We start from the raw sequence: 57,671 nt of genomic DNA, 5'->3' as shown, positions 1-57,671 counted from the left end.
ACGGGGTCGTCCGGTCCCAGCCGAGGGCGGCGAAGGCCGCTGCCGGGTCCAGCCCGAGCCCCTCGCAGAAGGAGACCACCCGGGCGGCCTCGGGGTCGCTGCTCCAGTCGCCGCGGACCCACCGGTTGATGGTCTGCCGGGAGACCCCCGTCCGGCGGGACACCTCGGTGCCGCTCCAGGCCCGGGTCGCCCGCGCGTCGTCGAGCGCCCGGCGCACGAAGGCGGCAAATTCGATCTTGCGCGCATGGGCGTGGTCGGTCACCCGACGACGGTACGACCGGTGGTCCGTCGCGTCGTCGCGAGACGCGCTCTTGTCACGTATATGTGACACTCTTTTCGCATTCGACGGCCCCGGTCGGGTCATTTACACCCGGCTTGACGTGCCTATATCAAGGTGCGTCGGGTGTGGTCCTAAAAGCACCGGAAGCTGCTACTGTCACGCCCATGGGACAATCCGTGGTGTGCGGCGTGTCCGGGGCGGCGCGCCCCGACCCCGTCGCCCACCAGGCACGAGGGGGGTGTGGTGACTGAACTCGCAACCCGTGCCCAGGCGTTCGGCCTGGTGGCGGAGGGAGTGGCCGCGGGCCTGAGTGCCCCGTGGCGCCTCTACCTCGCCCACGGGAGCCGGCACGTCTCGCTGCACGTGGCGGACCGTGCCGAGTGGGACGCCTGGCGTGCCCACCTCGGCTGCCCGGAACTGAGCGTCCGGGTCTACGACGCCGGGGGCGAGATCCGGCGCACGTCGATGGCGGAGGTGCTCCTGGACGGCTGCCGGATCAGCGTCGAACTGGTCGAGAAGGTCGGCACCGACGACCTGGAACGGCTGCTGGTCGCCGATCCCACCCCGCCCGCGCCGGAGCAGCGATGATGTCCCGCCCCGGCCCGAGCCGGGGAGCCGCCGGATGAGCCCCTTCTTCGCGGTCTTCCTGGTCCTGCTGCTCGGCTCGACCAGCTACGCGGCCGGACGACTGCACGGTCAGCTCAGCTACCGGATCGGCTACCGGTTCGGCTACCGCCAGGGCTACTTCGACGGGGACCGGGGGGCGTGGAACCGGCGGCGTCGGGAGGCGCAGGCCGCTCTCGCCTCGGCGCTGGCCGTCCCGCCCGGGGCCGCCGTCCGGGCCGGTACGCCGATCGCCCGGAGGGGCACCACCTACACCGGCTCGGCGTTCGCGCCGGACGGAACCACCCGGGGGATCGCGGCCGAGCCGTACCCCGGAGCACGTCAGCCGGGCACGGCGGCCGGCGTCGGCCGTCCCACCGTGATCGTCGGCGCTGGCCAGCCGACCGTGACCGTCGGCGGACGGTACCCGACCGGAACGCTGGCCGGACGGCACGGCTGAGCCGACGACGACCGCCGCCCGGCGGACCGACGCGTCGCCCGCGACGCGTCGTGGACCCGCGTCGCTGCGGTGGCGCGGGGCGGGGCCGGCCGGGGTGCGCGCAGGGGGCACACATCCCGGCCGGCGTCCCCGCCCGCAGCCGTCCGTACGCCGGGGGCGCGTCGATCCTTCCGGACCGCGGTCGTGCCCCGTCGACGCCGTCGGCATGCCGGCCGAACAGGGTGTTCGTCCACTGCTCGATTGAGATCCATCTTCGCCTCTAGCCGGAACGGGCACGGCGACGCTAGCGTCTAGTCATGGCGCGGGGTTCTCCCGGGCCAGCCGGCCAGCCCGGATCTGCGACCTCGCGCACGGGGCCCGCATCCGACCCCGTGTCCCCGGGCACCGGAGGAGGCGGATCGCGGGTGGCGGGTGCCCATCCGTCGGAGCAGGCCTGTGACGACTCGTCGTACCCCCGCCGGTGGCGATCAGACCCCGGCCGCGACCACCACCCGCCGGGCGTCCCGGAGCCGCCGTGCGGCACCGAACCCCGCCGAGCCCGGGGAGCCCCGACCAGAGGTCTTCGTCCTGGACACCTCGGTCCTGCTCTCCGATCCCGCGGCGTTCCACCGGTTCGCCGAGCACGAGGTCGTCCTCCCCCTCGTGGTGATCTCCGAGCTGGAGGGCAAACGCCACCACCCGGAACTCGGCTGGTTCGCCCGGCAGGCCCTCCGCATGCTCGACGAGCTGCGGGTGACCCATGGCCGGCTGGACCATCCGGTGACCGCCAACGACGAGGGCGGCACGCTGCGGGTGGAGCTGAACCACACCGACGACAGCGTGCTCCCGCCCGGGTTCCGTAGCGAGTCCAACGACGCCCGGATCCTCGCCGTGGCGCTCAACCTGGCGGCCGAGGGGCGGCACGTCACGCTGGTCAGCAAGGACATGCCGCTGCGGGTCAAGGCCGCCGCCGTCGGGCTGCGCGCCGACGAGTACCGGCACGGCCAGGCCAGCGACCCGACCTGGACGGGCATGGCCGAGGTGGAGGTCGCCGAGGAGCAGATCGGTCAGCTGTACGGCGGCGAGACGCTCGACCTGGACGGCGCGGCCGGGCTGCCCTGTCACACCGGGCTGGTGCTGCACTCGGGCAACGGCTCGGCGCTGGGGCGGGTCCTGCCCGACAAGACGGTCCGGCTGGTCCGGGGCGACCGGGAGGCGTTCGGCCTGCGCGGGCGTTCGGCGGAGCAGCGGATCGCCCTGGACCTGCTGCTCGACGAGTCGGTGGGGATCGTCTCGCTCGGCGGGCGGGCGGGCACCGGGAAGTCCGCCCTGGCGCTCTGTGCGGGTCTGGAGGCGGTGATGGAACGGCGCCGGCACCGGAAGGTGGTCGTGTTCCGCCCGCTGTACGCCGTCGGCGGTCAGGAGCTGGGCTACCTGCCCGGCTCGGAGGCGGAGAAGATGTCGCCCTGGGCCCAGGCGGTCTTCGACACCCTGGGTGCGGTGGTGCACGAGAACGTGCTGGACGAGGTGACCTCCCGGGGCATGTTGGAGGTGCTGCCGCTGACCCACATCCGGGGGCGGAGCCTGCACGACGCGTTCGTCATCGTGGACGAGGCGCAGTCGCTGGAGCGGGGGGTGCTGCTCACCGTCCTGTCCCGGATCGGTCAGGGCTCCCGGGTGGTGCTCACCCACGACGTCGCCCAGCGGGACAACCTCCGGGTGGGGCGGCACGACGGGGTGACCGCCGTCATCGAGGCGCTGAAGGGGCATCCCCTGTTCGCGCACGTCACGCTCAGCCGTTCGGAGCGGTCGCCGATCGCCGCGATGGTGACGGACCTGTTGGAGGACATCCCGCTCTGACCGCAGATTTAGTCCAATTTTGTCACTATTTGCATAGTGGTGCAGATCACATTTGGCGAGTGTGGTTTCCCAACGGCCCCAGGGTGCGCGATGGTGTCCCACGAGCGCCCGCGCACCAGAAAGATCGTTGGTGACCACTCGTCACACGGGCCGGGGGTCAACGGCCCACGGTGCCGGCGGGGACCGGCACGGTCGGGGCGCTCACGGCGCGGGTCCGTCCGGTGCTGACCGGGATCGGCCGCGCCGTGTCCTTGCCCCCGACGAAGGGACCTCTTCGTGAGTCGGCTGTGGAGCCGGTTGGGTGCCCGAACGGCCGCTGTCGCGTTGCTCTCCGTGGGCGTCGCCGGCGGCTTCTATCTGGGCGAAGACCGCCAGACCCGGCCATCGGGCGCGACCGCGCCTGTCGGCCAGGTCGAGATCGAACAGTCGCGGTACACGCAGACCGAGCACGTTGTCGAGTCCGGCATGTACCAGACCGAACTGCGTACCGCCCAACGGGCCGAGGCCGCCGCCGAGCTGGCCGCCCGCAAGGCGGCTGCCGAGCGTGCGGCCCGCAAGAAGCGCGAGGCCGAGGCGAAGGCCAAGGCGGAGGCCGAGGCCGAGGAGGCCGCCCGGGAGGCGACGGAGAAGGCCTCCAAGCCGTACGACGGTCCGATCCCCGCCTCGTGCAACGAGTACGGGGGCAACCGGAAGATCGGCTGCGCCATGCTGGTCGACGCCGGCTTCGGCATGGACCAGATGCCCTGCCTGGACAAGCTCTGGAACAAGGAGAGCGGCTGGAACCACAAGGCCAGCAACCCCTCCTCCGGGGCGTACGGGATCCCGCAGTCCCTGCCGGGCAGCAAGATGGGCTCGGCCGGCTCCGACTGGCGGACCAACCCGGCCACCCAGATCGAGTGGGGTCTCGGCTACATCAAGGGCCGGTACGGCACCCCGTGCAAGGCCTGGGGGCACTCCCAGGACACCGGCTGGTACTGATTTCCCGGACTGACCGGCGGGGGTGGGTGGCACGGTCACCCACCCCCGCCGTCGTCTCCGCCGGAGGGTGAATCCGCAGCCCGACGGGGGAGCGCGAGTGGCGGTTGGCCGCCAGAGCTGATAGCTACTTGTGGGTGACTTTCGACGCCGGCCCGTCGGGCGACCCCAACCGGTTCGGCAGTGAGGCGTTCTACGCCTCGCTGGGCCGGGCCTTCGTCGCCATGTGCGCGGTGGTTCCGGTGCTCTTCCTCGTCGAGGCGCTGGACGTGTGGCTGGACGCCGGCTTCGACCCGGCCGCGGGGATCATCCCCAAGCGCATCGACGGGCTGGACGGCGTCTTCTTCTCGCCCTTCCTGCACCACGGCTTCGACCACCTCTACAGCAACAGCATCCCGCTGATCCTGCTCGGCACCTTCGTGCTCGCCGCCGGGGTCCGCCGCTTCCTCTGGTCGACACTGGTGATCATCGTGGTCAGCGGCCTGGGCGTCTGGTTCACCGGATCGTCCAACTCGATCGTGGTCGGTGCCAGCGGGGTGATCTTCGGATACCTCGGCCTGCTGCTCACCCGGGGTGTGGTGGAGCGCACATGGTGGAACTTCGCCGTCGTGCTCCTGGTCGGTCTCCTCTACGGCTGGCAGCTGGTCGGCATCCTCCCCACCGACGAGCGCATCTCCTGGCAGGGGCACCTGTTCGGGTTGGTCGGCGGGGTGCTCGCCGCAGTGCTCTTCCGCCGCCGCCACGGCGTCGACGCGGAGTACCCGCTCACCGCCTCCTGAACGTTCCGTGTGGCAGGTGCTTGCTCAGCGCAACCGTCCCCCCTACCGTCTGAATCGGCACGTGTTGATCCCCGGGCGGAGAGTGACGGTACGCGGATGCGAGAGGTCGATGTCGCCATAATCGGGGCCGGTCCGTCCGGCCTCTTCGCCGCCTACTACGCCGGGTTCCGGGGGCTGTCGGTGGCCGTGGTCGACGCCCTGCCCGAGCCGGGCGGGCAGATCGCCGCGATGTACCCGGAGAAGATGATCTACGACATCGCCGGATTCCCCGCGATCAAGGGGCGGGACCTGGTGGCGAACCTCGTCGCCCAGGCGGCCACGGCGGCCCCCGAGTACCTGCTCGGCGTTCGCGCCGAGGGGCTCGAACACTCCGACGGCCGGCCGGTGCTCACCCTCGCCGGCGGAGAGCGTCTGCACTGCGGCGCGGTGATCATCACGGGTGGGCTGGGCAGCTTCACCCCGCGTCCGCTACCGGCCGCCGTGGCCTTCGCCGGTGCCGGGCTGGTCTACTTCGTCCCGCAACCGGCCGACCTGGCCGGCCGGGACGTGCTCATCGTCGGGGGCGGGGACTCCGCCTTCGACTGGGCGGCGGCGCTGGCCCCGCTGGCCCGTTCGGTGACCCTGGTGCACCGGCGGGAGCGGTTCCGCGCGCACGCCGCCACCGTCGCCCGGGTCCAGGAACTGCCGGTACGGATCGTGGTCAACGCCGAGGTGACCAAGCTGCACGGGGACACGGTGGTGACCGGTGTCGACGTCGCCGTGCGCGGCGGGGTCGCCGAGACCCTGCCCGCGGACGCGGTGATCGCCGCGCTCGGCTTCACCGCCGACCTGGGACCGCTCGCCGACTGGGGGCTGCGCCTGGACCGGCGGCACATCCTGGTCGACAGCGCGATGGCCACCAACCTCCCCCGGGTCTACGCCGCCGGGGACATCACCGACTACCCGGGCAAGGTCCGGCTGATCGCGACCGGCTTCGGTGAGGCGGCCACGGCGGTGAACAACGCGGCCGTGGCGATCGACCCGGCGGCACACCTCTTCCCCGGTCACTCCTCCGACGGCACCTGAGCCGCACACTCCGCCGCCGTTCCCGTCAGGCAACCCCACCCGGGCGGGTGGTTACCCGTGGTGGGGTGGTTGCCGGGGCCCTCTGCTCGGCACCACGCGGTGACAGGGACCCCGGCCACCACCTCAGCGGCGGGCCGGTGGGCCGAGTGCGGCGACCAGCACGGCGACCAGCGTGAGGGCGGCCCCGAGCAGGGTGGCCGGTCCGGGGTGCGAGGCCGCCGTGGGCAGCACCACGTCCAACAGCACCGCCCCGACGATCTGGCCGGCGATGGTCGCCAGGCCGAGCAGGAGCACCCCGGTGAACCGGACGATCGCCGCCGCCAGCGCGATGAACAGGATGCCGATCGGACCGCCGAGATAGAACCACGGTTCGGACGGGAACCCGCCGGTCGGAAGACCCCGCACCAACAGGTCGACGGCGAGCGTGAGGAGCAGCGCCACCGTCCCGACCGCGAAGTTGACCAACGTGGCGGTCAACGCGCTGCCCGACGCGGCGCGGACCTGGCCGTTGACCGCCTGTTGCCAGGCGATGGCGAGCCCGCCGAGCAGGGGCAGCAGGGCCAACACGAGGGTGTCCGGGTCGCCCAGCCGGTCGCCGACGGCGATGAACACCGCCACCACGGTCAGCGCCGCACCGGCCAGCCGGTTGGCCGTGACCGGCTGTCGCCCGGTGGGGCCGAGACCGGCCCGGTCCACGGCGAGACTGCTGCCGGTCTGCCCGGCCACCACCGCGACGGTGAAGACCGCCACGCCGAGCGTGCCGATGGTGAGCCCCTGCGTGGCGACCAGGAGGGCGCCGCAGAGCCCGCCGAGGCACTGCCACGGGCGGAGCGTCCCGGCGACGAGCGCGCTGCGCAGCCGGCGCAGTCCCCGTCGTCCCGCCGGGACGACGGGGACCAGCACCAGCAGGACGATCAACCCCAGACCGAACGAGACCACCGCGGCGGCGATGCCGTCGCCGAGGCGTACGCCCAGCTCGCCGTTGATCCGCGATTGGAGTGCCACGGCGAGGCCGGAGAGGCCGGCGAGCCCGACCCCGGTGATCCGCAGCGCCGCCGACGGCACCACGTCCGTCCGTGGCGGCGCGGTCACTCCTGCTCGGCCAGGGGCCGGCCGTCGAAGTCGATCGCCGAGTAGAGCGCCAGCTTCTCCAGGCGGTGGTACGAGTCGATCACCCGGATGGTGCCGCTCTTGGAGCGCATCACGATCGACTGGGTGTACGCCCCGCCGGCCCGGTAACTGACGCCGCGCAGCAGGTCGCCCGAGGTGACGCCGGTGGCCACGAAGAAGCAGTTGTCCCCGGTGACCAGGTCGTCGGTGGTGAGTACCCGGTCGAGGTCGTGGCCGGCGTCGAGGGCCTTGGCCCGCTCGGCCTCGTCCCGGGGCCAGAGCTTGGCCTGCATCACCCCGCCCATGCACTTCAGGGCGCACGCGGCGGTGATCCCCTCCGGGGTTCCGCCGATGCCCATCAGCACGTCGACGTCGGACTCGCCCCGGGCGGCGGCGATGGCCCCGGCGATGTCGCCGTCGGAGATGAACCGGATGCCGGCCCCGGTCCGGCGGATCTCGGCGACCAGGTCGTCGTGGCGCGGGCGGTCGAGCACACAGACCGTCACGCCGGAGATGTCGGTGCCCTTGATCTTGGCGATCCGGCGCAGGTTCTCGGTGATCCCGGCCTCGATGTCGACCACGTCCGCGTACGCCGGCCCGACGGCGAGCTTCTCCATGTAGAAGACGGCGCTCGGGTCGAACATCGCACCCCGTTCGGCGACGGCCAGCACCGCCAGGGCGTTCGGCATGCCCTTGCTCATCAGCGTGGTGCCGTCGATCGGATCGACCGCCACGTCCACCTCGGGGCCGCTGCCGTCACCGACCTCCTCACCGTTGAAGAGCATCGGGGCGTTGTCCTTCTCACCCTCGCCGATCACCACGACGCCCCGCATCGGGATCGAGTTGATCAGTTTGCGCATGGCGTCGACGGCTGCCCCGTCCCCGCCTTCCTTGTCGCCCCGGCCGACCCACCGCCCGGCGGCCATCGCCGCCGCCTCGGTGACGCGGACCAGATCGAGGGCGAGGTTGCGGTCGAGATCCTGGGGGATCCGCGTCCTGGTGTTCGTCATGACGGCTTCCTCCTCGCGACGGTGCGGGGTGGACCGGCGGGATGCGGCCGTCGCCGCCGCCGGCTTTGTCACTGATCCTCACATGATGGCCAGCGAAACGTCCTCACACGGTGGTCAACCTAACGCCGTCGCGGGGTCGTGGTGGCCCGGATCCGGCCAACTCGGCAGCTGCGAAGATAGGGGGGTGGAGACCGCAGACCGCGTACCCGCCGACTCGACCCCGCCGGACGGCCAGCCGCCGCTGACCCCGTCCGGGACACCGACGACCCCACCGCAGGGGCAACCGCCGGTGCCCGGCCGGGCCGCCGGGGAGGCGCCGGCCGGACCGGACCCGGGTGCCGCCCCCACCGCGGAACCGGCCGGGTCGGAGGCGTCCGGGCCGGCTCCGGCGGCGGGCGTGGCGTCCGGGCCGGCTCCGGCGGGTGGTGCGGCGTCCGGGCCGACTCCGGCGGGTACGGAACCGGCGCTGGTGGCCCCGGCGACCCCGCGACGGGCGGCGTCGGCCGGCACCGGTCGGGCGGGACGGTCGGAGCGCTCCCCGAAGGACATGGCGATCTCGCTGCTGGTGCTGCTCGTGCCGATCGCCCTGCTGCTCGCCTTCTACCGGGGTTTCCTCGGCGGCGAGGAGCCGACCACCGTCGACCCGGCCCCCGCCATCGAGCAGGCTCGGGCGGCGAACGTCTTCCCGGTGGCCGAGCCCGCCGATCTCGCCTCGGGCTGGCGGCCCACCACGGCCCGGTTCCAGCAGACCGAGCAGGGGGCGAGCCTGCGTCTGGGCTACCTGACGCCGGAGGGACGTGGCGTCCAGCTCGTGCAGAGCAACGTGCCGGCGGAACGGCTGTTGCCCCAGGAACTCACCGACCGGGGCCAGGCGCAGGGCGCGCTCGACCTGGACGGGCGGAGCTGGCAGCGCTACACCGCCCGGGGCAACGAACGCGCCCTGGTGCTCCTGGAACCCACCCGGACGGTGATCGTGGTGGGGGATGCGACCGAGAACGAACTACGCGAGTTGGCCGACTCCGTACGGTAGGGTCCGCGCCGGACCGGGTACATGACACCCGGACGGGCACCCCCGTTACCCGGTATCCCCCTTTCCGGCGCACGTGTCGCGCCGGACGACAACTGGAGACGTCCACGTGAAGATCCGACGGTGGAGCGCCGGCGTCCTCGCCGCCTCCCTGCTCGTACCCGGCCTCACCGCCTGCAAGTCCGACGGCACCGAGTCGACGGCCGAGCCGGCCGCCAGCGGTTCCGCGGCCACCTCGGCGGTCCCCTCGGACGCGAAGGAGGCGCTCCTCGCCTCGACCAAGGAGATCAGCAAGGGCAACTTCAGCTTCACCATCAACGGTGGCGAGCTGAACGGCGCCGGCAAGGTGCACGCGCCGACCAAGAGCGCCGAGATGTCGATGACCGGCGGCGAGGCCGCCTCGGCCGACCTGACCATGGAGATGCACCTGGTCTTCATCGACACCGACGCCTGGGTCATGGTCCAGTTCGGCGGGTCGATGGCCACCGCCATGCCGAAGCAGACCACCTCCGGCAAGTACCAGCACCTCGACCGCTCCCGGATCAAGGGCATCAAGCAGCTGGAGTTCGACTTCACCGACGTCGACCCGGCCGGCAGCGAGGCGCTGACCAAGGCGATCACCGAGGTCCGCAAGACCGGTGACGGCCTCTACGCGGGCACCATCGACGCCACCAAGGCCACCGACTCGGACATGATCGACGCCGACGCGCTGAAGGCCCTCGCCGGCGAGGCCTCGGCGGTGCCGTTCACCGCCAAGCTCGACGCCCAGGGTCGCCTGGTCGAGATGGGCCTGGAGGTGCCGGCCGTCGGGGGCGGCGCGGCGCAGAACCTCGTCGTGACCTACGCCGACTACGGCACGACCACGCCGGTGCAGAAGCCGCCGGCGGACCAGGTGGTCGAGGCGTCCGAGGACGTGTACAAGATGTTCAAGTAAGCACCCCGCGACCGGGTACCGGGGCGGACGCGGTCCGCCCCGGTACCCGGTTCAGGCGTCGGCGTCCTGTCGGGCGGCGTCGAGCCGTGCGCGGGCGCCGTCCAACCAGTGCTGGCAGATCTCGGCCAGCCGTTCGCCCCGCTCCCAGAGCGACAGCGACTCCTCCAGCGACGTGCCGCCCGCCTCCAGCCGTTCCACCACCGAGGCCAGTTCGGCGCGGGCCTGCTCGTAGCTGAGCTTCTCGGGGTTCTTCTCCGCAGTCATCGCCTGCCATCCCACCACACGGGGCTCAGCCGTCCACCGTCGCGGCGAGTTCACCGGCGGCGAGCCGTACCCGCAGCGGGTCGCCGGGGCCCACCTCGCCCGCCGCCCGGACGACGTGCCCGTCCGCCCGCTGCACGATGGCGTAGCCACGGTCCAGGGTGGCGGCGGGGGAGAGGGCCCGCAGCCGGGCCAGGGTGTGCCGGAGGTCGTTCTCGGCGGTGCCGAGCCGGTGGTCCAGACAGCGGCCGGTCCGGGCCCGCAGCGCGGCCAGGTCGGCGGCCCGCTGGTCCACGATGACCTGCGGGCGGGCCAGCACCGGGCGGGAGCGGAGCAGGTCGAGCCGGTGCGACTCCCGGTCGACGAGGTTGCGGACCGCGCGTTCCAGCCGGTGCCGGGCCTGCCGGATGAGGCGGACCTCCTCGGTCAGGTCGGGAACCACCCGCTTGGCGGCGTCGGTCGGGGTGGAGGCCCGCACGTCGGCGACGTAGTCCAGCAGCGGGGCGTCGGTCTCGTGGCCGATCGCGCTGACCACCGGCGTACGGCAGGCGAAGACCGCCCGGCAGAGCGCCTCGTCGGAGAAGGGCAGCAGGTCCTCGATGCTGCCGCCGCCCCGGGCGACGACGATCACCTCGACCGACGGGTCGGCGTCGAGCACCTTCAGCGCGTCCACGATCTGCGGCACCGCGCCCGGCCCCTGCACCGCCACGTTGACCGTGCGGAAGTCCACCGCCGGCCACCGTCGGCGGGCGTTGGTCAGCACGTCACGTTCGGCGGCCGAGGCCCGGCCGGTGATCAGCCCGATCCGGCCGGGCAGGAAGGGCAGCCGGCGCTTGCGGGCCCGGTCGAAGAGGCCCTCGGCGGCGAGCAGCTTCTTCAGCTTCTCCAGCCGGGCCAGCAGCTCACCCAGGCCGACCTGGCGGATCTCGTCGGCGCGGAGGCTGAGCGTGCCCCGGGCGGCGTAGAACTCCGGCTTGGCGTGCAGCACCACCCGGGCGCCCTCGCGCAGCTCCGGCGCACCCGCGTCGAGCACGTCCCGGTTCGTGGTGACGGTGAGGCTCAGGTCGGCCGACGGGTCACGCAGGGTGAGGAAGACGGTGGAGGCACCCGGACGCCGGCTGATCTGCGCCACCTGGCCGTCGACCCAGACCCAGCCGAGCCGGGCGATCCAGGCCCCGACCTTCTGGCTGACCACCCGGACCGGCCAGGGCTCCTCCGGTGTGCTCCGGGGCGCCCCGCCGCCCTCGCCGCCGCCTGCGTTCCCCGCACTCCCACCGCTCACCCGCCCACCCTAAGCCCCGCGCCGGCCACTGCCCGCCGGCGCCGCCCGGCGGGCCGCACGCGACGTCGGACACCGGTTCGGCGGCCACGCCGGTCCCGGCCGGGAGCGGTGGGACGAAATGCGCACCTGCCGGGGGCACGTACGATGGGCGGGTGACCGAGGTTCAGGCGACTCCCCAGACCGGCAAGCGCGTGCTCCTGGCGAAGCCCCGTGGCTACTGCGCCGGGGTCGACCGCGCGGTGCAGACCGTCGAGGAGGCGCTCACGCTCTACGGTGCGCCGATCTACGTGCGTAAGCAGATCGTGCACAACAAGCACGTGGTGCGGACGTTGGAGGCCAAGGGCGCGATCTTCGTCGAGGAGAACGACGAGGTCCCCGAGGGGGCGACCGTCATCTTCTCCGCCCACGGCGTCGCCCCGGAGGTGCACGAGCAGGCCCGGTCCCGGTCGCTGCGGGCCATCGACGCGACCTGCCCCCTGGTCACCAAGGTCCACCACGAGGCGAAGCGGTTCGCCGCCGAGGACTACGACATCCTGCTGATCGGGCACGAGGGGCACGAGGAGGTCGTCGGCACCACCGGCGAGGCTCCCGCCCACATCCAGCTCGTGGACGGCCCCGAGGACGCCGACCGGGTGACCGTGCGCGACCCGAGCAAGGTCGTCTGGCTCTCCCAGACCACGCTGTCGGTGGACGAGACGTTGGAGACGGTGGCCCGGCTGAGGAAGCGGCTGCCGATGCTCCAGTCCCCGCCGAGCGACGACATCTGCTACGCCACCTCCAACCGACAGCAGGTGGTCAAGGAGATCGCGCCGGACTGCGACGTGGTGATCGTGGTCGGCTCGCGCAACTCGTCGAACTCGGTCCGGCTGGTCGAGGTCGCGTTGGACGCGGGGGCCCGCGCCGGACACCTGGTCGACTTCGCCTCCGAGATCGACGACGCCTGGCTGGCCGGGGCCCGTACGGTCGGCCTGACCTCCGGCGCGAGCGTGCCGGACGAGCTGGTGCAGGACGTGCTGGCCCACCTCGCCGTCCGGGGCTTCGCCGACGTGGAGGAGATCGTCACCGCCGACGAGCGGCTGACCTTCTCCCTCCCGCAGGAGCTGAAGCGGGACATGCGCGCCGCGGCGGCCGCCCGGGGCTGACCGCTCCGTGGACGGACCGGGGCGGAACGATTCCGCCGCGTGGTGCGTCTGAGGCGGTATGAAGACGCAACGGATCGCGCTACCGCTCCTGGTCGCCTGCCTGGCGCTGGGCGCCTGTGCCGGCCAGGACGGCAGCGGTAACCAGGATGGCGGCACGGCCGCCAACCCGAGCCAGACGGGAGCTCCGGTGACCACTCCGTCCGAGGGCACGGACAGTCCGGGCACGCCGCCGGCCGTCCCGCCGACCGAGGGCAAGCCCGGCGGGCCGAGCGCGTCCGCCGCTCCGGGCGGCGCGACCATCACCGGGACCGTCACCTCCGGGGTCGAGCCGGGCTGTCTGCTGCTCGGTGAGTACCTGCTCGTCGGCGGACCACGCGACATGATCAAGTCGGGTGCGAAGATCACCGTCACCGGCCGGGTCCAGGCCGACCTGATGACCACCTGCCAGCAGGGCACGCCCTTCCTGGTGGACCGGGTCAACCCGGCCTGATCCGCCGCGCCGGGGGTCGGGCCGCCACCGAAAGGGTGGAGCCCGCCCCCGCGACGAGCGGGGGCGGGCTCCGGTGGTGCTCAGGGACGGATCAGTTCACCGCACCGATGGAGACCGAGCCACGGCCGACGACCGCGCCCTCGCTGGTCACCACGGACAGCTCACCGAAGAGCGACCGACCCGCCTGCGGGGTCGACGAAGCCGTCACCGTGCCGGTGAGGCTGGCGGTGGCACCGTGCGGCATCGGGATCGCCGTGGTCGGAGCGGACAGGGTGCCCAGCGCCGCCGCCGAGAACGAGTCCCGGTAGTCGTAGGCGGTGGTGGAACCCGGGCCGTTGACCGCGTAGCCCTCGACGACCACCCGGTAGGTGCCCGCCGGCGGGTTGGGGATGGTCACGGCCTCCTCGGAGTCACCGTCGGCCTGGCGGCCGACCTCGGTGGCTCCACGGAAGACGTACAGGTCGAGGTCGGCGCCGACCTCGGCCGGGTTGCCGATCCGGGCGGTGAAGGTGGTCGCACCGGCCGGCACCTCGACGAGGTACTCCTGCGAGGCGCCCTCACCGATCGTCGGACGCGTGGCGTTGACGCTGGAGAGCGGCCCACCCCGTCCGGAGACCGAGACCGGACCGAAGGGGTTCTTCAGCGACCAGGTCACCTGGGTCGGCTGGCCGGCGGTGACCGACGGCAGCTCGACGACGGCCGGCTCCACCTTGACGCCCTGGACCCGCACGTCGAGCTTGAACGGGTTGTTCAGGGCCGGCGAGGTCCGCCGCGACTCCACCTCGATCTCCCAGACCCCGGCGATCGGGTTCTGGTAGTCCCGCTCCTGCGGCTTGCAGGCGGCGGCGTCGGAGAAGTTGGTGTAGCAGCCCAGGCTGGACGTGGGGTCTACCGGCACGCCGTACGGGTTGAAGGCGATGAACCGGGTGTGCGAGCCGGTGGCGATGCCGGAGAGGTTCACCTGGAGCGCGCCCGCGCCCGGCGGAACGGTCACGAAGTACGAGGTGAAGCCGTTCCGGTCCACCGAGCCCTCGGCCGAGTACGCGAAGTTCGGCGCCTTCACGGCGTTCGAGGCGACCACCACGGCGGAGACCTCGAAGTCGACGACGCTGGTCGCCGGGTCGTCGATCGTCATGATCGTGCCGTGCGCCCCGGCGGTGGTCGCCTTGGCGGTGACGTTGACCGTGACGGTCTTGTTCAGCGGCAGCGAGACGGACTTCGGCGCCTTGAAGGTGCCGTCGTTGCCGCGCAGCTCGATGTCGTGCTTGATCGTGCCGGCCGGGCCGCTGGTACGGGTGAGCTTGACCGGGTAGGTCTTGCTCTGCCCGACGTTCTGGCCACCTGCGTTCGCGGCGCAGCGGTTGTAGACGCCCACGCCCCGGTGCGGGTTCGGCACGAACTGGCCGAGCGAGGAGTCGTACCGGGTCAGGTTGCCCGACAGCTCGGTGCAGACCGCCGCCTCGGAGGTGTAGGAGCGGGTCTCCACGCCCTTGCGGAGCAGGTTCCACGCGCCCGGCACGTTGACCATGCCGTAGCCCTGCCCGTAGGTCGGGACGTCGGCGATCGGCTTGGCCGAGGTGTACAGCGCGCGGCGCAGCGCGGCCGGGGAGACGCCCTTGCCGGTCGCCTTGGCGGCCGAGAGCAGCAGCGCGGTGGCGCCGGTGGCCTGCGGGGCGGCCATCGAGGTGCCATTGATCATCGCGTAGCCCGGGGGCAGCGGGTAGCCGGCCTCGGCGACCGGACTGCCGGCCTGCCAGGTCGGCGCGGTGGAGATGGCCGAGCCCGGCGCGGTGAGCTGCGGCTTGAGACCGCCGTCCTCACGGGGGCCACGGGACGAGAAGTTGAACAGGGCGTTCTTCGTCTTCACCACGGAGCCGTAGTTGGCCAGCCAGGTGTCCTTGCTGATGCTGGCCGCGGTGCTGATCACGTTGGTGGCGACCGACGGGTCGCCGACCGTGTTCACACCCGGACCGGAGTTGCCGGCCGAGAGGACGAGCTGGACGCCGTAGACGTCGATCAGCTGGTTGTAGAGCACCGTGCGGGCGTTCGACCCGTCGTTCAGGGCCGGCAGGCCACCGATCGACATGTTGACCACGTCGACCTTGCGGTTGATCACCAGGTCGGCCATGCCGGTGGTGAGGGCGGCGGAGGAGCAGCCACCACCCCACGAGCAGGCACGGGCGGAGACCAGCTTGGCGCCGGGGGCCGCGCCGTCGAAGGCGGTGTTGCCGAGCATGTCGTTGGCGGCGGTGATGCCGGCGACATGGCTACCGTGGGTGCTCTCGACGATGCCGATGTTGACGTAGTCGACCAGGCCGGGGCCGCCGGCCGGGGTGGTGTCCACGTCCTCGCGGTACTCGACGACGAACGGGATCTGGTCCCGAACCGGGGTCGCCGGGTTGTCGGTGCCGAAGCGGCCGACGTCGAACTTCTCCTTGTACGGCCGCATCACGGCCTCGTCGGTGAAGTCGTTGTCCTGGTCGACGTCCACCCAGATGTTGTGGGTCACCGGGTCGTAGATGATGCCCCAGGTGTCGGTGGTGTCACCGTCGCGGTTGACGTCACCGGCCGGGTCGCTGGCCCGCGTGATCGACTCGCTGAACCGGTTGAACCGGTAGGTGCCGGCGGGGGCCTTGAAGGTGGCGGTGCCGACGGTGAAGGTCGGCCCGGTCACCTCGGTGATCATGGCCCGCCAGGTGGCGTCCTCGAGCGGGTCGGTGGCGGTCACCCAGTCGACGATCTTGCGCTCGCCGGTGGTGGTCTTCTGGAGCGCCGGGTTGTCGAGGTCCACACCGGAGTCCATGATGCCGATGGTCACGCCACGGCCGTCCCACTGCGGGTTGCTGGCCTTGAACTTCTCGGCGCCGGTCTCGTGGGTCGGCATGTACGGGTTGACCGCTCCGGTGTCCGCGCCGGGGCCACCGAGGGTCGCCGCTCCCCGCTTCGCGGACCGGCTGCCGGCCGGGGCCGCCTCCGGCGTCGGGTCCGGTAGCTGGATGACCTCGTCGAGGTCCACCGCGGCGACACCGGGCAGCCGAGCCGCCTTGAGCGCCTTGTCGGTGGGGACCTTGGCCAGGACGTAGCCGATGCTGTCGAAGCGCTGGCTGACCGCGCCGCCCAGCTTCTCCACGCCGTCGGCGACCTTCTTCGCCGCACCCTTGTCGGTGGCGACGATCATCGTGACGGTGGGCGCCTTCTTGGCCTCGGCCTCGGCGAGGAGCTTGGCGTCGTGCGAGCCCAGCGTCTCGGCGGCGGTGGCCGGAGCGGCATCGGAGGGAGCGGCGCTCGCGGTGGCGGCACCGCCCGCGCCGGTCATGGCGCCGGCCGCCACGACGGACGCGAAGAGCGCGGCGGAGGTACGCCGGCCCAGGTTGCGGGGTTTACTCACGTTCTCTTTTCCTCCAGAGATCCAGAGAACCAGGGCTCTGCGATGCAGAGCACTCGTGAGCGTGATCTTTCGTGGTGGCCGGAGTCGATGTCACTACTCCGAAGTAGGTTGTGACCACCTCGTGACGTGATTCGGTCCACCCCGTCACGGGAAAAGTGCTAGTCGTCGATGGTCGGGGGCCGAACGGACGAAGTGGACCGCTGACCGGCCGGCTCGACCAGCTCCGGGGCCTGCGGCTGCCGGGGGGCCAGCTCCACCTGGGCGGGCGTCGGCAGTTCCCGGTCGGAGACCCCCAGTTCGGCCAGCTTCCGGGCGCTGACCAGCACCCGCGCCTCCAGCGAACCGACCGCCCGGTTGTACGCGGTCACCGCCGCGCCGAGCGAGCCCCCCAGCCGACCGACGTGCTCGCCCAGCGTGGACAGCCGGCCGTACAGCTCCCGGGCCAGCGAGTGCACCGCCACCGCGTTACGGGCCAACGCCTCCTGCCGCCAGGAGTACGCCACCGTCCGCAGCAGCGCCACCAGGGTCGCCGGGGTGGCCAGCACGACGTTCCGACCGAACGCGTGTTCCAGCAGCGTCGGGTCGTGCTGCAACGCCACGTCCAGGAACGGGTCGGCCGGAACGAAGAGCACCACGAACTCGGGGGTGTCGTCGAACGCCGCCCAGTAGGACTTGGCGGCCAGCGCGTCGACGTGCGCCCGGAGGTGCTTCGCGTGCGCCCGCAGCCGGGCGTCCCGCTCCCGGTCGTCGCGCGCCTCCATCGCGGTCAGGTACGCGTCGAAGGGTGCCTTGGCGTCCACCACCACCGAACGTCCACCGTGCAACCGGACCACCAGGTCGGGCCGGACCTGCCGGTCCTCCACGGCGGCGGTGACCTGCTCGGCGAAGTCGCAGTGCTCCAGCATGCCGGCCGCCTCGACGATCCGGCGGAGCTGGTGCTCACCCCACCGTCCCCGCACCTGGGGGGCGCGCAGCGCCGCCACCAGCTGTTTGGTCTCGGTGCGCAGCTCACCGGAGACCGCCCCCATGGCCCGCACCTGTTCGCGCAGCTCGGCGTAGGCGTCGACCCGGTCCCGTTCCAGTTCGGTCACCCGGGACTCGTAGCGGCGCAGCGTCTCGTGCAGCGGTGCGACCGCCCGAGCCACCGCCTCCTGCGACTGGGCGGTCGCCTCGTAGTTCAACGCCCGCATCGACTGCTCCAACCGGCCCTCGCCCTCGCGGAGGGCGTGCAGCGTGGCGTCCAGTCGGGCGATTTCCGCCGCCGCGCGGGCCCGCGCCGCGAACCAACCGACCGCGCCGCCCGCACCGAGGCAGACCACCACCACGGCCAGCGTCGAGAAGTCCATCCCCCGAGCTTGCCAAAACAGGTACGACGTGCCGACCAGGGGTACGTTCGGGCGATGGAAACGCTGCTCATCCTCGGTCTGATCGCGGTGCTGCACGTGGCCGGCTTCGTCTGGTGGCAGTGGCACAGCGCCGGGCGGCGGGCCCGGGAGATCGCCGACGCCCGCGCCGAGGCGCTCCGCTGGTACGAACGCCTCGGCGGCCAGGTGATGAACCTGCACGGCGACACCCCGGCGGCCCGTCAGGCGCTGGTCGACGCGGGGGAGCGGTACAACGCGGCCGGCAGCCAGCTGGAGCAGGCGCGGACGGTCCGGCAGTACGAACTCGCCAGGGAGACCGCCCTGGAGGGGCTCGCCCACGCCCGAGCGGCGCGGACGGCGCTCGGGCGCGGCGGCGACGTCGGCGGCGACTGGTGAGCGCCGCCCACCCGGGTCACCGCAGGGGACTCCTCGTCGGAACGAGGTGACCGGAGTCCCCTGCGACCGACCGACTGACAGCCGGTCGACGACCACCCGGCCCGTCAGCCGGTGTTGCGCATTCCGGCGGCGATGCCGTTCACCGTGGTGAGCAGGGCCCGCTCCAGGGCCGTACCGTCGCTGGGCGCCCGCCGGCCCCCCGGCGCGGTGGCCACCGCGCGCCCGGCCGCCCCGGAGTCGCGGTACTGCCGCAGCAGCGCCACCTGGAGGTGGTGCAGCGGTTCGAGGTAGGTGTCCCGCACGGCCAGGGTGCGCTGGAGCACCGGGGAGTTCTCCAGCAGGGCGGGGGTGCCGGTCACCGCCAGCACCTCCTGCCGGGTCAGCTCGTACTCCTGCTCGATCGTGTGGAAGATCGGGTGCAGTTGCTCCGGGACCAGGGTTTCGACGTACCGGCGGGCGATGGTCAGGTCGGTCTTGGTCAGCATCATCTCGACGTTCGACAGGAACGTCCGGAAGAAGTGCCAGTTCCGGTTCATCTCGGCGAGCACGTCGGAGAGTCCCGCCTCGCGGGCGGCGGCCAGGCCGGAACCCACGCCGAACCAGCCGGGGACGATCTGCCGGGTCTGGGTCCAGCCGAACACCCACGGGATTGCCCGCAGCCCGGCCAGGCCCGCCCCGGTGTTCGGCCGCTTCGCCGGCCGGGAGCCGATGTTCAGCGCGCCGAGCAGCTCGGTCGGGGTGGACGCCCAGAAGTACGCCGGCAGGTCCGGGTCCTCCACCAGCGACCGGTACCGCCGGTACGCCGAGGAGGAGACCACGTCCATCGCGGCGTCCCAGCGTTCCAGCATCTCGGCCGGCTGCCGGGGTGCGGTGTGCAGCAGCGTCGCCTGGAGCACGGCGGCCAGGGTCAGCTCCAGGTTCTCCCGGGCCAGCGACGGCAGGGTGTACTTGTCGGAGATGACCTCGCCCTGCTCGGTGACCTTGATGGCGCCGTCGAGCGTGCCGTACGGCTGGGCCAGGATCGCCTCGTGGGTGGGGCCGCCGCCCCGGCCGACCGTGCCACCCCGGCCGTGGAAGAGGCGCAGGTGCACGCCGTGCCGGGCGGCCACGTCCCGCAGCGCCCGCTGCGCCCGGTGGATCGACCACTGGCTGGTGGTGATGCCGGCCTCCTTGTTCGAGTCGGAGTAGCCGAGCATCACCTCCTGCACGTCGTCGCGGGCGGCCACCAACTGCCGGTACGCGGGCAGCGACAGCAGCTCGTCGAGCAGTTCGCCACCGGCGTTCAGCTCGGCCGGGGTCTCCAGCAGCGGCACGAAGCCGATCCGCGCCCGGCCGCTGTGCACGTCGACCAGACCCGCCTCGCGGGCCAGCACCACGGCGGCGAGCACGTCGTCCACGCCGAGGGTCATCGAGACGATGTACGACTCGATGACCTCGTTGCCGAACCGGTCCTGCGCCTCCCGGACCGCGCCGAAGACGTCGAAGGTCTTCCGGGCCGCCTCGGTCAGCGGGGTGTCCGCCGTGGAGAGCGGACGGCGTCCGGTCAGCTCGTCGGCGAGGAGCTTCGTCCGCTCCAGCCGGGTCAGCGACGGGTAGTCGTCCACCTCGCCGACGGCCTTGTAGAGCTGGGCGAGCACCGTGTGGTGCGCCTCGGCGTGCTCGCGGATGTCCATCGTCGCCAGGTGCAGGCCGAACGCCGACACGGTCCGGATCGTCGAGGCGAGCCGTCCCACGGCGGTGAGCTGCCCGGAGTTGCGGGCCAGCGAGGCGCGCAGCAGTTCCAGGTCGGCGACCAGCTCGGCGGAACCACGGTAGTCCCGCCCCGGCACGTGCGGGGTGCCCTGGCGCAGCCGCTGCCGGGTGTTGGCCAGCTTCGCCTTCACACACCGGGCCTTGAGGCGGTACGGCTCCTCGGCGTTGACCCGCCGGAACCGGGGGGCCACCTCGGGCAGCGCGTCCAGGTCGGTGGCGAGGCTGGCCGACAGGTCGAGCGAGACGCCGCGCAGCCGGCGGGAGACCGACACCTCGTTGATCAGGTGGTCCATCGCCCGCTCGGTGGCGGCGATGCCGTGCTCGTGCTGGATGACCAGCACCTCGCGGGTCACCGCCGCGGTGACGAACGGGTTGCCGTCCCGGTCGCCGCCGATCCACGTGCCGAAGGTCAACGGCCGGGCGGTCGGCGAGGTCTCCACCCCCAGGGTGCGCAGGGTGTCGGCCAGGTCGTCGAGGACCTGCGGCGCGGCCTCGGCGTAGAGGTCGCGCAGGTAGTAGATGGCGTTGCGGGCCTCGTCGGTCGGGTCCGGCCGGTCCAGCCGCAGCTCGTCGGTCTGCCACATCAGGTCGAGCAGTTCGGCGAGGCGGCGGTTCGCCGGCCCCTCGTCGCTCGCGCCGTACAGGATCGCGTTGGCCGTCTCGGTGTCCAGCTCGTCGGCGATGGCGCGGAGCTTGGACAGGATCGACCGGCGGGCCGCCTCGGTCGGGTGGGCGGTGAAGACCGGCCGGACCGCGAGGCGGCGGGCCGCTCCGGCGATCTCCTCCGCCGGTACGCCCCGCTCGGAGATCATCGTGGCGGCCTGGTCCAGCCAGCCGCCCTGCACGGCACGGCGACGGCGCAGATCCCGCGCCCGGTGCACCTGCTCGGTGATGTTCGCCAGGTGGAAGTAGGTGGAGAAGGCCCGCGACAGCTTGGTGCCGGTGGTGACGTCGAGGCCGCCGAGACGGTGCGCGGCGGCCGCCGCGTCGGTGCGTACCAGGGCGCGGATCTCCTCGACCAGGTCGAGCAGGGGGCGCCCCTCCTGCCGGGCCAGGGTCTGCCCGAGCAGGGTCCCCAGCCGGCGGATGTCGGCCCGCAGGGCGGCGTCCGGCCCGTCGTGGTCGTGCTGGTCGGTCACGGGGTGCGCTCCTTACGTGAGGACGAAGGACAGCGCTGTCCGACTCCCTGGATCGTATCCGCGTCGTCCCCGCGCGGGGGGAACGGCCCTGAGATGTCGCTCATTGCGTGGGAATCCCCGGGTGTGCTCCGGCGGCGGGGAAAACCGGTTGGGGCGGCGGATAGCGTCGGACCCATGGCTGACCGCATCTACCCGCCGAAGCCGCGTCCGGGGGACCGGGTCGCGGTGGTCTCCCCGTCCGCCGGTCTGCCGGCGGTCTTCCCCCACGTCTACGAGCTGGGTCTGCGCCGGCTCCGGGAGGAGTTCGGGCTGGAGCCGGTCGAGTACCCGACCACCCGGGTGATGGACGCCGACCCCCGGGACCGGGCCCGGGACCTCACCGCCGCGTTCGCCGACCCGACCGTCACGGCGGTGCTCGCCACGATCGGCGGCGACGACCAGATCACCGTGACCCCGCACCTGGACGACGCGGTGCTGCGCGCCAACCCCAAGCCGTACTTCGGCTACTCGGACAACACCAACCTGCTCCACCACCTGCACCGGCTCGGCGTCGTCGGCTACCACGGCGGGTCGGTGCTGGTGCACCTGGGCCGTCCCGGCGCCCCGCACCCGCTGACCATGGAGTCGCTGCGCGCCGCCCTGTTCACCTCGGACTGGTACGAGCTGCGCCCGGCCCGGGAGTGGGGCGACCAGCCGCACGACTGGAACGACCCGTCGACGCTGGACAGCGAACCGCCGATGTTCCCGGGCACCGGCTGGACGTGGGAGGGGCCGCAGCGTGCCGTCGAGGGGCCGGCCTGGGGCGGCAACCTGGAGATCCTGCACTGGTTGGCCGCCGCCGACCGGATCGCCCCGGCCGCCGAACTGGCCGGCTCGGTGTTCGTGATCGAGACCTCCGAGGAGCTGCCGTCGGCCGTCGAGGTGTACCGGATGCTGCGCAACCTGGGGGAGCGGGGGCTGCTCGCCGGCTTCCCCGCCGTCCTGGTCGGTCGGGCCAAGGCCTGGGACTTCGCCCGCCCGCACACGACGGCCCAGCGCCGCGGGTACGCCGACGCGCAGCGGGCCGCCGTCACCCGGGCGTTGCAGGAGTACGCGCCGGGGGCGGTGGTCGTCTTCGACGTCGACCTCGGTCACACCGACCCGCAGCTGATCGTCCCGTACGGCGGGGACGTGCGCGTCGACGGCGTGGCCCGCCGGATCACCGTCCGCTACTGACCACCCCGCCGCCTCGTCCCGCCCCGCCCGGCTCGATCCACTCCGGTCCGCCGGTTTCGGGGTGTCCACCCGACCGGACACCCCGATACCGGCGAAACCGTGACCGTCCCGGGCGGCGTCAGAGGGTGATCGGGCAGCGGCCGGCGCTGAAGTGGGTCACCGCCGCCACGATCTCCTGCTCCGAGCGGTCGGCGAAGTTCAGCGTCGCCACCAGACCGGAGCCGTAGAAGGCGTTCAACATGCTGCTGTCCAGCGCCGTGTACGCCCCGAGGTTCTGCAACATGCGCGGATCGCGGAGCTGGACGACCAGCATCTTCTCCAGGCTCCACCGGCGGCGACGGATCTGTCCGACCGCCTCCCAGGGCACCCAGACCGCCTGGCCACGGGTCGGTCGGGTGCGGATCCACAGCCCGGCCGGGCTCAGGGCCAGCACCGGACCGCCCGAGGCGATCAACCACAGTTGGATCCCGAGCGGCAGGGCGGTCGCCGCGAGCAGGCAGACCAGGATGCCGACGATGCCGAGGGCGGCGTTGCCACGCACGTCCGGATCGGCGGAACCCGCCATGCCGAAGCCGGCGAGGCAGACGATCGGGCTGAGCAGGACCAGCATCACCGCACCCATGATCAGGCCCCGCTTCGCGACGCTCGGGCGGACCACGAAGGGCTGGTCCTCCGGGATGCGCTTGGCCGTCGGTGCCGGCGGGGGCGGGTAGCCCGGGTAACCCGGATGGCCCGTGGGGTGTCCGGGCGTGGGCTGTCCGGGCTGCGGATATCCCGGCAGCGGGTTGCCCTGCGCGTACTGCGGGGCGTTGCCGTAGGGGTGCTGCGGAGCGTTGCCGTACGGCGGTTGTGGCGCGTTGCCGTAGGGATGCTGCGGGGGGTTGCCGTACGGGGGCTGCGGTGGGTTGCCGTGCGGCGGAGGTGGGGTGGTCACCGGGGTACTCCAGCTGTCGAGCGGGACAGGGGCGCCCAGCGTACGACGGGTCCACCCGGCCGGCGTCGGCGCGGAACCCGCCTACGGGGACGGGACGGTGGGGCGGCGGCGCGCGACCGCCGGTTTCGGCGGCACGACCTCGCGCACGGGACGGGACCGGACGGGGTGCCGCACGCGGGGGCACGGCACCTCCGTCCGGTGCGCCGTCGGCCGTGGACCGGCCGGCGGCGGCCGGGCCGGAGCTGCGGGCCTCCCCGAACAGGTCCGCGCACCCCGGGCGGCCCGCCTCGGCCGGTCTGTCGACCACTCGTGGTGGTGCGGTCGACCGGACTCGACGGGCCGGACGTCCCGGCCACGGATGTCATCGTCCGCCTTCCGTCGGTTCCGGGTCTTGAACATCGTTGCTCGGTTCGGCGAGCGGCCGGCTCAGGCGGCCCGGCGCAGGGTGGCCGCACCGGAGGCGGTCCCTGCCGGCCTGCCCTGCCCCGGCGAGAGGAGCCGGCGCAGCCGGGCCGGTGGCTCGCCGACCTGGGCCCGCACCACCCGGGTCAGGTGGGCCTGGTCCGCGAAGCCGTACTCGGCGGCCATCGTGCCCAGCGGCGGCGCGTCCCCGCTCTCCAGCGTGTGCAGGACCGCACGGACCCGCAGGTCGTTCCGGTAGCTGGTGAGGCTGCGGCCGGTGACCCGCTGGAAGACCCGGCTCAGGTGGTGCGGCGAGCAGCCCACCTCGCGGGCCACCTCGGTGAGCCCCAGGGCGAACCCGGTCGCGCCGAGCACCTGCCGGGCCCGGTCGGCCAGCCGGCGGTGCGCCGCCCGGGTGGCCGGCCGCTGCCCCACGGCCCGGTCCAGGTCCGCACCCGGATCCCCGGTGTGCAGGGGGCTGTCGCTGAGCACCTCGGCCAGGAACCGGTGCACCCCCTCGGTGAGCGCGAACCGGTCGATGCCCCGCCGGGCGCGGGCGACCAGTTTCCGGTGTTCCAGGTCGAGCCGGGCCTCCAGCCGGCCCTCCCAGCCGGTCCGGTCGAACCAGCGTCGCGCGTCCGGGCGGTCCGCCAGCACCTCGGCGGGGATCTCCAGACAGGTGTAGACGTCCCCGCAGCCGAACGGGTGGGCCAGGAACATCTCGTCGCCGGGTCGGGTGAGCAGCACCGAGGTGGCGTCGACGAAACTCGCCTGACCGTTGACCCGGCGCAGGTACGCCCCGGAGCGCTGGAGGTAGACCCGGTAGCCGAGTTCGGGCACCGGGCCGACCCAGTCCCGGCCGTCCAGCAGGCAGTCGACCTCGTACATCGTCATGCTGTCGGGCAGGCCCAGCCCGCGCCAGCGACCCTGGGACGTCCGCTGGCGGGGAGTGTCGTTGAACGTCTCCGGCATCGGTCCTGCCCCTCGTCGGTAACGCTCGCACCGCTCGGATTGTCCGTCCTTCGAGATAGGCTGGCATCCGGATATCCCCCGTCCGGCCGGACGCGGGGTGCCTGTTCGTGTGCCCTCCGGCCGCGCGCGGCCCACGTCGGCCGCAGGCCACGCCCACCTGGCGACACTCCTGGAAGTGATGCAGATGCTCACCGGCCTCTTCTCCGCCGCCCTGGCCGACCCGGGGCTGGCCTGGGCGCGTGACCTGGCGCGCTCCGGTGCCGCGCAGGTCGACGGACTCGACCTCACCGCCCCGCCGGCCCTGCGCCCGTTCGCGGTGGCCGCCGTGGCCGCCGACGCGGCCGGAGCCCAGGGCGGGGCCGGGCGACCGGTGCTCGCCGTCACCGCCACCACCCGGGAGGCCGACGACCTGGCCGCCGCGCTGGGCAGCCTCCTCCCGCCCGAGCAGGTGGCGGTCTTCCCCTCCTGGGAGACGCTGCCGCACGAGCGCCTCTCGCCCCGCTCCGACACCGTGGGCCGCCGGCTGGCCGTGCTGCGCCGGCTCGCCCACCCGGACGCCGTCGACGTGCACGGCCGCAGCGGCCCGCTGCGGGTGGTCGTCGCGCCCGTCCGGTCGCTGCTGCAACCGCAGCTCAAGGGCCTGGGCGACCTGGAGCCGGTGCAGCTCGCCCCGGGCGGGGAGGCCGACCTGGAGGGGGTCGCCCGCCGGCTGACCGACATGGCCTACACCCGGGTCGACCTGGTCACCAAGCGCGGCGAGTTCGCCGTCCGGGGTGGCATCCTCGACGTCTTCCCACCCACCGACGAGCACCCGTCCCGGGTCGAGTTCTGGGGCGACGAGGTGGAGGAGATCCGCACCTTCGCCGTCGCCGACCAGCGCACCATCGAGGCGTCCCGGAGGTTGTGGGCACCGCCCTGCCGGGAACTGCTGCTCACCCCGGCGGTACGGAAGCGGGCCGCCGCCCTGGCGGCCGAGCACCCCGAACTGGCCGAGATCCTCGACAAGCTGGCCGAGGGCATCCCGGTCGAGGGGATGGAGTCGCTCGCGCCGGAACTGGTCGGGGCGGACTCGATGGAACTGCTGCTGCACAGCATGCCGACCGGCACCCACGTCCTGCTCTGCGATCCGGAGCGGATCCGTACCCGGGCGCACGACCTGGTGCGTACCTCCGACGAGTTCCTCCAGGCCAGCTGGGCGGCGGCGGCCGTCGGCGGCCGGGCCCCGATCGACCTCGGCGCCGCCGCCTTCCGGACCCTGGCCGAGGTACGGTCGGCCGCCACCGCCCTGCGGCAGCCCTGGTGGACGCTGTCACCGTTCGGGCTGACCGGGGCCGAGGGCGCCGCGCCGGCCCGTCAGCCCTGGGAGGACGATCCGGCCGAGGTCGACGTCACCCCCGACGACGCCATCGCGGTGTCCCTGGCCGCGCAACCGGCCCCGCTCTACCACGGCGAGACGCCCCGGCTGGTCGACGACCTGAAGCGCTGGGCCGGCGAGGGCTGGTCGATCGCGCTGGTCTTCGAGGGGCACGGTCCCGCCCAGCGGGCCGTCGAGGTGCTCCGCGACGCCGGCCTGGGTGCCCGGCTGACCGAGGAGGTGCCCACCGCCCCGGCACCGGGCGAACTGCTGGTCACCTGCGGTTCGCTCAGCCAGGGCTTCGTCGACGAGGCGTCCCGGTTCGTGCTGCTCACCGGCAACGACGTCACCGGCGGCCGGGGCACCTCCACCCGGGACATGCGCAAGCTGCCGAGCCGGCGGCGCAACACCATCGACCCGCTGGAGCTGAAGGCCGGCGACCACGTCGTGCACGAGCAGCACGGCATCGGCCGGTACGTCGAACTCGTCCAGCGGACGGTCAACGGCGCGTCCCGGGAGTACCTGGTCATCGAGTACGCCGCGAGCAAGCGCGGCCAGCCCGGCGACCGGCTCTTCGTCCCCACCGACCAGCTCGACCAGCTCTCCCGGTACGTCGGTGGCGAGCAGCCGGCCCTGCACAAGATGGGCGGCTCGGACTGGCAGAAGTCCAAGGCCCGCGCCCGCAAGGCGGTCAAGGAGATCGCCGCCCAGCTCATCCAGCTCTACGCCGCCCGCAAGGCGTCCCGGGGGCACGCCTTCGGCCCGGACACCCCGTGGCAGCGGGAGCTGGAGGACGCCTTCCCCTGGCAGGAGACCCCCGACCAGCTCGCCGCCATCGAGGAGGTCAAGCGGGACATGGAGCAGACCGTCCCGATGGACCGGCTGATCTGCGGCGACGTCGGCTACGGCAAGACCGAGATCGCGGTACGGGCGGCGTTCAAGGCGGTGCAGGACGGCAAGCAGGTGGCGGTGCTGGTGCCGACCACCCTCCTGGCCCAGCAGCACTACAACACCTTCGCCGAGCGGATGAGCCAGTTCCCGATCGAGATCCGGCAGCTCTCCCGCTTCCAGACGCCGAAGGAGGCCGAGCGGACCATGGAGATGGTCGCCACCGGCACCGTCGACATCGTGATCGGCACCCACCGGCTGCTGTCGGCGGCGACCCGGTTCAAGTCTCTCGGGCTGGTGATCGTCGACGAGGAGCAGCGCTTCGGCGTCGAGCACAAGGAACACCTGAAGACGCTGCGCGCCTCGGTGGACGTGCTCAGCATGTCGGCCACCCCGATCCCGCGGACCCTGGAGATGGCGATCACCGGCATCCGGGAGATGTCCACCATCGCCACCCCGCCGGAGGAGCGGCACCCGGTGCTCACCTTCGTCGGGGCGTTCGACGAGCGGCAGGTGGCCGCCTCCATCCACCGTGAGCTGCTCCGTGACGGTCAGGTGTTCTACCTGCACAACCGGGTCGAGTCGATCGACAAGACGGCCCGCCGGATCCGGGAGATGGTGCCCGAGGCCCGGGTCGCGGTGGCGCACGGCCAGATGGGCGAGGACGCCCTGGAGAAGGTGATGGTCGGCTTCTGGGAGAAGGAGTTCGACGTCCTGGTCTGCACCACGATCGTGGAGTCCGGCATCGACATCCCGAACGCCAACACGCTGATCGTGGAGCGGGCCGACCTGCTCGGCCTGGCCCAGCTGCACCAGATCCGGGGCCGGGTCGGCCGGGGCCGGGAGCGGGCGTACGCGTACTTCCTCTACCCGTCCGAGAAGCCGCTCACCGAGCACGCCCACGAGCGGCTGGCCACCATCGCCCAGCACACCGAGCTGGGCGCGGGCATGTACGTGGCGATGAAGGACCTGGAGATCCGGGGCGCCGGCAACCTGCTCGGCGGCGAGCAGTCCGGCCACATCGAGGGGGTCGGCTTCGACCTGTACGTCCGGATGGTCGGCGAGGCGGTGCAGGAGTTCAAGGGCGAGCGCCCCGAGGAGGAGACCGACGTCAAGATCGACCTGCCGGTCGACGCGCACCTGCCGCACGACTACGTCGGCGTGGAGCGGCTGCGCCTGGAGATGTACCGCAAGCTGGCCGAGGCCCGCGACGAGGCGCGGCTGCGCGAGGTGGCCGCCGAGATGACCGACCGGTACGGCGAGCCGCCCGCCCCCGTGCAGAACCTGCTCGCGGTGGCGAGGTTCCGCCTGCTGGCCCGCCGGTACGGCCTGACCGACGTCAGCATGCAGGGCAAACACCTCCGCTTCGGCCCGCTGCCACTGCCCGACTCGAAGCAGCTGCGGCTCAAGCGCTACCACCCGGACTCGGTCTACAAGTCCGCGCTCGACCAGGTCAGCGTCCCGCGGCCGAGCACCCGGAGGATCGGCGGGGAACCCCTGCGCGACCAGGCCCTCCTGGAATGGTGCGGTCAGCTCCTCGCCGACGTCCTCGGCCCGCCGGCCGACGCCTCCGCCAGCCCGGTGGGGGCGGGGGCGGGCGCGGCGGGGGTCCGGGGCGTGAGAGAGTGACCGTCATGCGTGCTCGCCGTCTTGTCGCCGTCGCCAGCGTGGCGGTCGGCCTCATCGCCCTCTCCGGTTGCCGTTCCGAGCCCGGGGTCGCCGCCTACGTCGGTGACCAGCGGATCACCGAGGACGCGGTGACCCGCATCCTGGACGAGCTGCGGGACGACGCCGGGGCGTCGACCCCGGAGCAGCCGGCCACGGAGCAGCCGGTCCCGGGGCAGCCCACCGGGCAGCCGGGCGCGCCCGGCGAGCAGCGGTTGCCGAGCCGTGGCGAGGTGGTCAGCACCCTGGTCCTCGGGGAGGTCTGCCAGCGGCTCTCCGCCGAGAAGGGCTACCGCCCGCAGAACCAGGTGCCGGTCGAGCAGGTCAGCCAGCAGCTCGGCTACCCGACGGACACCACGTACCCGCAGCGGGTGGCGCAGCTGTACACCTGCCTCTCCGGCGTGCCCGCCGGCCAGCCGGTCGCGCCGACCGAGCAGGAGATGACCGACCTGGTGAAGGCCGGCAAGGCGGCCGGGGCCATCCCGGAGGAGGTCACCGTCGAGCAGGCGACGAGCCAGCTCGACGGGCAGCAGCTGCGCACCGCGCTGGCCACCCGCAAGACGCTCGCCGAGGCCGTCCAGGGGTACGACGTCACGGTCAACCCGCGTTACCGTCCGCTCTCCTTCCCGGTGCTCAGCTTCACCGGCGACGTGGCGGCGGTCAGCGTGCCGCTGGGCGAGGCCGGCTCCGACGCGGTGTCCGACGACGCCTGAGCATGACCACCCCGACGCCCACGTCCGCCCGGCACCCGATGACCGCCGGGCCGGTACGGACCGCCGGGGCGGACCCGACCGCCCGGGGTGGCCGATGACCGGGCGGATCGTGCTGCTGGTCACCTCGCCCCGGCTGCCGGCCGGGCTGCTGACCGCCGCGGCCTGGGACGTCGTACGCGCGCACCCGGTGCTGACCGGGGCGGAGAGCGGGGTGACCACGGCGCTGCGCACGGCGGGGGCCGAGGTCACCGTGGTCGACGGGCCGGCCACCCAGGCGTTGCTCGACCTGACGGCCCGGCACGGCACCGTGGTCTGGCTGGCCGGTCCGGCCGGCGACGAGACGCTCGCCCGCGAACTGGGCCTGCGGCTGGCCCGGGAGCCCGGCCTGGCCGAGTTGGAACTGATGTACGGCTCGTGGGACCCACCGGGCGCGCGACTGCTGGACGCGGTCGAGGTGATGGACCGGCTCGCCTCGCCCGGCGGGGACCCGTGGAAGCGGGCCCAGACCCACCGCAGCCTCTCCGGCTTCCTGCTGGAGGAGTGCTACGAGGCGTACGACGCGATCAGCGCGGGGGACACCGACGCGCTCCGCGAGGAGTTGGGTGACGTGCTGCTCCAGGTGGTGCTGCACGCCCGACTCGCCGAGGAACTGCCCGAGGGCGAGCGGTGGGGCATCGACGACGTGGCCGGCGGCCTGGTCGACAAGATGGTCCGGCGCAACCCGCACGTCTTCGCCGGCGCCGAGGCGGGCAGCCTGGAGGAGATCACCGCGAACTGGGAGCGGATCAAGCGGGCCGAGAAGGCCCGCGACTCGGTGCTGGACGGCATCGCCATGAGCCAGCCCGCCCTCGCCCTGGCTGCCACGGTCCTGGAACGCGCCGGGCGGATCGGCCTGGCCGCGCCACCCCCCGTGCCCGCCGGGGACGCCGATCCGGAGACCCGGCTCGGCGCGGAACTGCTGCGGATCGTGGCCGAGGCGCGCGCCGCCGGTCTGGACCCGGAGGCCGCCCTGCGACGCGTCACCCTCGCCCACGCCGCCGCCATCCGCGCCGCCGAGCCACCGTCTCGTTGAGCTGAGCGGGCGGTGGGGCGGCTAGGGTCGGGGGATGTTCACCGAGCGGGCCGAGCGGGTCGTCGACGCGTTGTTGGAGAGTCGTCCGGAGCTTGCCTCCGGCGCGGGGGACCACCGGTACGACGACCGGCTACCGGACTGGTCCGCCGACGCCGTCGCCGCCGACCGCCGCATGCTGACCGAGGCCGCACACGCACTCGCCGAGGTGGACGGGGACGCCCTCCCGGTCGAGGAGTCGGTCGACCACGCCCTGCTCAGCGCTCTGGTCGACCGGGAACTCTTCGAGTCGACCGAGATCAGGTCGCACGAGTGGGATCCGCTGCGGCACAACCCGGGCCTGTTGCTGCACGCCCTGCTGTCCCGTCCGTACGCCCCGGTCGAGGTGCGGCTGACCCACCTGGCCGGGCGGCTGGCGGCCGTACCCGACGCGCTGGCCACCGCGCGCGCGACGCTGCGCGACATGCCGCGCATGCACGCCGAGACGGCGGTCGGGCAGTTCCTCGGCACGGCGGCGCTGGTGCGCCACGAGGTGCCGGCGTTGCTGGCGCAGGCCCCCGCCCTCGGCGGCCGGGTGGAGCCGGCGGCGCGGGCGGCGGTCGCGGCGCTGGAGGAGTTCGCCGCCTGGCTGCGGGCCGGGCTGGCCGCCGACGACGGGCCGGGCCCGGACCCCCGGCTCGGCCGCCGCCGCTGGGAGGCCCGGCTCTGGCACACGCTGGACACCGAACTGCCCGCCGCCGAGGTGCTGCACCGCGCCTGGGCCAACCTGGAGCGGGTGACCGAGGAGATCCGGGCGGCGGCCGTCGAGCTGGTCGGCGGTCCGGCCGACGACGAGACGGTACGCCGGGCGCTGGACCTGCTCGCCGCCGAGCACCCGGACGACCACACCATCGTCGAGCTGGCCTCGGTCACCCTCGACGAGGCCACCGACTTCGTCCGGGCACACGACCTGGTGTCCCTGGTCGACGACCCGTGCGTGATCCAGGAGATGCCCGAGTTCGCCCGGGGCGTGGCGGTGGCGTACTGCGACTCGCCCGGCGGGTTGGAGACGGCGGACCTGCCCACGTTCTACTGCATCGCACCGACCCCGGCGGACTGGCCGGAGCACCGGGTGCAGTCGTTCTACCGCGAGTACAACGACCACATGATCCGCAACCTGACCGTGCACGAGGCGATGCCCGGACACTTCCTCCAGCTCGCCCACGCCCGGCGGTACGCCGGCGGCACCCGGGTCCGGGCCCTGGCCCGCTCCGGGCCGTTCGTCGAGGGCTGGGCGGTCTACGCCGAGGAACTGATGGTCCGGGCCGGCTTCGGCGGCCTGCCGGTGCGGTTGCAGCAGCTCAAGATGCAGCTGCGGATGACCATCAACGCGCTGCTCGACCAGTTGGCGCACTGCGAGGAGCTGCCCGAGGCCGAGGCGCTGGCGCTGATGACCGGCCGGGGCTTCCAGGAGGAGGGGGAGGCGGCCGGCAAGTGGCGACGGGCCCTGCTCACCTCGACGCAGCTCTCCACGTACTTCGTCGGGTACGCCGAGATCGCGGAGATCGCCGCCGCCCGTCCGGCCGAGGTGCCGGTACGGCGCTGGCACGACGCGATGCTGGCTCACGACTGCCCGCCCCCGCGCCACCTGCGCACCCTGCTCGGGGTCTGAACCGCGCGGTCCCGGATGGTGGCCGGGGTCCTTCCTCGGCAGCGAACGGAAGAATCCCCGGCGACCACCGGGACCGGGCGTCAGCTCCCGCCGGGGCGGCGGTCGACCACGCCCGCCCCGGGCGGTAGGTCGAAGGCGGCGTCGTCGACCGAGTCGCGGATGCTGCTCACCGCCAGTTCGGTCGGCTTGCCGTCGATCGCACCGGTGAAGCTGCCGAGCACGCCGTCGCTGGTGACGCAGGCGGTGAACGGGGCGACCTCGGCGGAACGGACGTCGACGCAGGTGGCCGGATGCCCGGCCAGCGTGGTGTCGTTCTGCGCGATGACCGCGTCCGGGTCGAGGGCGGCGGTGGTCAGCAGCCCCATGACCGCCGGCGGGGTGACCATGCCCCGCCGCTCGGCCTCGGTGAAGACGGCCACCGAGGGGCGGTTGGCCGGGGTCGGCGGCACCGTCAGGGTGCACACCGGCTTGCCGGTGGTCTGGCAGGTGGCGAGGGACTCGGCGCTGACGCTGATCTTGCCCTCGGGGTACGTGTAGGCGGTGCGGACCGGATCCCGGGACTGGGCGATCGACACGGTCCGACCGCCGGGGAGCTGGTACTCGGCGGAGTACGTCAACTCGTGCGCGTTGTCCAGCCGGGACGCCAGTTCGTTGACGAGGTCGCCCCGGCCGATCACGCGTCCGGTGTCCTCGAGGGCCTGGCAACCGGTGACGGTGAGCGACGCGATGACCGAGACGGCGAGCACGCGAAGAACAGTCGAGGCGGCGGGCATGATGCTCAGCCTCGCCGATGGGGTCCACCGATCGCAAACCGGTTCCCGGTTCAGCGGTGCGAATCCGGGAATGTCCGGCGGAACCACCACCGGTGGTACACCGGGCGACGCGGTGCCCACGAGCGTCGCCCGATACGCTGCGTTCAACGTCTGCCTCAGCCGCACCGTCGCGGCCCTACCGGACCGGACACTCTCACACGAACAACGAGGAGCGACTCAGTGGCAACCATCGAGGGAATCGTCGCCCGGGAGATTCTCGACTCACGGGGCAACCCGACGGTCGAGGTCGAGGTCGGCCTGGACGACGGCACGGTGGCCCGCGCCGCGGTGCCCTCCGGCGCCTCCACCGGCGCCTTCGAGGCGATCGAACTGCGCGACGGTGACTCCGACCGCTACCTGGGCAAGGGTGTCGAGAAGGCGGTCGCGAACATCGAGGACAAGATCGTCGACCAACTCGTCGGCTACGAGGCCAGCGAGCAGCGGCTGATCGACCAGAAGATGTTCGACATCGACGGCACGGACAACAAGTCGGAGCTGGGCGCGAACGCCATCCTCGGCGTCTCGCTCGCGGTGGCCAAGGCCGCGGCCGGCAGCGCCGAGCTGAGCCTCTTCCGCTACCTGGGCGGGCCGAACGCGCACCTGCTGCCGGTGCCGATGATGAACATCCTCAACGGTGGCGCGCACGCCGACTCGAACGTCGACGTCCAGGAGTTCATGATCGCCCCGATCGGGGCGCCCAGCTTCCGGGAGGCGGTGCGCTCGGGCGCGGAGGTCTACCACGCGCTCAAGTCCGTGCTGAAGAAGCAGGGCCTCTCCACCGGCCTCGGCGACGAGGGCGGCTTCGCGCCGAACCTGCCCACCAACGCCGCCGCGCTGGACCTGATCGCCGAGGCGGTCGAGAAGGCCGGCTACCGGCTCGGCACCGACATCGTCTTCGCCCTGGACGTGGCCGCGACGGAGTTCTTCGACAACGGCACCTACACCTTCGAGGGCTCGCCGAAGAGCGCCGAGGAGATGAGCAACTACTACACCAAGCTCGCCGGCGACTACCCGATCGTGTCGATCGAGGACCCGCTGGCCGAGGACGACTGGAGCGGCTGGGCCACCCTGACCGCTGCGCTCGGCGACCGGGTCCAGATCGTCGGCGACGACCTGTTCGTCACCAACCCGCAGCGGATCGCCCGCGGCATCGCCGAGAAGGCCGCGAACGCGGTGCTCGTCAAGGTCAACCAGATCGGCTCGCTCACCGAGACCCTCGACGCGGTGGACCTGGCCCACCGGGCCGGTTTCCGGTGCATGATGAGCCACCGGTCCGGGGAGACCGAGGACACCACCATCGCCGACCTGGCGGTGGCCACCGGTTGCGGCCAGATCAAGACCGGCGCCCCGGCCCGCTCGGACCGGGTCGCCAAGTACAACCAGCTCCTGCGGATCGAGGAGGAACTGGCGGACGCGGCCCGGTACGCCGGTGCGGGTGCCTTCCCGCGCTACCGTTCCGCCTGACGGGCGCGTGACGCGTCGGGGAGGGGTGTGACGAGGATGCAGCCGCGGCGCACACCGGGCGGGCAGCGTCCCACCCGTCGGCCGGGTCACCCCGGCCGGTCGGGTGGGGCCCGCGTGCGGACCACCAGCCGGGAGGGCGTCCGCGCCGAGTCGCGGGGCACCGCCGGTCGCGCTCCGGGCGTCGCCCGGGGCGCCGAGTCCGTACGCTCGGCGAGCCGCCCGGCGGCGGCCCGCCGGACCGCCGCCGGTGGCACCGTGAAGCGGCTCTCCGCACCCCGTCCCCGACGCTTCACCGGGCGGGCCACCGTGCTCTTCGCGGTGCTGATCGCGCTCGCCCTCGGCTACACCTACCCGGTCCGGGTCTACCTCGACCAGCAGGCCGACATCGAGCGGATGGAGGCGGCCCAGGCGGCCCAGCGGGAGCTGATCGAGGAGCTCTCCGTCGAGGCGGCGAAGTGGCAGGACCCGGCGTACGTCGAGACCCAGGCCCGGGAGCGGTTCTTCATGGGCCGCCCCGGCGAGACCCTGGTGGTGGTGCTCAAGGGGAAGGTGCCCGCCGACGACGGCACCGGGCCGCTGCCGCCCCGCTCGGAGGCCCCGCGCAGCGACGACCCGTGGTACGACACCCTCTGGTCGAGCATCGAGGCGGCGAACGCCGAGCGCCCCGACCGGTGAGCCACCACCCCCGCACTGACGAGAGATGACGACCGTGACGCTCGTACCCCCGCCGGAGCCGGCGGCGGACTCCGTGCCCCTGCCGCAGCGCGAGCCGGCCACCGAGGCCGACCTGGCGGCGGTGGCCGCCCAGCTCGGACGCCCGCCCCGGGGCACCCGCGCGGTGGCCCACCGCTGCCCGTGCGGCCTGCCCGACGTGGTGGAGACGACCCCCCGGCTGGCCGACGGCACCCCGTTCCCGACCCTGTTCTACCTGACCTGCCCCCGGGCCACGGCGGCGTGCAGCCGACTGGAGTCGGCCGGGCTGATGAAGGAGATGGCCGAGCGGCTCGCCACCGACCCGGAGCTGGCCGCCCGCTACCGTGCCGCGCACGAGGACTACCTCGCCCGGCGGGACGCGATCGGCCAGGTGCCGGAGATCGCCGGCATCTCCGCCGGTGGCATGCCGGGGCGGGTGAAGTGTCTGCACGTGCACCTGGGACACGCGCTCGGCGCCGGGCCGGGGGTAAACCCGTTCGGCGACGAGACGCTCGCGCTGGTGGAGCGCTGGTGGGCCGCCGGGCCGTGCGTGGACGTGCCGGCGGACGAGTGAGCACCGACGGTTTCGTCGTCCGGCGGGCGCGCACCGCGGACGTCCGGGGGATCCGCCGGCTGGTGGACACGTACACCGACGACCGGCGGCTGCTCAGCAAGGCCACCGTCACCCTCTACGAGGACGTGCAGGAGTTCCGGGTCGCCGAGCGCGTCGCCGACGGCGCGCTGGTCGGCTGCGGCGCGCTGCACGTCATGTGGGAGGACCTGGCCGAGATCCGGACGGTCGCGGTGGACCCGACGTGCCGGGGCCGGCGGCTCGGCCACCGCCTCGTCGCCGAACTGATCGACGGGGCCCGGGAGCTGGGGGTGGCGCGGATCTTCGTGCTGACCTTCGAAACCCGGTTCTTCGGCGCGTTCGGGTTCGAGGCGATCGACGGCGCCCCGGTCCCGCAGCCGGTCTACGAGCAGCTGCTGCGCTCGTACGACGAGGGTGTGGCGGAGTTCCTCGACCTGGAACGGGTCAAGCCGAACACCCTCGGCAACACCCGGATGCTGCTGCGCCTCTGACCACCTCCGCAGTCGGCTTGACCCGAGCGGGCACCCTGGTCCCCGTGATCCTTCTCCGTCTGCTGGTCAGGGGCGTCGCCGCGCTGGTGAGCCTGGCCGCCCTGGTCGGGGTGGTCCGTCTGGTCGCGCCGGCCACCGCCGCCGACGGCACGCCACCCGGAGCGGCCCGCCAGTTGGCCTTCCTGCGGACCGCGCTCGACGACGGCGCGGGCGAGGACGCCCAGGCACTCTTCCCCGAGGGCTACTTCTTCGCGCACGTCCTCTACGGTCTGGCGCGGGTGGAGCTGGGCATGCGCGAGCCCGCCCGCCGGGAGGAGTCGTCGCGGGAGGCCCGGTGGGCGCTGTCCCGGTTGGAGTCACCGGCCGGGGTGGCCCCGTTCAGCCCGGAACTCACCCCGCCGTACGGGGTGTTCCACCAGGGCTGGACGAACTGGCTGCGCGGCGGGGTGCTCGCCCTGGCGCCGGCGGACCGCCGCGACCCGGTCGAGGTGCGCCGCTTCGCCGAGACCTCCGCCGCGCTCGGCGCGGCCTTCGACGCGTCGGCCACCCCGTACCTGGCCGCCTACCCGCAGCAGGCGTGGCCGGTGGACTCCACCGTGGCGGTCGCCTCGCTGCGGCTGCACGACACGCTGCTGCCGCCCCGCTTCCGGGGCACGGTGGACCGGTGGCTCGACGGGGTCCGGCAGCGGTTGGACCCGCGTACCGGGCTGCTGCCGCACCGGGTGGACCCGGCCACCGGCGCGCCGGCCGAGGTGGCCCGGGGGACCTCGCAGAGCGTCATCCACCGCTTTCTCCCGGAGATCGATCCGGCCTTCGCCCGGCAGCAGTACCTCGCGTTCCGGGACCACTACCTGACCACGCCGCTCGGGTTGGGCCCGGCGGTGCGGGAGTACCCGGAGGGGCTGGACGGGCCGGGGGACGTCGACTCCGGCCCGCTACCGCTCGGGGTGAGCCTCTCGGCCACCGTGGTCACCCTCGGTGCGGCCCAGCGGCACGGCGACCACCGGCTCGCCGGAGCGCTGGCCAACTACGGCGAGGTGGCCGGGGTGCCGGTGCAGACCCCGTGGACGAAGCGGTACGCCTTCGGGGCGCTGCCGGTGGGGGACGCCTTCCTGGTCTGGGCCAAGACCGCCCGTCCGTGGGTGCCGGACACCACGTCCCAGCCGTCGCTGTCGGCCGGGGTGCCGTTCTGGTGGCGGCTGCCGCTGCTGTCCCTGCTGGTGGCGGTGGGGGTCGTGCCGTGGCTGCCGGTTCTGCTGCTCCGCCGGCGTCGCCGTCGGTCCGCACCCGCCGGCACCGGCCCGGCGGCTGCCGTAGGGTTGCTGCCGTGACGACGCGCGTGGCGGCCATCGACTGCGGCACCAACTCGATCCGACTCCTGATCGCCGACCTGCCGGCCCCTTCGGCCGGTCCGACGGCACCGCTGACCGACCTCACCCGCCGGCTGGAGATCGTCCGGCTCGGTCAGGGGGTGGACCAGACCGGCCAGCTCGCCCCCGAGGCGATCGAGCGCACCCGCGTCGCGCTGGCCGGGTACGCGGCGGAGATCGAGAAGCAGGGCGTGGACCGGGTGCGGATGTGCGCCACCTCCGCCTCCCGGGACGCCTCCAACGCGGCCGACTTCCGGGCGATGGTGGAACGGACCCTCGGCGTCGCCCCCGAGGTGGTCAGCGGCGACGAGGAGGCCCGGCTCTCCTTCACCGGCGCGGTGCGTGGGCTGCCGGGCGACGCCGAACCGCCGTACCTGGTGGTCGACATCGGCGGCGGGTCCACCGAGTTCGTCCTCGGCACCCGCGAGGACGGGGTCGAGGCGGCGATCTCGGTGGACGTCGGCTGCGTCCGGATGACCGAGCGGCACCTGCACGGCGACCCGCCCACCCCGGCGGAGATCGCCGCCGCCGAGGCGGACGTCGTGGCGGCGGTGGACCGGGCACTCACGGCCGTGCCGGGGCGACGGGCCGGAACCCTGGTCGGGCTCGCCGGTTCGGTCACCACCGTGGTCGCCATCGCCCAGGACCTGCGCGAGTACGACCCGGAGCGGATCCACCACGCCCGGGTGTCGTACGAGACGGTGGCCGGGGTGACCGCCGACCTGCTGGGCAGGACGCGCGCCCAGCGGCTGGAGATCCCGGTGATGCACCCGGGCCGGGCGGACGTGATCGGGGCGGGTGCCCTGGTGCTCCGCGTGATCATGGAACGCACCGGGCTGTCCGAACTGGTCGCCAGCGAGCACGACATCCTCGACGGCATCGCCTGGAGCATGCTGCCCGCCCGCTAGCGGACCCGGCCCGTCCGCTCGGGCCGTTCGCCTAGGGGCGGGCCCGGCGGTTGTTCCGGCGGACCACCAGCAGCACCACGAGCAGCACCACCAGGGCCGCCACCACCAGCAGTCCGATCACGACCGGGACGAGCGGGCCGAGGGCGAAACCGCTGGTACCCACCGGCTCCTCCGCCGCCTCCTCGGCCGCCGGCACCGCACCCAGCGGGTTCGCGTCGACCGGGGGCACGTCGGCGGTCAGGGCCCGGACCAGGTCGAGCCGGCCGAAGCCGTACCGGTCGTCCCGGCCGGGCGGCCCGGCGTCCCGGGCCGTGGAGACCAGCCGGTTGACCACCTCCGCCGCGCTCGCCTCGGGGTACCGGGCCCGGACCAGCGCCGCCGCCCCGGCCACCAGCGGTGCCGCCGCGCTCGTACCGTCCACCGTGACGTAGCCGCCCTCGGTCAGGTCCGACCACCGGCCGGCGGTGGTGGAGACGTCCACGCCGGGCGCGGTGATGGCGATCTGCGCCCCCCGGGTCCCGCCCGACCACGGCTCGCCGTCCCGGTCGGTCGCGCCCACCGCGATCACCCCGGGCAGTCGCGCCGGATAGAGCACCCCGCTGTCGCCCTGCTCGGCGTTGCCGGCCGCGGCGACCACCACGACGTCCTTCGACTGCGCGTACCGCACCGCCTCGTCAAGGGCGGAACTGGTCGTGGGGCCGCCGTTGGAGATGTTGACGACCGTCGCGCCGTGGTCGACCGCATACCGGATGCCCTCCGGCAGGTTGCTGCCGGCGAAGGTGTTCGTCGCGACGGTCACCGGCAGGATCCGCGCCCCCGGGGCGATGCCCAGGGCGCGACCGTTGCCGCCGCCCCGGGCGACGATGAGCCCGGCCACCCCGGTCCCGTGGTTGCGTTCGTCGATCTTGCCCTTGTCGTCCCGGCCGATCAGTCGCCGGCCGTCGAGGATCCGACCGGTCAGGTCGGGGTGTTCCGCGTACACGCCGGTGTCGACGACCGCGACGGTGACGCCCGCCCCGGTGGAGATCCGGTGTGCCTCGCCGACCCGCAGCGCGTCGAGGTGCCACTGCCGGGCGAGCGGGGGCGCCGCGGCCACGGCGGGCACCGGCGTCCCGACGACAACCAGCGCGAGTCCGGCCGCGCCGGCCAACACGCTCCGGCGCAGGGCCGACAGCCGCGCACTCATCCGGGTCTCCTCGTCGATCGGTACGCCTGGTCGCCGGTGACCTTATCGGACGGTGACCGCGGCGTTCCCTCCCGACGCGTACGCCGGCCGCGACGATCCGTCCCGACGCGGACCCCGACCGCCCGGCCACCCGGCCCCGGTGCGACCTCGGTAACCTGGGCCCGTGCACGGACGCTCCGGGAACCGCCGCCCGCTCCGGGCGCATGCCGCGCGAGGACCGGCCCGGTGGCGGGCGGTGTTCTGCGGCGTCGTGGTCGCGCTGCTGGCGACCCCCGTCGTACCCCCGGCTCCGGTTCGTGCCGCGCCCAAGTGCGGCCCCTCCGGCGAGCGCGCACCCACCACGACGCCCTGGCCGCTGCGGCGGTTGGAGCCGTCGGCGGCCTGGCGGATGACCCGGGGCAGCGGCGTCCTGGTCGCCGTGATCGACTCCGGTGTCTCCGCCACCCATCCCGCCCTGCGGGGGCGGGTCCGGGACGGCCGCGACTTCAGCGGGCTGCCGCAGCGCGACGGGCAGTGCGACCTGGCCGGTCACGGCACCATGGTGGCGGGCATCATCGCCGGCCGGGCGGAGGGCGGGACGCCCTTCACCGGCATCGCGCCGTCCGCCCGGATCCTGCCGCTGCGCGTGCTGCCGGACACCCGGCGCACCAACGACGAGAGTCTGCCCGGCCAGATCGCCCAGGCCATCCGGTACGCGGTCGACAACGACGCGGAGGTCATCAACCTCTCGCTGGAGACCCTGCCCACCCCGCAGCTGGCCGCCGCCGTCGAGTACGCCCTGGACAACCGGGTCGTGGTGGTCGCCGCCGCCGGTAACCAGCAGCAGCAACGGGACCAGCCCGCCTATCCAGCCGGCTATCCCGGGGTGATCGCCGTCGCCGGCATCGACGAGCAGGGGGGCCACGTCGGCACCTCGATCAGCGGCGACTACGTCGACATCGCCGCTCCCGGGCACAACATCGTCGCCCCGGCCCCCGGCGGTAGCGGCTGGCTCACCGAGCCCGAGGGGGGCACCAGCTTCGCGGCGGCGTACGTCTCCGGGGCGGCCGCGCTGGTCCGCGCGACGCACCCCGAACTCAGCCCGGCGCAGGTCGCCAGCCGGCTGACCCGTACCGCGGACGCCCCGCCGGAGGGGCGCAACGACCAGGTCGGATACGGAGTGGTCAACCCGTACCGGGCGGTGAGCAACCTGCTCGGCACCCGCAGCGACCCGCCGCTCGAGGCGATGGCCGAGCCGGTGCCCGTGCCGGACCCGTGGGCCCGGGACCGGGTCGTGGCGATCTGGGCCGCCGCGGTCGGCGCGCTCCTCGCCGTCGTCCTGCTGGTGTCCCGGCCGGTCGTCCGGCTCGGCCGGCGGCGGGGTTGGCGACCGGGCCGGCGGAGACTCGACGCCCCGGACGACTCCGGCCCCGCTCCGACGGCGGCCTGACCCCGACGGTCCCACCCGCGCTCGCGCACCCGTCGCCCTCCGGCGTGCCCGCTGCTCCGCCCGGGTGCCTGCCGGGGCCCCTGCTCCGCAGGAAGCGGTGACAGGGGCCCCGGCACCACCTCAGCGCAGGATGCCCGGCAGGCTGTCGCCGTCGGCGCCCCAGATGTCCTCGTCCTCGTCGAGCCAGGTGTTCCGGGTGGCCTCGTCCTCCCCGTAGCCGGCTCCGGCGCCCGCGCCGACCAGGCCACCCCGGCCACCGGCCGCGCCCCGCGCCCCGCCAGCCGTCGCGGCGGTACCCCGGCCACCGGCACCTCGGCCACCCGGGCCACCGGCTGCTCCGCCGAGCATGCCGGGCGCCATGCCCGCGCCCAGCCGGCCGCCCGCACCGAGCTTTCCGCCACCCCGGCCGGCGCCGCCGGCACCGCCGCCCATCATCGGCGGCATCATCGTGGCGACCGGGCGGCCGAGCGCACCGCCACCGGGGATCGACCCCGAGCCGGCCCCACCGCCGAGACCGCCGCCGCCCAGCCCGGACGTGCTGGGCAGGCCGCCGGTGCCGGTACCGGGCGTCGGCCCGGCGCTGGCCAGCCCGGAACCGTACTGGTCGTCGTCGGGACCGGGCGGACGGCCGTAGTCGGGCGTGGTGGTGCCGGGCAGGTCGGTGTCGGGATCCCGCCCGAGATCCGGGTCGGGCGTGGACGGCAGGTCGGGGTTGGTCGTCGACGGCAGGTCCGGCGTGCCGGGCGGCCGGCCCGTGCCGGGCCCACCGGGCAACGACGGCACCGAGCCGCCGCCGCCACCTCCGCCGCCGCCGGTGTTCAGGTTCGGGGTCTCCAGGTTGGGATCCTGCTGTGTCGGCAGCGCGCTGGTTTCGCCCGGCATCGTGCTGGCCTGGCCCTGGTACTGGTTGTTGACCCGTTCGTAGACCCGGCTGGCCTCGTCGGTGCGGTCGTTGAGCCAGTCGGCCAGCCCGGCGATCGGGTCCAGCAGGCCGAGGAAGTCCGGGGCCACCTTCGCCTCGAAGAAGCCGACACCGATGGTGAGGTGGCCGTTGCGGGCCTCCAGCACGTCGTTGACGCACGAGGCCGGGATCGGGAACTCCCGCTGCGCCTCGGTCAACCGGTCCGCGGCGGCGTTCAGGGATTGGACGATGCCGTCGCCCTCCTCGGCGTCGTCGATCAGTCGTCCGGTGGTCTTGGCGATCTCGTCGACGTGGGTCTTGAACGAGTCGTACGCCGGCCCCTTCCAGACCGCCCCCAGGTCGGTGACGTTCTTCTCCAGGCTCTCCTTGACGCTGCGCAGGTTCTTCAGCAGTTCCGTCCACCCGAGGGCGGCACTGGCCACGTCACCGGGCCGGCCGTCGATGACGACCTGCTGGCACATCTCTTCCCAACTGACACCCATCAGGCCGCTCCCGCCCTAGCTCTCGCCGCCGGAGGCAGCGTCCGCGAAGATCTGTCTGATCTGTTCGGCGGTCATCTCGTTGGCCCGCTCCGCCGTCTGGTAGTTCTCCTTGACCTTCCGCAGCACCTCGACCGCGTCCTCCAGCCGGTCGGCCAGGTCGAGCACCCCCGACTCGGTGCCGGTGTAGAGGTTCGCGTGCTTCTGGGTCAGCCGGCCGGCCCAGGTGAAACCGCCCAGCGGGCTCTTCTGCATGCCGCTCACGCCCGACGGCATACCGGTGGTGGCGGCGGCCCCCGCGCCACCCATCAGGTCCTGGATGTCGGCCATGCCGTGATAGAGCCGGCGCAGGTAGGAGGCGTGCGCGCTGAGCCAGCTGATCGCGCCGTCCAGCGTGGACGCGTCCCACTCGGTCTTGACGCCGGCTTCGTTCGGGCCGGCGACCAGGTCCGACGGCGTCTGGGCGCGGTTGACGTTGTCCATGCCGAAGCCGTTGATGCTGACCGGAAGGGTCGGCGACAGCGGGATCCGCGGCGTCTCGACCTCGACCTGATCCGGCTGCGACGTTCTGTCGGTCATCCGTGTCCTCCCCGTTGGCTGTCGTGTCGTCCCGCTCGGCGGCGGACCCGTGGCGTTGGGTGTCGGCCCCTGGCGCTCGGCGCCGGGCTCCGGCGTCGGCTGTCGGCGCCTAGCGCTCGGTGTCGGGGCGCGGTGCCGGGGCCGGGGCCGGGGCCGGTGGCACCGGGGCGGCTCCCGGCGGGGCCGCTCCGGGCACCGGCGCGGCGGGCGGGTGGGTGGTGGGCGTCGGGTGTCCCGGGTACGGGCCGGGCATCGGCTGCCCCGGGTACGGGCCGGGTGGTGGGTGGCCCAGGGGGTGCTGGCCGGACGGTGCGGGCCACGCCGGGCCGACCGGCGGGGGGCCGGCGGGCGGCCAACCGCCGGAGGGTGGTGGGGGGAAGCCGGGCGGACCGGTGGGTGGCCGACGGCGCGCGGAGCGGCGGGAGAGCACGATCAGGACGATCACCCCGACGACCACCGCCAGGCAGAGGCCGACCTGGAGGGCCGCGCCGGCCTTGTTCGTCACGCTGAACCCGTAGATGCCCTGCTCGCCCTGCGGGTCGGCGGGCGCTTCCGCCGGCTCGGTCGCCGATTCCCGGGTCACCAGCGGGTTGCCGCGTACCGCCGGCACCGTGCCGCGCAGCGCGGCCACCGGGTCCACCGCACCGAAGCCGTACTGGTCGTCCCGACCCGAGCGGCCCTCGTCGTCGGCGGTCCGGATCAGCCGGTTGACCACGTTGGCCGCGTCGAGGTCCGGGTAGCGGGAGCGCACCAGCGCGGCCACCCCGGAGACGATCGCGGCGGAGTCGCTGGTGCCGCTGGTCAGGCCGTAGCCGTTCTTCGACACCGCGTACGGGCGGGAGCTGATGATCCGTTCCTGCGGAGCGGCCAGCACGATCTCCGGGCCGCGCACCGAACCGGCGAAGGCCCCGCCCTTCTCGGCCAGCCCGGCGACCGCGACCACGCCGGGGATGTTGGCCGGCGACGTGACGCCGGTGTCGCCCTGCTCCCGGTTGCCGGCCGAGGCGACCACGACGACGTCCTTGTCCAGGGCGTACCGGATCGCGTCGAGTTCGGCGCGGTCGGGTCGGCCGGGGGTGCCGAGTGACAGGTTGACGACGTCCGCTCCGTTGTCCACCGCCCAGCGGATCGCCGTGGGCAACTCGCCCGGGTCGAACCGTGCCCCGACCGACACCGGCAGGATCTTCGCCGCCGGGGCGATGCCCAGGAGCCGGTCGGTACCCCCGCCACGGCCGGCGATCAGGCCCGCCATGCCCGTGCCGTGCCCGATCCGGTTGGTGTCCCGGCGACCGTCGGCGGCGGCGTCACCGCCGATCCCGTGTCCCCGCAGCACCTGACCGCGCAGGTCCGGGTGGGAGGCGTCCACCCCGCCGTCGATCACCGCGACGGTGACGCCGCTGCCCTTGCTGAGCTGGTGCGCCTGGGGGATGCGCAGCGTGTCCAGGTACCACTGGTAGCCGCGGACGGTCTCGGCGCGGGCCGGTCCGGGATTGGTCAGCAGTCCGGTGCCGGTGGCGGCCAGGACGGCCAGCACGGCCGCCACGGACCGTCGGCCCGCGTGGGCGTCTCTCCTACGCATCGTTCTCCCCGGCCGCCGACCACCCGACACAGTGCGGCTCCGGCCGGTCGGACCGGACCGGAGCCGCGCTGGCGATTGTCTCAGTGCCACATCTTCGAGTTGCTCATCTCGGTGGTCACGTAGTTCTCGCGGGCGATGCCCACCGCCCCGCCGATGTCGTTCAGGATCTTGTTGATGTCCCGCACGGCGGTGTCCCACTGGGCCTGGTGCTGCTGGTAGGCGGCCCGGTCCTCACCGTCCCACTGGAGCTTGCTGAGCATCTGCCGGAGCGTGTCCAGCTTCTCGTCGATGGTCCGCGAGATGGTCTGCATCTGCGCGTTGCTGGCCTCGAGGACCGCGTAGTCAACCTTGATCGTCACGATGTACCTCTCTGCGGTCGCCGGGTCACGGGTTCAGGGCAGCGTGGAACTTGTCCAGCATCTGCTGCTGCTCTTCGTCGTTCACCTGGTGCGTGGTGCCCGACTTGTCGAGCAGGTCGGCGATGTTGTCCATCGCCGTCAGCAGCTTGCCGGTGTCCTCGTTCCACCGCTGCATCAGCTGCTGGAAACCCGTGGACGCCCCGCCCTTCCAGGCGATGGCCAGGTCGTCGACGACGTTCCACAGCTTCTTCAGCTCACCGTCGACCTCGCTGCGCGTGGAGCGTACGTCACTCGCGGCGGTATGCAGAGTCGCAGCTTCGACCTCGAATGCCATGTCACACCCTTCCGTCCTCTGTGGCGGCTTGACGCGCCGCGCCTCCCCCCGCGGTAGAGCGGTCACCCCACCGACGGACAGTTCCGCCCAGACGGTAACCCACGCGGTCGATGGGGTGTAGCCCGGAACGGGGCTGTTCACGCCGGGGCGGAGCCGGACCGGGTGGTTCGGTGACCGGGCCCGGACGGTCCGTGTCCGTCCGGCCCGGGTGGCGGACCGGTAGCGGCTCCGGCCGCCTCCGGCAGGTCGCACGGGGACGTACCGACGGGCGTCTTTGCTACAGTTCGGCACCGTGCCGCCCGCAGGCTGTCGACCAAGGAGCGATCCCGGATGACCAGCAAGCACATCTCGTCCGAAGCGATCGAGGCGATTCGGGAACACCTGCGCAGGAACGCCCTCTCCGGCCCGAACGGCATCGATTCGATCAAGGCCAAGCTCGCGGACACCGAGATCGGTTTCCCGCACTTCGGCGTCGTCGGCATCCCGATCGCGATGGCCTACGGCGACGCCCGGGAGCAGGCCTCGACGGCGCTGAACGAGATCCGGGAGACCGTCGACGACTACCTCGACGAACTCGCGACGGCCCGGGACACCTGGATCCGGGCCGAGAACGCGAACACCGTGGTGACCACGTGAGCGACACGGTCCTGACGAAGCAGCAGAGTGAGACGGGGAGCGGAGCATGGTCAGCGTCGCCAACGCCGTGATGTTCGCGGCCGTGAAGACAGCGGTCGAGGCGAACGCGAAGATCGCGAAGACCGCGGTCATCGCGGTGGTCGCCGTGGGCACCATGGCGGCCAACCCGAACGACATGTCCGACGCGGCGTCGGTCTGGAAGGAGATCGCGAACGACCTCGGTACGTTCGCCACCCACCTGGACAACGCGCTCGGCAAGGGTGACGACTGGACGGCCGACGACAAGGACGCCTTCGCCGACTCGCTGACCAACTTCAAGGGCGAGATCGAGCAGTTCCGCTCTGCCGCCAGCGACATCTCCAGCACGTTGGACACCGTCTCGAACGCGTACATGGTGTCGTTCGTGGCCGTGCTGGCCTTCGCCGGCGCCTGCCTGGTCATCCTGATCGGGCTGGTGGTGCTCCTCTTCATCCCGCACACCTCGGCCGCTGCCCGAGCGATGATCGAGTTCGTCGGGCTGGCGCTGACCACGCTCTCCGCCAAGGTCGCCGTCCTGCTCGGCGGCCTGGGCACGGCGGTGGCGGCGATGCTGGCCGCCGTCGCCTACGGGAAGATCAACCTGGACTCCAAGGGCGGCAGCATCCCCACCGGGCCGGACTTCGAGCAGATCCGCATCGACTACGAGGCGCCCCGCCGCTTCGAGGTCCAGGGCGGCTGACCGTACCCGCGACGACGACGAAAGAGCCCGAGATGAACACCCCGAACGTGGACGACCTGGAGCGCGTGGTACGCGACAGCGAGCAGCGGATGCAGCAGCTGTCCGAGGTGGAGACGCTGCTGGCGGAGATCACCAGCCGGTACGACACCGAGGACGGGATGGTCTCGGTCGAGCTGGGCGCGGACGGCACGCTCCGTCAGTTGGAGATCAATTCGCGGGCGATGCGGCTGGACTCCTACACCCTCGCCGAGCTGATCACCGAGGCCTTCAACGGGGCACAGCAGGGTGTGCAGGAGGCGGTCGCCAAGGCCATGTCCGACACGCTGGGCACCGCCGACCTGGGTGACGTGCTCGGCGAGGCCCGCGACATCCGTAAGAGCATGGACGGCATGCTGGAGGCCGTGTCGCGGTCGGTGAACGACGCGATCGTGCAGGCCAGCCGGTTCAACAGCCGCCGCTGAGCGACGAGAGGGACACCCGTGGGCGACCTGCTTTTCCTGGCGATGTGGATCCTGCTCTTCCTGGGGCTGCTGCTGCTCGGCGTGTGGTGGGTCCAGCGGGACCGTAAGCGGCGGTAGCCCCGGCCGGTGGCGCGGGGCTCCGGGACGACCGGCCCGCCACCCGCCGGAAGCGCCCCCCGGGGGTGCGTGCCGGTGGTTCGTCACGTGGGGGAGGACCCGCCGACCGGCGGCGCCTCCCCCACGTCCGTCACGGCTCGCACCAGGCGGTCTGGATCAGTTGCTGGCCGTCGCGCCGGCGCACCAGCGTGCCCCGGCCCGGCGGCTGCGGGCTCGGGCGCAGCGTCCCGAAGACCGCCCCCTCCTCGCGGTTGCCGGACATCAGCAGGCCCGGCGAGTCCAGTTCCCGCAGGCGTTGCAGCACCGGCTCGTAGAGGGCGCGCGCGACACCGCCGGCCCGCCGGGTGACGATCAGGTGCAGGCCGATGTCGCGGGCCTGCGGCAGCAGCTCGTGCAGCGCGCTGAGCGGATTGTTGCCACCGGAGGCGACCAGGTCGTAGTCGTCGACCAGGATGTACAGGTCCGGTCCCTTCCACCAGCTTCGGTCGCGCAGCTGGGCGGTGGTGACGTCCGCCCCGGGCAGCCGGTTCTGGAGCGCGCTGCGGATGGACGACAGACCCTGGCTGAACACCTGGTTCGACGGGGCGAACTCGAGCAGGTGGTCGCCCTCGACGGCACCGAGCAGGCCCCGGCGGTAGTCGGCGATCACCAGCCGGGCCTCGGCCGGGGTGTACCGCTCGACGATGCCCCGGGCGATCAGGCGCAGCAGGTTCGTCTTGCCGCACTCGACGTCGCCGAAGACGGTCAGGTGCGGTTCGCCGGCCAGGTCCAGGTAGACCGGGGCCAGCGCCGACTCGTTGACGCCGATCGGCACGCCGGGCGCGGACCGGTCCACGACCCGGGCCAGCTCGGTCATCGGCAGCTTGCGGGGGAGCAGGCGGACCTTGGGCGCGGAGGCTCCCGGCCAGGCCGCCGCGACCTGCTCGGCCAGGGCGGCCGACGCCTCGGTCAGGTCCTCGACGGCGCTGCTGCCGTCGACCCGGGACACCGCGGCGAGGAACTGGAGCTTGGTGGGGGTCAGGCCACGGCCGGGGGACTTCGGTGGCACGTTGACCGCCGCCCGCCGGTCGATCTCGGACTCGGTCGGGTCACCGAGCCGCAGCTCCAGCTTGGTGCCGAGCAGGTCCCGCATGTTGATGCGGATCTCCGCCCAGCGGGCCGCGGTGAGCACCACGTGCACCCCGAACCCGAGGCCCCGGCCGGCCAGGTTGGTGATGGTCTGCTCCAGCTCCTCGTACTCCTGGCGCAGCGTGTGCCACCCGTCGACGACCAGGAAGACGTCGCCGAACGGGTCGTCGGCGAACTCGCCGGCCGCCCGGCGACGGCGGTAGCTGGCCACCGAGTCGATGCCGTGCTGGGCGAACCGGGCCTCGCGCTCGTCGATGACGGTGACCACCTCGGCGACCGTGCGGCGGACCGCCTCGACGTCCCGGCGTCGCGCCACGCCCGCCATGTGCGGCAGCCGTTCCAGGCTGCGCAGCGCCCCGCCGCCGAAGTCGAGGCAGAAGAACTGCACCTCGCGCGGGGTGTGACTGAGCGCCAGCGACGCCAGCATCGAGCGCAGCATGGTGCTCTTGCCGCTCAGCGGCGCGCCCACGATCACCACGTTGCCGCCCGCGCCGGCCAGCTCCACCATCATCGGGTCCCGGCGCTGCTCGTACGGCCGGTCCACGACGCCGACCGGCACGGTGAGCTGTCCGCGCCCGGCCCAGCCGGGCACCGTCAACCCGAACCTCGGGTCCACGGTGAGGGTGCCGTACAGCTCGCCGAGGCTGGGCGGTGCCCCCAACGGCGGCAGCCACACCTGGTGCGCCGGGGTGCCCTTCCCCCGGAGCTGCTCCGTGATCACGTCGAGCATGGTGGTCACCTTGCCGGACTCCGCCGGCTCCTCCGGCGCGGTGGCCTCCACCGGGGTCTCGATCCGCTGGACCGGGACGAAGTCCACCCCGTACGGCACGACGCTGCGCTGGAGGGCGGCCTGCGAGGTGGCGGTACGGCGGCCCGGGGCGCGGTACGCGCCGGACACGTAGGCGGCCCGGAACCGCAGCATGGTCGCGGTGTCCGACTTCAGGTAGCCGTGACCGGGCGCGCTGGGCAGCTCGTAGGCGTCGGGCACGCCGAGCACGATCCGGCTCTCCACCGCCGAGAAGGTGCGCAGACCGATCCGGTACGACAGGTGGGTGTCCAGCCCGCGCAGTTTCCCCTCCTCGAGCCGCTGGCTGGCCAGGAGCAGGTGGACGCCGAGCGAGCGGCCGAGCCGGCCGATCATCACGAACAGGTCGATGAAGTCCGGCTTGGCGGCGAGCAGCTCACTGAACTCGTCGCAGATGATCATCAGGCTGGGCATCGGCTCCAGCGGTTCGCCGGCCGCGCGGGCCTTCTCGTACTCGTAGCGGGAGATGTAGTTGCCGGCGGCCCGCAGCACCTCCTGCCGCCGGTTCATCTCCCCGGCGAGCGCGTCGCGCATCCGGTCGACCAGCGTCAACTCGTCGGCGAGGTTGGTGATGACGGCGCTGGTGTGCGGCAGGACGTCCAGGGAGGCGAAGGTGGCGCCACCCTTGAAGTCGACCAGGACGAAGTTGAGCTCCTCGGACGAGTGGGTGACCGCCAGGCCGGCGACCACCGTCCGGAGCAGCTCGCTCTTGCCGGAGCCGGTGGCCCCGATGACCAGGCCGTGCGGGCCCATCCCCTCGTGGGCCGACTCCTTGAAGTCGATCTCCACCACGTTGCCCTCGGGACCGACCCCGAGCGGGATGCGCAGCCGTTCGCGGTGCGCGCGGGGACGCCACGTCTGCCGGACGTCCACCGCGGCGGCGTCCCCGATGCCCAGCAGGTCCGGCAGCTCCATGCTGCGGGCCAGCGGCTCCTCGCTGACCGTCTGCCGGGACAGCCGGTAGGGGGCGATCTGCCGGGCCAGTCCCTCCGCGGCGACGGCACCGAGCTGGTCCGGGCGACCCAGCCGCGAGGTGGACTTCCCCTGTACCAGGTCCAGCGTGGTGCCGTCGGTGACGTCCAGGCAGATCAGCCAGCGGCCGACGTCCCGGGGCACCGAGCCGGAGAGGTCGACGACGGTGGTGCCGAGCAGCCCCATCCCGACGAGCTGGCCGGTCGGCGGGACCTCGCCGCCGTCCAGGACGACCACGACGTGCGGCCCGTTGGTGAACGGCTTCGCCTCGCGGCTGTACCTCGGGCGGCTGGACAGCTCGTTGGTCAGGGCCTGCTCCGCCTCGGCCAGGCTGGTGAAGACCAGCCGGCGCGGGCCGGCCGCGTCGGCCCGGCCGGGATGCTGGGCGTGGGGCAGCCACTTGACCCAGTCCCAGGTCGGGTGCCGGTCGGGTGCCGCGACCACGGCGAGGACCAGGTCGTCCGGGGCGTGGAACGTCGCCAGCTGGCCCAGCACCGCCCGGGTCAGCCCGAGCACCGCCTCGCGCTCGCCGCGCAGCGCCACCCGGCTGAACGACCGCACCGACAACGCGGTGGGCAGGTCCGGCACGGTGGAGTGGGTACGGACGAACCGGCGCAGCGCGATCGCGCTCATCGGTTCCAGGTCCTCCACCGGCTTGGTCTCCGGCGGCACGATCTGCACCGCCAGCCGCTGCGGCCCGGTCGCGATCCGCGCCTCGCCGAAGTCGTCCTCGGTGATCCGGCGCTCCCACAGCCGACGCGACGCCGCGATCGACCAGAGGGCGTCCGGCTCCGGGTGCCGCCACCGCATAGCGGCCCGCTGCTGCTCCGCCGCGCGCCGGGTCTTGCGGCGCACCTGGGTGAGGTACCGCATGTAGTCGCGTCGCTCGGCGTTCAGCTCGGCCTTGTCGTTGCCGCCGTTGCCCATCGAGCCGAGGAACATGCCGAGCATCGAGACGCCGAACAGGCCACCGGCGATCCAGGTCATCGCCCCGCCGGAACGGCCGGCGTAGAGGAAGGCCATCGCGCCCACGCCGCAGAGCATCGGCAGGATCATCAGCAGCTGGCCCAACCCGCGGGGCATCTGCTCCGGCAGCTCCGGTGGGGACTCCAGGAGCACCTCACCGCGCGGCAGGGTGGGGCCGGCCTGTCGCGGAGGGCGTCGGAAGACCACCGTGCTCACGTCGTAACTCCCCCGATCGCGCATGACGTCCGGCTACCCGGGACGGGACACGTCAGGTGGCATCGTACGTGCCGGTCCCCGTGGGTAATCTCCCCTGGGCATGGTGGGCCGGCGGCGTGGTCCGCCGGTCGACACCGGTGACGAGCGAGTACGAGGAGGCCCTGGTGACGATGACGGGGACCGGTGAGCTGAGCCGGGTCACCATCGTGGCGCCGAGAACCCGGATGGATCTCGCCCTACCGTCCGACGTACCCCTGGCCGACCTGCTGCCCACCCTGCTCAGGTACGCCGGGGAGGACCTCGCCGACCAGGGCGTTGCGCACGGCGGCTGGACCCTGGCCCGGCTGGGCGGGCAGCCGCTCGACGGCGGCCGGACGGCGGGCCAGCTCGGGGTGCGCGACGGTGAGGTGCTGTATTTCAACCCCCGGGAGGCGGCCACTCCGGAGGTCGTCTTCGACGACGTGGTCGACGCGGTGGCGACGGCCACCAACCGGCGGCCGGGCGGCTGGCAGCTCGCCACCACCCGGCGGTTCTCCGTCCTGTTCGCCTCGGTGGCGCTGCTCGGCGGGGCGGCGGTGGCGCTGCTCGCCGGGCCACCGCAGCTTCCCGGCGCGCTGGTCGCCCTGGTGGTCGCCGTCGCCACCCTGGTGACCGCGGCCGTGCTCTCCCGGGCGGTGGGGGACAGTTGGACGGGTTCGGCACTGGCCCTGGTGAGCCTGGTGTACGCCGGTGTCGGCGGGCTGCTCCTGCTCGCCGGTGAGCGAGGGCTGTCCGCACTCGGCCCCCCGCACGTGCTGCTGGCCGCCACCGCCCTGCTCATCTTCGGCGCGGTGGCCGCGTTGGCGGTGGGGGACCGCGCGCCGCTGTTCCTCGGCGCCACGGTGGTCGGGGCCGCCCTCGGGCTCGCCGCGACGGTCTGTCTCGCCTTCGGGGTGGACGACGCGGCGTCCGCCGCGCTGCTGGCCACGATCGCGTTCGCGGTGCTGCCCGCGTTGCCGATGACGGCGTACCGGCTGGCCCGGCTGCCCGTCCCGTCCATCCCGACCGGTCCGGAGGACCTCAAGTCCGACGACGAGACGTTCGACAGCCGTCAGCTGCTCTCCCTCAGTGACCGGGCGGACCAGTTCCTCACCGGTCTGCTGTGGACGGTGGCGGTCGTCGTCCTCGGCGGTGAGGTGGTCCTCGCGGTCGACGGCCGGCTGCCGGCGGTGCTGCTCTGCACCGTGCTGGCCCTGCTCTCGCTGCTGCGCGCCCGGCCGCTCGCCAGTCGGGCGCAGCGGATCCCGGTGCTGGTCGCCGGGTCCGTCGGCCTGGCGCTGGCGACGGCGGCGACCTTCACCGGGCTGTCGCCGCTGCTGCGTCTCGGTGCGCTGCTCGGTGCGCTGGTGCTGGTGGCGGTGGTCAGCCTGGTCTACGGGCTGGCCGTGGCCGGCAAGCCGATCTCCCCGGTGTGGGGCCGGGTCCTGGACATCCTGGAGATCCTGCTGATCGTCGCGGTGGTGCCGCTGGCCGCCTGGGTCTGCGGTCTCTACGGCTGGATCGTCAACATCAACCCCTGACCGGCGCGGCGCTGCCGGTCGCGGGGTCCGCCACCGCGACCGGCGCGCAGGCGTAGGCCGCCGGCCCGTGCCACCCGTCGAGCCGGCGGGGAACGAACGAGTGCCGCCGGGCCACGTCCCGGACCGTCTTCAGTAGGTCGGCGGCGCGGCTGTCCGGGGCGGCGACGCGGAGCAGCGGGGCGCAGACCCGGCCACCCGCCGCGACCGTCACGGACAGGGTGTGCGACATCACCGGGATGGCGGTCACCGCGTCGGCGAGCGCGCCGACCGGGGCGTCCGCCCGGCCGCGCAGGTGTAGGCACTGCTGCGTCCAGCCCCGGCCCGCCAGGCCCGTCCAGTTCTCCACCTGCGGATCGGGTGCCACGTCGAGCCCGGCCGCGGTGAGCAGGGCCGCCGCCAGCTCGTCCGGGTCGAGCATCCGGTACGCCAGCCCTGCGCCGGTGAGCGCCTTGCCGAGCCGGCCCGCCGCCGCCGCCATCGTCCGGCGCACCCCGTCGATGCCGCCACCCCGGTTGACCGCCTCGGTACGGGCGTCCGCGACCCGGAGACGGGCGGCCACCCAGACGTCCCGCCGGTAGGTTGCCTGGCCACCCGGCTTCGGGTACCAGACCAGGCTGCGCGCGACCAGTTGGGCGGCCGAGGCCGGGCCGGTCGACCCGGTCAGCACGCGCACCACCTGGTCGATCGCGGCCCCGGGCAGCGGCCCGGCCGCTCCACCCGGCAGGGTGACCGCGCAGGCCACGAACCAGCCCTGGTCGTCCTGCCCCAGCCCCAGCCGGTTGCCCCGGTCCTCGAACCCGGTGACGGTCAGGTCCGGGGCCAACGCGGACAGGCGCGGATCGGCCGTCGCCGGGGACAGCGCGGCCCGCCGGGCGGCCCGGCCCCGTCGCTGGAGCCGGCGGCGCAGGACCAGGTCCTCGTACCACCAGCGGCCACCGCGTCGGGCGAAGGTCGCCAGCACCACGACGAGCACCAGCGCCGCGACGACCCCGGTCACCCAGACCGGCCCGCCGGACACCGCGCCCACGGTCAGCACGCCGACCTCCAGGACGACGAGCTGTCCGACGGCCACCGGACCGAGCCGACCACGGCCGGGCCGGTCGACCCGTGCGCCGGCCGACGCGGCCACCTCGCGACCGCGGGCCGTCTCTACCTGGGTCATCGCTGTGCTCTCTCCTCTGGGTGGGGCCGTCCTGCCGTCCGTCGCCGGCCGGCGGACGGCGGATCCCGTCGTCGGTGGGGGGCCCTTATCGTAGATAGGCCCGGAACGGCCGTCGGACCTGTTCGTCCGGGAACCCCCACCCCCGCCGGAGGTAGCGCATGCGGACCCGCCGTGACCAGGTTCAGGCGTACCGGTTCGTCACCCGCCGCATCGTCTCAGCCCTGCTGTCGGGCGACCCCGAGACGACGGACCTGCCGATGCGGCGGCTGGGGCTGGCGGTCTTCGGCAGCGCCATGGTCGCGGCGATCGTGCTCGCCGGCGCGGGCGTGTACGGCCTGCTCACCAAGGGTGGCGCCCCGCTCGAACCGAACACCCTGGTGATCGAGAAGGAGACCGGGGCGACCTACGTCTTCGTGGACGGGCGGTTGTACCCGACGTTGAACTACACGTCGGCCCGCCTCATCCTCGGCGAGGAGAGCCCGCAGACCCGGTCGATGTCCCAGGCGTCCATCCGGGACCGGCCACGGGGCCGGATGGTTGGCATCGTCGGCGCCCCGGACGGCCTCCCGGATCGGTCGTCGCTGGTCGGCCTGCCCTGGTCGGTCTGCAACACGCCGGACACCGCCAACCCGCGCCGGTCGGCCAGCCGACTCGTCATCAACCAACAGCTCTCCGGCGGCGCGACCCTCGGAGACCAGGCGATCCTGGTCTCCGTCGGCAGCCGGCGCTACCTGCTCTCCCGGAACACCCGGATGCAGATCATCGGCGGCGACGCGGCGATCGCCGCCCTGCGGATGGCCTCCGTCCGGCCGATCGAGGTCGGTCAGCAACTGATCAACGCGGTGCCGGCCGGGCCCCGGTTGAGGGCGCCGATCCTCTCCGGGGACAACGAGCGCAGCCGGTTCGAGATCGGCGACGGGCCGTCCCGGGTCGGGCAGATCTTCCGCGCCGCCGACCAGTACTACGTGCTGACCCGGGACGGTCTGGTGCCGATCGGCGAAATCACCGCGCTGCTGTTGCGCAAGGACGGGGGCGAGGTCAGGGACATCACCCCGGAGCAGGCGGGCCGGGCGCTCAGCGACCAGCGCCTCGAAGAGGAGGGCATGCCGCAGAAGCTGCCCGAGTTGCGGCAGGCGGGGCTGGTCCGGGCGTCCCTCTGCGCGACGTACCGGGCGGGTCCGGCGGGCGAGCGCACCACGACGATCGAGGTGTTCGACCGTACGCCGCCCGAGCTGTCGCCGTCCGCGCCCGGCTCGATCGAGGTACGTCAGGGCGACCGGGACACCGTCCGGACGGCGGAGCGGGTCGTCGTGCCGGGTGGCAAGGGCGCGCTGGTCCAGGCGATGCCCGGGGTCGGCGAGGGCGGGCAGGGAGCGGCCGCCGCCACCCGTTACCTGGTCACCTCGCAGGGGATCCGCTACCCCCTCGGCACCCGCTCCGGCGACGCGGCGGCGGCCCTCGGCTACGGCGGGGTGACCCCGCTGGCCGTACCGGCCTCGCTGCTGGCGCTGATCCCCACCGGACCGGTCCTGGACCGCGAGGCGGCCCGTGACCACTTCGACCCCGGCACGCCCTCCGCCACCCGGTCCGGGCAGCCCACCCCGTCCGGATCCCCCAGCCCCCGGCGGACCGGCGGATCGACCGGGGACGACGGTCCCGGGCAGAGCGGACCCAGCGGTTCCGCCCGCCCCACCACCGGCTCGTCGCCGTCGGCGGACGACGGGTCGGGCGACGGGTCGGGCGACGGTTGACGGCGGCGGCCCCGGCCCGACGACCGGGTCGCCGGACTTGCCTTGGTCAACTACGCTGGGGCCCGCGACGAGTGCCACGACGACCACGGGGATGTTGCATGGGTACGAAGACCAGGGTCGACGTACTGTCCTTGGAGGACTTCCACCGGCGACTGGCCGGCCGGATCACCGAGGCCGACCAACTGCTCAGGAAGCTGAACACCGAGCTGCAGTGCCGGCCGCCGGCGCTCGGCGCGTTCGCCGACGCGGTCAGCAGCACCCGGCAGTACACCGACCTGCACACCCGTTACGTCGACCGGGTCCAACGGCTCCGGCGCTCCCTGGTGGCGGTGCAGGAGGCGACCCAGAAGATCCTCGACAACTACCGCACGACCGAGGCGCGCAACAGTGCCAACGCGGCCGACATCGCCCGGGTCCTCGGTGGCGTCGACGACCCGCTCGGTCTGGAGGGGACTCCGCGTGTCTGACGAGTACGTACAGCGCTACCAGCCGGTCAGCCACGAGCAGCTCTACCAGGGTGTGCAGGCCGGTGACGCCGAGCAGATCGACACCCTCGCCGCCGCGTGGAGTTCGATGAAGGACACGGTCGACGGGCTCGGTCGTGCCCTCCGGGAGGACCTCGACGCCCTCGACCGCCTCTGGACCGGCGACGCCGGTGACGAGTTCCAGCGCCGGGTCGGCCTCGTGGTCCAGTACTCCACCGGTCTGGCCAGCGGAATGGGCTCGGTCCACGAGGGGCTCTCGTTGATGTCGGGGCCGCTGCGGACGGCCCAGCGCCAGGCCGAGAGCCCGGACGAGACCGACGACCACGACAAGACGATCGGCGGTGCCGCCAAGGGCGCGCTCTTCGGCCCGGCCGGCGCGGTCATCGGCGCGGTCGCCGGGCACCAGCAGGACCAGGAGGAGAAGGAGAAGGCCCACCAGCGGATGGTGAAGGTGGTGGCCGAACTGGCCGCCAGCTACGACCTCTCCACCTTCGACCGCTGGAGCCCGCCGCCCCCGCCACCGGTGGACACCCCCGGCGGGGTGGACGACACCTCGTCCACCCCCCGCAGCGGGCCCGGCGCGACCACTCCGACCAGCGCCCCGGACACCGGCCCTCCGGGGCACACCGGCACCAGCCGGGCCGACGGGCCGCGCCCGGTCGGGCACGGCGAGTTCGACGACCGTGGCCCGTCGCGGGACCCGGACTCCGGCCTCGCCCCGCCGACCACCCCGGGCTCGGGCACCTCGCTGGCCGGGGCCGGCCCCTCCCTCGGCACCGGCGCCCTGCTCACCGGCTGGGCTGCCGGAGCGGGTGGCATGGTGGCCAGCGCGGCGGGCGGCACCCGGACCTCCGCCGCGGGCACCGGTCCGGCGTGGGGCTCCTCGACGGCGGTGCCGGCCGGTGGCGTACTCGGCACCGGGGCGCTGTCCGCCGGGGCCGGCGGTACGGGGTCCGCGATGTCCCGGCCGACCGGTGGCGCCGGCCTGGAGAGCCGGGCCGCGGTCGGCGGCGGCGGCCGGCCCGGCGCGGGGGGTAACCGTTCCGGTGGGGTCGGGGCGATGCGTCCCGGTGTGCTCGGTGGCGCACCCCTGTCCGGCGGGGACGACGACGACTCCGCCACCCGGAGTACCTGGCTGACCGAGGACGACATGGACTGGCAGGCCGGCTCCGGCACCACCCCGCCGGTCCTCGGGCAGAACGGCGACTGAGTCCGTCCCGGCGGAGGCCCGGCCCACCGGTCGACCGGTGGGGGGGGGGGAGGGCGGCGACCGTGGGCGGGGGAGGGTGCTCCGGACACCGTGGCCCATTCAGGGGGTGGTAGGGGTTGTGAAAGTTAT

48 protein-coding genes and 1 pseudogene (1 of these 49 running past the window's edge) are annotated in these 57,671 nt (G+C 73.4%); 30 read left to right on the top strand and 19 right to left on the bottom strand.

Features of this window, described 5'->3' with window-relative positions:
* A protein-coding gene (locus AB0F58_RS23920) for an XRE family transcriptional regulator (RefSeq protein WP_357146917.1) crosses the window boundary here: on the bottom strand, nt 1–262 show its 5' portion. The gene continues 179 nt to the left of window position 1, outside the view; 262 of the gene's 441 nt are visible here — the first part of the coding sequence; its start codon is at nt 260–262; its stop codon lies beyond the left edge, outside the window.
* A gap of 261 nt (nt 263–523) precedes the next feature.
* On the opposite strand from AB0F58_RS23920, the gene AB0F58_RS23915 reads away from it, so the two are divergent.
* The 6 genes from AB0F58_RS23915 (at nt 524) to AB0F58_RS23890 (ending at nt 6,001) form a co-directional block, all read left to right on the top strand.
* Nucleotides 524–868: a hypothetical protein gene (locus AB0F58_RS23915; protein WP_357146914.1), complete on the top strand. Its 345-nt coding sequence runs from the start codon at nt 524–526 to the stop codon at nt 866–868.
* A 34-nt stretch (nt 869–902) separates the two neighbouring features.
* Nucleotides 903–1,343 carry a hypothetical protein gene (locus AB0F58_RS23910; RefSeq protein ID WP_357146911.1) on the top strand — a complete coding sequence of 147 codons (441 nt, stop codon included), beginning with the start codon at nt 903–905 and terminating at the stop codon, nt 1,341–1,343.
* A gap of 435 nt (nt 1,344–1,778) precedes the next feature.
* Nucleotides 1,779–3,182, top strand: a complete 1,404-nt coding sequence (locus AB0F58_RS23905; protein ID WP_357146908.1) for a PhoH family protein — start codon at nt 1,779–1,781, stop codon at nt 3,180–3,182.
* A gap of 276 nt (nt 3,183–3,458) precedes the next feature.
* A complete protein-coding gene (locus AB0F58_RS23900) occupies nt 3,459–4,160 on the top strand; it encodes a lytic transglycosylase domain-containing protein (protein ID WP_357146905.1) in 702 nt (233 codons plus the stop codon).
* Nucleotides 4,161–4,294: 134 nt separating this feature from the next.
* Nucleotides 4,295–4,936 (top strand): rhomboid family intramembrane serine protease, encoded by a 642-nt coding sequence (locus AB0F58_RS23895; protein ID WP_357146902.1) that lies wholly within the window; start codon nt 4,295–4,297, stop codon nt 4,934–4,936.
* A 96-nt stretch (nt 4,937–5,032) separates the two neighbouring features.
* Complete coding sequence (locus AB0F58_RS23890) at nt 5,033–6,001, top strand: NAD(P)/FAD-dependent oxidoreductase (protein ID WP_357146900.1); 969 nt, start codon at nt 5,033–5,035, stop codon at nt 5,999–6,001.
* A gap of 123 nt (nt 6,002–6,124) precedes the next feature.
* Here the strand turns inward: AB0F58_RS23890 and AB0F58_RS23885 are convergent, their stop codons facing one another.
* Both AB0F58_RS23885 and glpX read right to left on the bottom strand, forming a co-directional pair.
* Nucleotides 6,125–7,066: a DMT family transporter gene (locus AB0F58_RS23885; protein WP_357147107.1), complete on the bottom strand. Its 942-nt coding sequence runs from the start codon at nt 7,064–7,066 to the stop codon at nt 6,125–6,127.
* 23 nt (nt 7,067–7,089) lie between these two features.
* Nucleotides 7,090–8,121: a class II fructose-bisphosphatase gene (gene glpX, locus AB0F58_RS23880; RefSeq protein WP_357146897.1), complete on the bottom strand. Its 1,032-nt coding sequence runs from the start codon at nt 8,119–8,121 to the stop codon at nt 7,090–7,092.
* Nucleotides 8,122–8,305: 184 nt separating this feature from the next.
* On the opposite strand from glpX, the gene AB0F58_RS23875 reads away from it, so the two are divergent.
* On the top strand, nt 8,306–9,151 hold the full coding sequence (locus AB0F58_RS23875; RefSeq protein ID WP_357146894.1) for a DUF4245 family protein: 846 nt from the start codon (nt 8,306–8,308) through the stop codon (nt 9,149–9,151).
* A 106-nt stretch (nt 9,152–9,257) separates the two neighbouring features.
* Nucleotides 9,258–10,082 (top strand): hypothetical protein, encoded by an 825-nt coding sequence (locus AB0F58_RS23870; protein WP_357146891.1) that lies wholly within the window; start codon nt 9,258–9,260, stop codon nt 10,080–10,082.
* A gap of 51 nt (nt 10,083–10,133) precedes the next feature.
* On the opposite strand, the gene AB0F58_RS23865 is transcribed toward AB0F58_RS23870, so the two are convergent.
* Both AB0F58_RS23865 and xseA read right to left on the bottom strand, forming a co-directional pair.
* Nucleotides 10,134–10,346, bottom strand: a complete 213-nt coding sequence (locus tag AB0F58_RS23865) for an exodeoxyribonuclease VII small subunit (RefSeq protein ID WP_357146888.1) — start codon at nt 10,344–10,346, stop codon at nt 10,134–10,136.
* A gap of 25 nt (nt 10,347–10,371) precedes the next feature.
* On the bottom strand, nt 10,372–11,625 hold the full coding sequence (xseA, locus tag AB0F58_RS23860) for an exodeoxyribonuclease VII large subunit (protein WP_357146885.1): 1,254 nt from the start codon (nt 11,623–11,625) through the stop codon (nt 10,372–10,374).
* Nucleotides 11,626–11,777: 152 nt separating this feature from the next.
* Here xseA and AB0F58_RS23855 point away from each other — a divergent pair, with 152 nt between their 5' ends.
* On the top strand, nt 11,778–12,767 hold the full coding sequence (locus AB0F58_RS23855) for a 4-hydroxy-3-methylbut-2-enyl diphosphate reductase (protein WP_357146882.1): 990 nt from the start codon (nt 11,778–11,780) through the stop codon (nt 12,765–12,767).
* A gap of 58 nt (nt 12,768–12,825) precedes the next feature.
* A complete protein-coding gene (locus AB0F58_RS23850) occupies nt 12,826–13,257 on the top strand; it encodes a hypothetical protein (RefSeq protein ID WP_357146879.1) in 432 nt (143 codons plus the stop codon).
* Nucleotides 13,258–13,348: 91 nt separating this feature from the next.
* On the opposite strand, the gene AB0F58_RS23845 is transcribed toward AB0F58_RS23850, so the two are convergent.
* Nucleotides 13,349–16,645: a S8 family serine peptidase gene (locus AB0F58_RS23845; protein ID WP_357146876.1), complete on the bottom strand. Its 3,297-nt coding sequence runs from the start codon at nt 16,643–16,645 to the stop codon at nt 13,349–13,351.
* 158 nt (nt 16,646–16,803) lie between these two features.
* On the bottom strand, nt 16,804–17,991 hold the full coding sequence (locus AB0F58_RS23840; protein WP_357146873.1) for a DNA recombination protein RmuC: 1,188 nt from the start codon (nt 17,989–17,991) through the stop codon (nt 16,804–16,806).
* Between the two features lie 54 nt (nt 17,992–18,045).
* Here AB0F58_RS23840 and AB0F58_RS23835 point away from each other — a divergent pair.
* Nucleotides 18,046–18,375 (top strand): annotated as a pseudogene (locus tag AB0F58_RS23835) (hypothetical protein); the annotation flags it as partial.
* Between the two features lie 134 nt (nt 18,376–18,509).
* On the opposite strand, the gene ppc reads toward AB0F58_RS23835, so the two are convergent.
* On the bottom strand, nt 18,510–21,296 hold the full coding sequence (gene ppc, locus AB0F58_RS23830; RefSeq protein WP_357146870.1) for a phosphoenolpyruvate carboxylase: 2,787 nt from the start codon (nt 21,294–21,296) through the stop codon (nt 18,510–18,512).
* Nucleotides 21,297–21,470: 174 nt separating this feature from the next.
* Between ppc and AB0F58_RS23825 the strand changes: the two genes are divergently transcribed.
* Complete coding sequence (locus AB0F58_RS23825) at nt 21,471–22,511, top strand: S66 peptidase family protein (protein ID WP_357146867.1); 1,041 nt, start codon at nt 21,471–21,473, stop codon at nt 22,509–22,511.
* 118 nt (nt 22,512–22,629) lie between these two features.
* Here AB0F58_RS23825 and AB0F58_RS23820 read toward each other — a convergent pair whose 3' ends face one another.
* On the bottom strand, nt 22,630–23,445 hold the full coding sequence (locus tag AB0F58_RS23820) for a hypothetical protein (RefSeq protein ID WP_357146864.1): 816 nt from the start codon (nt 23,443–23,445) through the stop codon (nt 22,630–22,632).
* Nucleotides 23,446–23,871: 426 nt separating this feature from the next.
* Nucleotides 23,872–24,819: an AraC family transcriptional regulator gene (locus AB0F58_RS23815; RefSeq protein ID WP_357146862.1), complete on the bottom strand. Its 948-nt coding sequence runs from the start codon at nt 24,817–24,819 to the stop codon at nt 23,872–23,874.
* A gap of 184 nt (nt 24,820–25,003) precedes the next feature.
* Here AB0F58_RS23815 and mfd point away from each other — a divergent pair, with 184 nt between their 5' ends.
* From mfd to AB0F58_RS23795, 4 genes are all read left to right on the top strand, one after another.
* Complete coding sequence (gene mfd / locus AB0F58_RS23810; RefSeq protein WP_357147104.1) at nt 25,004–28,690, top strand: transcription-repair coupling factor; 3,687 nt, start codon at nt 25,004–25,006, stop codon at nt 28,688–28,690.
* A 5-nt stretch (nt 28,691–28,695) separates the two neighbouring features.
* Nucleotides 28,696–29,439: a hypothetical protein gene (locus tag AB0F58_RS23805; RefSeq protein ID WP_357146860.1), complete on the top strand. Its 744-nt coding sequence runs from the start codon at nt 28,696–28,698 to the stop codon at nt 29,437–29,439.
* 94 nt (nt 29,440–29,533) lie between these two features.
* Entirely contained in the window at nt 29,534–30,511 is a 978-nt protein-coding gene (locus AB0F58_RS23800) for a nucleoside triphosphate pyrophosphohydrolase (protein WP_357146857.1), read from the top strand.
* A 34-nt stretch (nt 30,512–30,545) separates the two neighbouring features.
* Nucleotides 30,546–32,159, top strand: coding sequence for a DUF885 domain-containing protein (locus AB0F58_RS23795; RefSeq protein ID WP_357146855.1), 1,614 nt, complete (start codon nt 30,546–30,548; stop codon nt 32,157–32,159).
* An 80-nt stretch (nt 32,160–32,239) separates the two neighbouring features.
* On the opposite strand, the gene AB0F58_RS23790 is transcribed toward AB0F58_RS23795, so the two are convergent.
* Nucleotides 32,240–32,932: a hypothetical protein gene (locus AB0F58_RS23790; RefSeq protein ID WP_357146852.1), complete on the bottom strand. Its 693-nt coding sequence runs from the start codon at nt 32,930–32,932 to the stop codon at nt 32,240–32,242.
* Between the two features lie 219 nt (nt 32,933–33,151).
* On the opposite strand from AB0F58_RS23790, the gene eno reads away from it, so the two are divergent.
* The 6 genes from eno to AB0F58_RS23760 are packed head-to-tail and all read left to right on the top strand — an operon-like array spanning nt 33,152 to nt 38,489.
* A complete protein-coding gene (gene eno / locus AB0F58_RS23785; RefSeq protein ID WP_357146850.1) occupies nt 33,152–34,435 on the top strand; it encodes a phosphopyruvate hydratase in 1,284 nt (427 codons plus the stop codon).
* 36 nt (nt 34,436–34,471) lie between these two features.
* On the top strand, nt 34,472–35,110 hold the full coding sequence (locus AB0F58_RS23780; protein ID WP_357146847.1) for a septum formation initiator family protein: 639 nt from the start codon (nt 34,472–34,474) through the stop codon (nt 35,108–35,110).
* Nucleotides 35,111–35,144: 34 nt separating this feature from the next.
* A complete protein-coding gene (locus tag AB0F58_RS23775; RefSeq protein ID WP_357146844.1) occupies nt 35,145–35,702 on the top strand; it encodes a DUF501 domain-containing protein in 558 nt (185 codons plus the stop codon).
* Nucleotides 35,699–36,211, top strand: coding sequence for an amino-acid N-acetyltransferase (locus AB0F58_RS23770; RefSeq protein ID WP_357146841.1), 513 nt, complete (start codon nt 35,699–35,701; stop codon nt 36,209–36,211). The genes AB0F58_RS23775 and AB0F58_RS23770 overlap by 4 nt, the downstream gene beginning before the upstream one ends.
* Nucleotides 36,212–36,255: 44 nt before the next feature.
* Nucleotides 36,256–37,542, top strand: a complete 1,287-nt coding sequence (locus AB0F58_RS23765; RefSeq protein ID WP_357146838.1) for a hypothetical protein — start codon at nt 36,256–36,258, stop codon at nt 37,540–37,542.
* Nucleotides 37,543–37,550: 8 nt separating this feature from the next.
* Nucleotides 37,551–38,489 (top strand): Ppx/GppA phosphatase family protein, encoded by a 939-nt coding sequence (locus AB0F58_RS23760; RefSeq protein WP_357147102.1) that lies wholly within the window; start codon nt 37,551–37,553, stop codon nt 38,487–38,489.
* A 31-nt stretch (nt 38,490–38,520) separates the two neighbouring features.
* Here the strand turns inward: AB0F58_RS23760 and mycP (AB0F58_RS23755) are convergent, their stop codons facing one another.
* Nucleotides 38,521–39,675 (bottom strand): type VII secretion-associated serine protease mycosin, encoded by a 1,155-nt coding sequence (gene mycP, locus AB0F58_RS23755; RefSeq protein WP_357146835.1) that lies wholly within the window; start codon nt 39,673–39,675, stop codon nt 38,521–38,523.
* A gap of 163 nt (nt 39,676–39,838) precedes the next feature.
* On the opposite strand from mycP (AB0F58_RS23755), the gene mycP (AB0F58_RS23750) reads away from it, so the two are divergent.
* Complete coding sequence (gene mycP / locus AB0F58_RS23750; RefSeq protein WP_357146832.1) at nt 39,839–41,104, top strand: type VII secretion-associated serine protease mycosin; 1,266 nt, start codon at nt 39,839–39,841, stop codon at nt 41,102–41,104.
* A 120-nt stretch (nt 41,105–41,224) separates the two neighbouring features.
* On the opposite strand, the gene AB0F58_RS23745 is transcribed toward mycP (AB0F58_RS23750), so the two are convergent.
* The 5 genes from AB0F58_RS23745 to AB0F58_RS23725 all read right to left on the bottom strand — a co-directional run bounded on the left by AB0F58_RS23745 (nt 41,225) and on the right by AB0F58_RS23725 (nt 45,356).
* On the bottom strand, nt 41,225–42,508 hold the full coding sequence (locus AB0F58_RS23745; protein WP_357146829.1) for a hypothetical protein: 1,284 nt from the start codon (nt 42,506–42,508) through the stop codon (nt 41,225–41,227).
* 15 nt (nt 42,509–42,523) lie between these two features.
* Nucleotides 42,524–43,084, bottom strand: coding sequence for a hypothetical protein (locus tag AB0F58_RS23740; protein WP_357146826.1), 561 nt, complete (start codon nt 43,082–43,084; stop codon nt 42,524–42,526).
* A gap of 109 nt (nt 43,085–43,193) precedes the next feature.
* Nucleotides 43,194–44,663 carry a S8 family serine peptidase gene (locus AB0F58_RS23735; RefSeq protein ID WP_357146823.1) on the bottom strand — a complete coding sequence of 490 codons (1,470 nt, stop codon included), beginning with the start codon at nt 44,661–44,663 and terminating at the stop codon, nt 43,194–43,196.
* A gap of 80 nt (nt 44,664–44,743) precedes the next feature.
* Complete coding sequence (locus tag AB0F58_RS23730; RefSeq protein ID WP_357146820.1) at nt 44,744–45,022, bottom strand: WXG100 family type VII secretion target; 279 nt, start codon at nt 45,020–45,022, stop codon at nt 44,744–44,746.
* A 25-nt stretch (nt 45,023–45,047) separates the two neighbouring features.
* Entirely contained in the window at nt 45,048–45,356 is a 309-nt protein-coding gene (locus AB0F58_RS23725; RefSeq protein WP_088980643.1) for a WXG100 family type VII secretion target, read from the bottom strand.
* Nucleotides 45,357–45,686: 330 nt separating this feature from the next.
* Between AB0F58_RS23725 and AB0F58_RS23720 the strand changes: the two genes are divergently transcribed.
* From AB0F58_RS23720 to AB0F58_RS23710, 3 genes are read left to right on the top strand one after another with little or no spacing between them, the layout of a single operon-like run.
* Nucleotides 45,687–45,992, top strand: a complete 306-nt coding sequence (locus AB0F58_RS23720) for a hypothetical protein (RefSeq protein WP_357146816.1) — start codon at nt 45,687–45,689, stop codon at nt 45,990–45,992.
* Between the two features lie 46 nt (nt 45,993–46,038).
* Nucleotides 46,039–46,710 carry a hypothetical protein gene (locus tag AB0F58_RS23715; RefSeq protein ID WP_357146813.1) on the top strand — a complete coding sequence of 224 codons (672 nt, stop codon included), beginning with the start codon at nt 46,039–46,041 and terminating at the stop codon, nt 46,708–46,710.
* A gap of 32 nt (nt 46,711–46,742) precedes the next feature.
* A complete protein-coding gene (locus AB0F58_RS23710; RefSeq protein ID WP_357146810.1) occupies nt 46,743–47,171 on the top strand; it encodes a YbaB/EbfC family nucleoid-associated protein in 429 nt (142 codons plus the stop codon).
* Nucleotides 47,172–47,418: 247 nt separating this feature from the next.
* Here AB0F58_RS23710 and eccCa read toward each other — a convergent pair whose 3' ends face one another.
* Nucleotides 47,419–51,375: a type VII secretion protein EccCa gene (gene eccCa / locus AB0F58_RS23705; RefSeq protein WP_357146807.1), complete on the bottom strand. Its 3,957-nt coding sequence runs from the start codon at nt 51,373–51,375 to the stop codon at nt 47,419–47,421.
* A 170-nt stretch (nt 51,376–51,545) separates the two neighbouring features.
* Here eccCa and eccD point away from each other — a divergent pair, with 170 nt between their 5' ends.
* Nucleotides 51,546–52,934: a type VII secretion integral membrane protein EccD gene (gene eccD / locus AB0F58_RS23700; RefSeq protein ID WP_357147099.1), complete on the top strand. Its 1,389-nt coding sequence runs from the start codon at nt 51,546–51,548 to the stop codon at nt 52,932–52,934.
* Here the strand turns inward: eccD and AB0F58_RS23695 are convergent.
* Complete coding sequence (locus AB0F58_RS23695; protein WP_357146805.1) at nt 52,924–54,096, bottom strand: type VII secretion protein EccE; 1,173 nt, start codon at nt 54,094–54,096, stop codon at nt 52,924–52,926. The genes eccD and AB0F58_RS23695 overlap by 11 nt on opposite strands.
* A gap of 158 nt (nt 54,097–54,254) precedes the next feature.
* Between AB0F58_RS23695 and eccB the strand changes: the two genes are divergently transcribed.
* The 3 genes from eccB to AB0F58_RS23680 all read left to right on the top strand — a co-directional run bounded on the left by eccB (nt 54,255) and on the right by AB0F58_RS23680 (nt 57,542).
* Nucleotides 54,255–55,847, top strand: coding sequence for a type VII secretion protein EccB (eccB, locus tag AB0F58_RS23690; protein ID WP_357146802.1), 1,593 nt, complete (start codon nt 54,255–54,257; stop codon nt 55,845–55,847).
* 98 nt (nt 55,848–55,945) lie between these two features.
* Entirely contained in the window at nt 55,946–56,314 is a 369-nt protein-coding gene (locus AB0F58_RS23685) for a hypothetical protein (protein ID WP_357146799.1), read from the top strand.
* Entirely contained in the window at nt 56,307–57,542 is a 1,236-nt protein-coding gene (locus AB0F58_RS23680) for a hypothetical protein (protein ID WP_357146796.1), read from the top strand. The genes AB0F58_RS23685 and AB0F58_RS23680 overlap by 8 nt, the downstream gene beginning before the upstream one ends.
* Nucleotides 57,543–57,671 lie beyond the last annotated feature (129 nt).

The organism is Micromonospora sp. NPDC023956, from assembly GCF_040639195.1.
GTDB lineage: Bacteria > Actinomycetota > Actinomycetes > Mycobacteriales > Micromonosporaceae > Micromonospora.
The sequence above is the reverse complement of the archived record's forward strand: the minus strand, read 5'-3'. Positions and strand labels throughout refer to the sequence as shown.

Excerpts from the sequence above, each read along its gene's own strand:
- AB0F58_RS23910 (WP_357146911.1), top strand. The coding sequence starts at position 903 with ATGAGCCCCTTCTTCGCGGTCTTCCTGGTCCTGCTGCTCGGCTCGACC.
- AB0F58_RS23890 (WP_357146900.1), top strand. The coding sequence starts at position 5,033 with ATGCGAGAGGTCGATGTCGCCATAATCGGGGCCGGTCCGTCCGGCCTC.
- glpX (WP_357146897.1), bottom strand. The coding sequence starts at position 8,121 with ATGACGAACACCAGGACGCGGATCCCCCAGGATCTCGACCGCAACCTC.
- AB0F58_RS23865 (WP_357146888.1), bottom strand. The coding sequence starts at position 10,346 with ATGACTGCGGAGAAGAACCCCGAGAAGCTCAGCTACGAGCAGGCCCGC.
- AB0F58_RS23850 (WP_357146879.1), top strand. The coding sequence starts at position 12,826 with ATGAAGACGCAACGGATCGCGCTACCGCTCCTGGTCGCCTGCCTGGCG.
- AB0F58_RS23840 (WP_357146873.1), bottom strand. The coding sequence starts at position 17,991 with ATGGACTTCTCGACGCTGGCCGTGGTGGTGGTCTGCCTCGGTGCGGGC.
- AB0F58_RS23825 (WP_357146867.1), top strand. The coding sequence starts at position 21,471 with ATGGCTGACCGCATCTACCCGCCGAAGCCGCGTCCGGGGGACCGGGTC.
- AB0F58_RS23815 (WP_357146862.1), bottom strand. The coding sequence starts at position 24,819 with ATGCCGGAGACGTTCAACGACACTCCCCGCCAGCGGACGTCCCAGGGT.
- mfd (WP_357147104.1), top strand. The coding sequence starts at position 25,004 with ATGCTCACCGGCCTCTTCTCCGCCGCCCTGGCCGACCCGGGGCTGGCC.
- AB0F58_RS23805 (WP_357146860.1), top strand. The coding sequence starts at position 28,696 with ATGCGTGCTCGCCGTCTTGTCGCCGTCGCCAGCGTGGCGGTCGGCCTC.
- AB0F58_RS23800 (WP_357146857.1), top strand. The coding sequence starts at position 29,534 with ATGACCGGGCGGATCGTGCTGCTGGTCACCTCGCCCCGGCTGCCGGCC.
- AB0F58_RS23795 (WP_357146855.1), top strand. The coding sequence starts at position 30,546 with ATGTTCACCGAGCGGGCCGAGCGGGTCGTCGACGCGTTGTTGGAGAGT.
- AB0F58_RS23790 (WP_357146852.1), bottom strand. The coding sequence starts at position 32,932 with ATGCCCGCCGCCTCGACTGTTCTTCGCGTGCTCGCCGTCTCGGTCATC.
- AB0F58_RS23780 (WP_357146847.1), top strand. The coding sequence starts at position 34,472 with ATGCAGCCGCGGCGCACACCGGGCGGGCAGCGTCCCACCCGTCGGCCG.
- mycP (WP_357146835.1), bottom strand. The coding sequence starts at position 39,675 with ATGAGTGCGCGGCTGTCGGCCCTGCGCCGGAGCGTGTTGGCCGGCGCG.
- AB0F58_RS23745 (WP_357146829.1), bottom strand. The coding sequence starts at position 42,508 with ATGGGTGTCAGTTGGGAAGAGATGTGCCAGCAGGTCGTCATCGACGGC.
- AB0F58_RS23740 (WP_357146826.1), bottom strand. The coding sequence starts at position 43,084 with ATGACCGACAGAACGTCGCAGCCGGATCAGGTCGAGGTCGAGACGCCG.
- AB0F58_RS23735 (WP_357146823.1), bottom strand. The coding sequence starts at position 44,663 with ATGCGTAGGAGAGACGCCCACGCGGGCCGACGGTCCGTGGCGGCCGTG.
- AB0F58_RS23725 (WP_088980643.1), bottom strand. The coding sequence starts at position 45,356 with ATGGCATTCGAGGTCGAAGCTGCGACTCTGCATACCGCCGCGAGTGAC.
- AB0F58_RS23720 (WP_357146816.1), top strand. The coding sequence starts at position 45,687 with ATGACCAGCAAGCACATCTCGTCCGAAGCGATCGAGGCGATTCGGGAA.
- AB0F58_RS23715 (WP_357146813.1), top strand. The coding sequence starts at position 46,039 with ATGGTCAGCGTCGCCAACGCCGTGATGTTCGCGGCCGTGAAGACAGCG.
- AB0F58_RS23710 (WP_357146810.1), top strand. The coding sequence starts at position 46,743 with ATGAACACCCCGAACGTGGACGACCTGGAGCGCGTGGTACGCGACAGC.
- eccD (WP_357147099.1), top strand. The coding sequence starts at position 51,546 with ATGACGGGGACCGGTGAGCTGAGCCGGGTCACCATCGTGGCGCCGAGA.
- AB0F58_RS23695 (WP_357146805.1), bottom strand. The coding sequence starts at position 54,096 with ATGACCCAGGTAGAGACGGCCCGCGGTCGCGAGGTGGCCGCGTCGGCC.
- eccB (WP_357146802.1), top strand. The coding sequence starts at position 54,255 with ATGCGGACCCGCCGTGACCAGGTTCAGGCGTACCGGTTCGTCACCCGC.
- AB0F58_RS23685 (WP_357146799.1), top strand. The coding sequence starts at position 55,946 with ATGGGTACGAAGACCAGGGTCGACGTACTGTCCTTGGAGGACTTCCAC.